This is a genomic window from Azotobacter tropicalis (assembly GCF_059739045.1).
The window spans coordinates 3,632,461-3,688,597 of sequence record NZ_AP046059.1; the positions used below are offsets into that span (position 1 = coordinate 3,632,461).

General features: G+C 66.9%; 53 protein-coding genes and 1 riboswitch (1 of these 54 cut by a window edge). Of the genes, 35 read left to right on the plus strand and 18 right to left on the minus strand.

What is annotated here, in order from left to right; all coding sequences use genetic code 11:
* Positions 1-57 precede the first annotated feature (57 nt).
* The 10 genes from Atro_RS17215 to Atro_RS17260 all read left to right on the plus strand — a co-directional run bounded on the left by Atro_RS17215 (position 58) and on the right by Atro_RS17260 (position 11,323).
* Positions 58-1,182 carry a glycosyltransferase family 4 protein gene (locus Atro_RS17215; RefSeq protein WP_497924203.1) on the plus strand — a complete coding sequence of 375 codons (1,125 nt, stop codon included), beginning with the start codon at positions 58-60 and terminating at the stop codon, positions 1,180-1,182.
* A gap of 94 nt (positions 1,183-1,276) precedes the next feature.
* Positions 1,277-2,092 carry a lipopolysaccharide core heptose(I) kinase RfaP gene (gene rfaP / locus Atro_RS17220; RefSeq protein ID WP_497924205.1) on the plus strand — a complete coding sequence of 272 codons (816 nt, stop codon included), beginning with the start codon at positions 1,277-1,279 and terminating at the stop codon, positions 2,090-2,092.
* Entirely contained in the window at positions 2,089-2,826 is a 738-nt protein-coding gene (locus Atro_RS17225; RefSeq protein WP_497924207.1) for a lipopolysaccharide kinase InaA family protein, read from the plus strand. Before rfaP ends, Atro_RS17225 begins: the two co-directional genes overlap by 4 nt.
* 76 nt (positions 2,827-2,902) lie before the next feature.
* Positions 2,903-4,360 (plus strand): lipopolysaccharide kinase InaA family protein, encoded by a 1,458-nt coding sequence (locus Atro_RS17230; protein ID WP_497924210.1) that lies wholly within the window; start codon positions 2,903-2,905, stop codon positions 4,358-4,360.
* Between the two features lie 14 nt (positions 4,361-4,374).
* Positions 4,375-6,129 carry a carbamoyltransferase family protein gene (locus Atro_RS17235; RefSeq protein ID WP_497924212.1) on the plus strand — a complete coding sequence of 585 codons (1,755 nt, stop codon included), beginning with the start codon at positions 4,375-4,377 and terminating at the stop codon, positions 6,127-6,129.
* On the plus strand, positions 6,116-7,408 hold the full coding sequence (locus tag Atro_RS17240; protein ID WP_497924214.1) for a CDP-glycerol glycerophosphotransferase family protein: 1,293 nt from the start codon (positions 6,116-6,118) through the stop codon (positions 7,406-7,408). Before Atro_RS17235 ends, Atro_RS17240 begins: the two co-directional genes overlap by 14 nt.
* A 67-nt stretch (positions 7,409-7,475) precedes the next feature.
* Positions 7,476-8,579, plus strand: a complete 1,104-nt coding sequence (locus Atro_RS17245; RefSeq protein ID WP_497924216.1) for a capsular polysaccharide export protein, LipB/KpsS family — start codon at positions 7,476-7,478, stop codon at positions 8,577-8,579.
* Positions 8,580-8,801: 222 nt separating this feature from the next.
* Positions 8,802-9,785, plus strand: coding sequence for a glycosyltransferase family 8 protein (locus Atro_RS17250; RefSeq protein ID WP_497924218.1), 984 nt, complete (start codon positions 8,802-8,804; stop codon positions 9,783-9,785).
* Between the two features lie 348 nt (positions 9,786-10,133).
* Positions 10,134-10,889 (plus strand): hypothetical protein, encoded by a 756-nt coding sequence (locus Atro_RS17255; protein ID WP_497924220.1) that lies wholly within the window; start codon positions 10,134-10,136, stop codon positions 10,887-10,889.
* Positions 10,880-11,323, plus strand: a complete 444-nt coding sequence (locus Atro_RS17260) for an O-antigen ligase family protein (RefSeq protein ID WP_497924222.1) — start codon at positions 10,880-10,882, stop codon at positions 11,321-11,323. The genes Atro_RS17255 and Atro_RS17260 overlap by 10 nt, the downstream gene beginning before the upstream one ends.
* Here the strand turns inward: Atro_RS17260 and Atro_RS17265 are convergent.
* Positions 11,306-11,944, minus strand: coding sequence for a phosphotransferase (locus Atro_RS17265; RefSeq protein WP_497924224.1), 639 nt, complete (start codon positions 11,942-11,944; stop codon positions 11,306-11,308). The genes Atro_RS17260 and Atro_RS17265 overlap by 18 nt on opposite strands.
* A gap of 33 nt (positions 11,945-11,977) precedes the next feature.
* On the opposite strand from Atro_RS17265, the gene msbA reads away from it, so the two are divergent.
* From msbA to Atro_RS17295, 6 genes are all read left to right on the plus strand, one after another.
* Positions 11,978-13,768, plus strand: coding sequence for a lipid A export permease/ATP-binding protein MsbA (gene msbA / locus Atro_RS17270; protein WP_497924226.1), 1,791 nt, complete (start codon positions 11,978-11,980; stop codon positions 13,766-13,768).
* On the plus strand, positions 13,768-14,664 hold the full coding sequence (locus Atro_RS17275; RefSeq protein WP_497924228.1) for a GNAT family N-acetyltransferase: 897 nt from the start codon (positions 13,768-13,770) through the stop codon (positions 14,662-14,664). Before msbA ends, Atro_RS17275 begins: the two co-directional genes overlap by 1 nt.
* A gap of 4 nt (positions 14,665-14,668) precedes the next feature.
* Entirely contained in the window at positions 14,669-16,168 is a 1,500-nt protein-coding gene (locus Atro_RS17280; RefSeq protein ID WP_497924230.1) for a PIG-L deacetylase family protein, read from the plus strand.
* Entirely contained in the window at positions 16,165-17,589 is a 1,425-nt protein-coding gene (hldE, locus tag Atro_RS17285; RefSeq protein WP_497924232.1) for a bifunctional D-glycero-beta-D-manno-heptose-7-phosphate kinase/D-glycero-beta-D-manno-heptose 1-phosphate adenylyltransferase HldE, read from the plus strand. Before Atro_RS17280 ends, hldE begins: the two co-directional genes overlap by 4 nt.
* Positions 17,590-17,686: 97 nt before the next feature.
* Entirely contained in the window at positions 17,687-18,364 is a 678-nt protein-coding gene (locus Atro_RS17290) for an acyltransferase family protein (RefSeq protein WP_497924234.1), read from the plus strand.
* Positions 18,365-18,399: 35 nt separating this feature from the next.
* Positions 18,400-19,710 (plus strand): acyltransferase family protein, encoded by a 1,311-nt coding sequence (locus Atro_RS17295; protein ID WP_497924236.1) that lies wholly within the window; start codon positions 18,400-18,402, stop codon positions 19,708-19,710.
* Positions 19,711-19,756: 46 nt separating this feature from the next.
* Here the strand turns inward: Atro_RS17295 and Atro_RS17300 are convergent, their stop codons facing one another.
* From Atro_RS17300 to Atro_RS17310, 3 genes are read right to left on the minus strand one after another with little or no spacing between them, the layout of a single operon-like run.
* Positions 19,757-20,686 (minus strand): metal ABC transporter ATPase, encoded by a 930-nt coding sequence (locus Atro_RS17300; RefSeq protein WP_497924238.1) that lies wholly within the window; start codon positions 20,684-20,686, stop codon positions 19,757-19,759.
* A gap of 45 nt (positions 20,687-20,731) precedes the next feature.
* Positions 20,732-21,550, minus strand: a complete 819-nt coding sequence (locus Atro_RS17305; protein WP_497924240.1) for an aldo/keto reductase — start codon at positions 21,548-21,550, stop codon at positions 20,732-20,734.
* A complete protein-coding gene (locus tag Atro_RS17310) occupies positions 21,547-22,722 on the minus strand; it encodes an NAD(P)/FAD-dependent oxidoreductase (RefSeq protein WP_497924242.1) in 1,176 nt (391 codons plus the stop codon). Before Atro_RS17310 ends, Atro_RS17305 begins: the two co-directional genes overlap by 4 nt.
* A 249-nt stretch (positions 22,723-22,971) precedes the next feature.
* Between Atro_RS17310 and waaA the strand changes: the two genes are divergently transcribed.
* A complete protein-coding gene (gene waaA, locus Atro_RS17315; RefSeq protein WP_497924244.1) occupies positions 22,972-24,246 on the plus strand; it encodes a lipid IV(A) 3-deoxy-D-manno-octulosonic acid transferase in 1,275 nt (424 codons plus the stop codon).
* Between the two features lie 65 nt (positions 24,247-24,311).
* Positions 24,312-24,417, plus strand: a riboswitch (TPP riboswitch).
* Between the two features lie 89 nt (positions 24,418-24,506).
* A complete protein-coding gene (gene thiC / locus Atro_RS17320; protein ID WP_497924246.1) occupies positions 24,507-26,393 on the plus strand; it encodes a phosphomethylpyrimidine synthase ThiC in 1,887 nt (628 codons plus the stop codon).
* A gap of 45 nt (positions 26,394-26,438) precedes the next feature.
* Here the strand turns inward: thiC and Atro_RS17325 are convergent, their stop codons facing one another.
* A complete protein-coding gene (locus Atro_RS17325; RefSeq protein WP_497924248.1) occupies positions 26,439-27,173 on the minus strand; it encodes a DUF3298 and DUF4163 domain-containing protein in 735 nt (244 codons plus the stop codon).
* 182 nt (positions 27,174-27,355) lie between these two features.
* Here Atro_RS17325 and Atro_RS17330 point away from each other — a divergent pair, with 182 nt between their 5' ends.
* From Atro_RS17330 to Atro_RS17360, 7 genes are all read left to right on the plus strand, one after another.
* Complete coding sequence (locus tag Atro_RS17330) at positions 27,356-27,973, plus strand: NUDIX domain-containing protein (RefSeq protein ID WP_497924250.1); 618 nt, start codon at positions 27,356-27,358, stop codon at positions 27,971-27,973.
* On the plus strand, positions 27,964-28,419 hold the full coding sequence (locus Atro_RS17335; protein ID WP_497924252.1) for a DUF1249 domain-containing protein: 456 nt from the start codon (positions 27,964-27,966) through the stop codon (positions 28,417-28,419). Before Atro_RS17330 ends, Atro_RS17335 begins: the two co-directional genes overlap by 10 nt.
* Before the next feature lie 365 nt (positions 28,420-28,784).
* Complete coding sequence (locus Atro_RS17340; RefSeq protein ID WP_497924254.1) at positions 28,785-29,831, plus strand: ABC transporter substrate-binding protein; 1,047 nt, start codon at positions 28,785-28,787, stop codon at positions 29,829-29,831.
* A 10-nt stretch (positions 29,832-29,841) separates the two neighbouring features.
* Entirely contained in the window at positions 29,842-30,705 is an 864-nt protein-coding gene (locus Atro_RS17345; protein ID WP_497924256.1) for an ABC transporter ATP-binding protein, read from the plus strand.
* Positions 30,706-30,713: 8 nt separating this feature from the next.
* On the plus strand, positions 30,714-31,493 hold the full coding sequence (locus tag Atro_RS17350; RefSeq protein ID WP_497924258.1) for an ABC transporter permease: 780 nt from the start codon (positions 30,714-30,716) through the stop codon (positions 31,491-31,493).
* Positions 31,486-32,403 carry a type 2 periplasmic-binding domain-containing protein gene (locus tag Atro_RS17355; protein WP_497924260.1) on the plus strand — a complete coding sequence of 306 codons (918 nt, stop codon included), beginning with the start codon at positions 31,486-31,488 and terminating at the stop codon, positions 32,401-32,403. Before Atro_RS17350 ends, Atro_RS17355 begins: the two co-directional genes overlap by 8 nt.
* Before the next feature lie 26 nt (positions 32,404-32,429).
* Positions 32,430-33,521 (plus strand): acyl-CoA dehydrogenase family protein, encoded by a 1,092-nt coding sequence (locus Atro_RS17360; protein ID WP_497924262.1) that lies wholly within the window; start codon positions 32,430-32,432, stop codon positions 33,519-33,521.
* A gap of 49 nt (positions 33,522-33,570) precedes the next feature.
* On the opposite strand, the gene Atro_RS17365 is transcribed toward Atro_RS17360, so the two are convergent.
* Positions 33,571-34,476 carry a LysR family transcriptional regulator gene (locus tag Atro_RS17365; protein ID WP_497924264.1) on the minus strand — a complete coding sequence of 302 codons (906 nt, stop codon included), beginning with the start codon at positions 34,474-34,476 and terminating at the stop codon, positions 33,571-33,573.
* Positions 34,477-34,574: 98 nt separating this feature from the next.
* Between Atro_RS17365 and Atro_RS17370 the strand changes: the two genes are divergently transcribed.
* Positions 34,575-35,510: an AEC family transporter gene (locus Atro_RS17370; RefSeq protein ID WP_497924267.1), complete on the plus strand. Its 936-nt coding sequence runs from the start codon at positions 34,575-34,577 to the stop codon at positions 35,508-35,510.
* 185 nt (positions 35,511-35,695) lie between these two features.
* Complete coding sequence (locus tag Atro_RS17375) at positions 35,696-37,225, plus strand: diguanylate cyclase domain-containing protein (protein WP_497924269.1); 1,530 nt, start codon at positions 35,696-35,698, stop codon at positions 37,223-37,225.
* Positions 37,226-37,255: 30 nt separating this feature from the next.
* On the opposite strand, the gene Atro_RS17380 is transcribed toward Atro_RS17375, so the two are convergent.
* Positions 37,256-38,074 carry a metallophosphoesterase family protein gene (locus Atro_RS17380; protein WP_497924271.1) on the minus strand — a complete coding sequence of 273 codons (819 nt, stop codon included), beginning with the start codon at positions 38,072-38,074 and terminating at the stop codon, positions 37,256-37,258.
* 317 nt (positions 38,075-38,391) lie between these two features.
* On the opposite strand from Atro_RS17380, the gene Atro_RS17385 reads away from it, so the two are divergent.
* Positions 38,392-39,150, plus strand: coding sequence for an aspartyl/asparaginyl beta-hydroxylase domain-containing protein (locus Atro_RS17385; protein WP_497924272.1), 759 nt, complete (start codon positions 38,392-38,394; stop codon positions 39,148-39,150).
* Positions 39,151-39,208: 58 nt separating this feature from the next.
* Here Atro_RS17385 and Atro_RS17390 read toward each other — a convergent pair whose 3' ends face one another.
* The 7 genes from Atro_RS17390 to lptF all read right to left on the minus strand — a co-directional run bounded on the left by Atro_RS17390 (position 39,209) and on the right by lptF (position 45,412).
* The gene (locus Atro_RS17390) at positions 39,209-39,973 is read right to left on the minus strand and encodes an aspartyl/asparaginyl beta-hydroxylase domain-containing protein (RefSeq protein ID WP_497924273.1); all 765 of its coding nucleotides are present in this window, start codon (positions 39,971-39,973) and stop codon (positions 39,209-39,211) included.
* Between the two features lie 75 nt (positions 39,974-40,048).
* Positions 40,049-41,023, minus strand: coding sequence for a hypothetical protein (locus Atro_RS17395; RefSeq protein WP_497924274.1), 975 nt, complete (start codon positions 41,021-41,023; stop codon positions 40,049-40,051).
* Positions 41,024-41,032: 9 nt separating this feature from the next.
* Entirely contained in the window at positions 41,033-41,698 is a 666-nt protein-coding gene (locus Atro_RS17400) for a hypothetical protein (protein ID WP_497924276.1), read from the minus strand.
* Positions 41,695-42,003 (minus strand): diacylglycerol kinase family protein, encoded by a 309-nt coding sequence (locus Atro_RS17405; RefSeq protein ID WP_497924278.1) that lies wholly within the window; start codon positions 42,001-42,003, stop codon positions 41,695-41,697. The genes Atro_RS17400 and Atro_RS17405 overlap by 4 nt, the downstream gene beginning before the upstream one ends.
* Before the next feature lie 3 nt (positions 42,004-42,006).
* Positions 42,007-43,053 (minus strand): CDP-alcohol phosphatidyltransferase family protein, encoded by a 1,047-nt coding sequence (locus Atro_RS17410; protein ID WP_497924280.1) that lies wholly within the window; start codon positions 43,051-43,053, stop codon positions 42,007-42,009.
* A 287-nt stretch (positions 43,054-43,340) separates the two neighbouring features.
* The gene (gene lptG / locus Atro_RS17415; protein WP_497924282.1) at positions 43,341-44,342 is read right to left on the minus strand and encodes an LPS export ABC transporter permease LptG; all 1,002 of its coding nucleotides are present in this window, start codon (positions 44,340-44,342) and stop codon (positions 43,341-43,343) included.
* Complete coding sequence (gene lptF, locus Atro_RS17420; protein WP_497924284.1) at positions 44,339-45,412, minus strand: LPS export ABC transporter permease LptF; 1,074 nt, start codon at positions 45,410-45,412, stop codon at positions 44,339-44,341. The genes lptG and lptF overlap by 4 nt, the downstream gene beginning before the upstream one ends.
* Positions 45,413-45,568: 156 nt before the next feature.
* Between lptF and Atro_RS17425 the strand changes: the two genes are divergently transcribed.
* Entirely contained in the window at positions 45,569-46,348 is a 780-nt protein-coding gene (locus tag Atro_RS17425; RefSeq protein ID WP_497924286.1) for a phosphocholine cytidylyltransferase family protein, read from the plus strand.
* On the opposite strand, the gene Atro_RS17430 is transcribed toward Atro_RS17425, so the two are convergent.
* Both Atro_RS17430 and Atro_RS17435 read right to left on the minus strand, forming a co-directional pair.
* On the minus strand, positions 46,339-47,169 hold the full coding sequence (locus Atro_RS17430; RefSeq protein WP_497924288.1) for a nucleotidyltransferase family protein: 831 nt from the start codon (positions 47,167-47,169) through the stop codon (positions 46,339-46,341). The two genes, Atro_RS17425 and Atro_RS17430, sit on opposite strands and share 10 nt — an antisense overlap.
* A complete protein-coding gene (locus tag Atro_RS17435) occupies positions 47,153-48,307 on the minus strand; it encodes a GNAT family N-acetyltransferase (protein ID WP_497924290.1) in 1,155 nt (384 codons plus the stop codon). Before Atro_RS17435 ends, Atro_RS17430 begins: the two co-directional genes overlap by 17 nt.
* 460 nt (positions 48,308-48,767) lie before the next feature.
* On the opposite strand from Atro_RS17435, the gene Atro_RS17440 reads away from it, so the two are divergent.
* The 6 genes from Atro_RS17440 to Atro_RS17465 all read left to right on the plus strand — a co-directional run bounded on the left by Atro_RS17440 (position 48,768) and on the right by Atro_RS17465 (position 54,730).
* Entirely contained in the window at positions 48,768-49,790 is a 1,023-nt protein-coding gene (locus Atro_RS17440) for an AMP-binding protein (RefSeq protein ID WP_497924291.1), read from the plus strand.
* Positions 49,791-49,798: 8 nt separating this feature from the next.
* Positions 49,799-50,470, plus strand: a complete 672-nt coding sequence (locus tag Atro_RS17445) for a hypothetical protein (RefSeq protein WP_497924293.1) — start codon at positions 49,799-49,801, stop codon at positions 50,468-50,470.
* Positions 50,471-50,476: 6 nt separating this feature from the next.
* Complete coding sequence (locus Atro_RS17450) at positions 50,477-51,388, plus strand: NAD-dependent epimerase/dehydratase family protein (RefSeq protein ID WP_497924294.1); 912 nt, start codon at positions 50,477-50,479, stop codon at positions 51,386-51,388.
* Positions 51,389-51,428: 40 nt separating this feature from the next.
* The gene (locus tag Atro_RS17455; RefSeq protein WP_497924296.1) at positions 51,429-51,692 is read left to right on the plus strand and encodes an acyl carrier protein; all 264 of its coding nucleotides are present in this window, start codon (positions 51,429-51,431) and stop codon (positions 51,690-51,692) included.
* Positions 51,676-52,878, plus strand: a complete 1,203-nt coding sequence (gene spt / locus Atro_RS17460) for a serine palmitoyltransferase (protein ID WP_497924298.1) — start codon at positions 51,676-51,678, stop codon at positions 52,876-52,878. The genes Atro_RS17455 and spt overlap by 17 nt, the downstream gene beginning before the upstream one ends.
* A 97-nt stretch (positions 52,879-52,975) precedes the next feature.
* Positions 52,976-54,730 carry an ABC transporter ATP-binding protein gene (locus tag Atro_RS17465; RefSeq protein WP_497924300.1) on the plus strand — a complete coding sequence of 585 codons (1,755 nt, stop codon included), beginning with the start codon at positions 52,976-52,978 and terminating at the stop codon, positions 54,728-54,730.
* A gap of 65 nt (positions 54,731-54,795) precedes the next feature.
* Here Atro_RS17465 and Atro_RS17470 read toward each other — a convergent pair whose 3' ends face one another.
* Positions 54,796-55,752, minus strand: coding sequence for a YsnF/AvaK domain-containing protein (locus Atro_RS17470; RefSeq protein ID WP_497924302.1), 957 nt, complete (start codon positions 55,750-55,752; stop codon positions 54,796-54,798).
* A gap of 61 nt (positions 55,753-55,813) precedes the next feature.
* On the minus strand, positions 55,814-56,137 hold the 3' portion of the coding sequence (locus Atro_RS17475) for a YsnF/AvaK domain-containing protein (protein WP_497924303.1). 96 nt of this gene lie beyond the right edge of the window; only the last 324 of its 420 coding nucleotides appear in the window; its start codon lies beyond the right edge, outside the window; the stop codon is at positions 55,814-55,816.

Here is a 56,137-nt window from a genome sequence, read left to right on the forward strand (position 1 = left end):
TTGCGGTGTCCCGGCGTGTCCGGCGCCGACCCACGCTTTTGCCGACAGGACCTCCTGATGCAGCTGGCCTTCATCCTCTACAAGTACTTTCCCTTCGGCGGGTTGCAGCGCGATTTCCTGCGCATCGCCCTGGAGTGCCAGCAGCGCGGGCACGCCATCCGGGTCTACAGCATGTTCTGGGAGGGCGAGATTCCGCCGGGGTTCGAGGTGCTGATCGCGCCGGTCAGGGCGCTGTTCAACCATACCCGCAACGAGCGTTTCACCGCCTGGGTGCAGGCCGACTTGGCGCGCCGCCCGGTGGAGCGGGTGATCGGCTTCAACAAGATGCCCGGGCTGGACGTCTACTATGCTGCCGACCCCTGCTACGAGGACAAGGCGCAGACCCTGCGCAACCCGCTCTACCGCCTGTGGGGCCGCTACCGGCATTTCGCCGACTACGAGCGCGCGGTGTTCGCGCCGCAGGCGAAGACGCAGATCCTGATGATCTCCGAGGTGCAGCAGCCGCTGTTCGTCAAGCATTACGGCACGCCGGCGGAGCGCTTCCATCTGCTGCCGCCGGGGATTTCCGTCGACCGCCGCGCGCCGGTCGACGCCGGCGCGATCCGCGCCGACTTCCGCCGCGAATTCGGCCTGGGCGACGACGACCTGCTGCTGGTGCAGATCGGCTCCGGCTTCAAGACCAAGGGCCTGGACCGCAGCCTCAAGGCGCTCGCCGCGCTGCCCGCCGCGCTGAAGCGGCGTACCCGGCTGATCGCCATCGGCCAGGACGATCCGCGGCCCTTCCAGCTGCAGGTCAAGGCGCTCGGCCTGTCGGAGAGGGTCGAGATCCTCAAGGGGCGCAGCGACATTCCGCGCTTTCTGCTCGGCGCCGACCTGCTGATCCACCCGGCCTACAACGAGAACACCGGCACCGTGCTGCTCGAGGCGCTGGTCGCCGGGCTGCCGGTGCTGGTCACCGACGTCTGTGGCTATGCTCACTACATCGCCGAAGCCGGCTGCGGGCAGGTGCTGCCCAGCCCGTTCGATCAGGAGCGCCTGAACCGGACGCTCGCCGGACTGCTCGAGGACGACGCACGCCGCGCCCTCTGCCGGCGCAACGGCCTGGCCTACGCCGAAACCGCCGACCTCTATTCCATGCCGCAACGGGCCGCCGACCTGATCCTGGCGGAGCAGGGCGCGTGAGGTCTTTGCCGGGTGCAGCGCTCCCCCTGTCGGCGGTATCGTGGTTCACTGCAGATCGCCAGCACGCTGCTGGCTCCTACAGGGATGTATGCCGATGCAACTGATCCTCTCCGAACCCTTCAAGTCCCTCTGGGCCGGGCGCGATGCCTTCGCCGAGGTCGAGCGCCTGCAGGGCCGGGTCTATCGCGAGCTGGAGGCTCGCCGCACCTTGCGCGTCGAGGTGGCCGGACGCGGCTACTTCGTCAAGATCCATCGCGGCATCGGCTGGGCCGAGATCCTCAAGAACCTGCTGACCGCCAGGGCGCCGGTGCTCGGCGCCGCCCAGGAGTGGCGGGCGCTCAGGCGCCTGGCCGAGGCCGGAGTGCCGACCATGACGCCGGTGGCCTTCGGCGAGCGCGGCGATAACCCGGCGCGCCAGCACTCCTTCCTGATCACCGAAGAGCTGGCACCGACCGTCAGCCTCGAGGATTTCTGCCTCGACTGGCCGACCCGGCCGCCGGCGCCGCGCCTGAAGCGCGCGCTGATCGCCGAGGTGGCGCGGCTGACCGCCGGCATGCACGCTGCCGGGGTGAACCACCGCGACTGCTACATCTGCCACTTCCTGCTGCACACCGACCGGCCGATCGAGCCCGACAGCCTGCGCCTGTCGCTGATCGACCTGCACCGCGCGCAGACCCGGGCGCGCACGCCGCGGCGCTGGCGCGACAAGGACCTGGCCGCGCTGTATTTCTCGGCGCTGGACATCGGCCTGACCCGTCGCGACAAGCTGCGTTTCCTGCGCGGCTATTTCCGCCAGCCGCTGCGCCAGACGCTGCGCGAGGAGGCCCGCCTGGTCGCCCGTCTGGAGGCGCAGGCCGGACGCCTGCTGGCGCGCTTCCAACGCAAGGCGGCGGAGGGCAATCCGCTATGAGCGCCTGGCAGTTGGCCGCCGGTCTGGAGCCTGCGGCGGCGCAGGCCTTCGCCAGCCTGGACGCGGTGTTCGCCCTGGAGGGCGAGCGGGTTTCCAAGGACCCGCTGTCCGACGTGATCCGCATCGAGCTCGCTGGCGTGCGCTACTACGTCAAGCGCTACCGCTCGGCGGGCAAGGGCCTGCGCCGCTACCTGGGGCGGCCGCGGGTCAAGGCCGAATGGCAGAATCTCAAGCGTTTCGTCAAATGGGGCATTCCGACCGCTTCCCTGGCGGCCTGGGGCCTGGAGCGCCGCGACGGGGCTTTTCTGCGCGGCGCCCTGATCACCCGCGAGCTGACCGGCACCCGGGACCTGGCCCGGCTGGCCAAGGACAACGACCCACGCCTGGCCGACCCGCGCTGGGTGGATCGCGTCAGCCGCCAGCTGGCCCAGGCGACCCGGGTCATGCACGACCACCATTTCGTGCACAACGACCTGAAGTGGCGCAACCTGCTGGTCGACGACGATGGCCGGCTGTTCCTGATCGACTGCCCGCTGGGCGGCTTCTGGTGGGGGCACTGGCTGCGCTGGCGGATCATCAAGGACCTCGCCTGCCTGGACAAGGTGGCCAAGTACAAGCTGTCGCGCACCCAGCGCCTGCGCTTCTACCTGCAGTACCGCCGGCGGCGCCGGCTCAACGCCAGCGACAAGCTGCGCATCCGGCAGATCCTCAAGTACTTCGAGGGGCGCGAATGAACCTGTGCACTACCCGCGCGTCGCACGCAGGGCATGAACGGCTGTCCGGGCGACAGCAGGAGAAGGAGGGGCACGCATGAATTTGCGCCAGTTGAGAAAGGCCGGCCGCCAGCCGCAGCTGCCGCTGCTCGTCGAGCTGACCGATACCGCCGGACCGGCCACCCTGCGCCTGGACAGCCTGCTGCGCGTGCTGCCGGGGCAGCGCTACGTCGGCCGCGGCGAGTGGCATGGGCAGCGGGTGCTGGCCAAGCTCCTGGTCGGCGACAAGGCCTCGCGGCACTTCCAGCGCGAGCTGAAGGGCGTGCACCTGCTCGCCGGGCAGCAGCAGGCGACGCCACGCCTGCTCGCCGAGGGGCTGGTCGAGGGGGAGGGCGGCTGGCTGCTGTTCGACTATCTGGACGGCGCACACAGCCTGGCCGATGCCTGGCAATCCGTGGAGCACGAGCCGCCGCTCTCGGACGGCCAGCAAGCGGTGCTCGGCGAGGCCCTGGCCGCCATCGCCGGCCTGCACGCCAAAGGGCTCTGGCAGGCCGACATGCATCTGGACAACCTGCTGCGCCACGAAGGCCGGCTACAGGTGGTCGACGGCGGCGCGGTGCAGGCGGAGACGCCCGGCCAGCCGCTGTCGCGCGAACGGGTGCTGGAGAACCTCGGCGCCTTCTTCGCTCAGTTCCCGGTCGAACTCGAACCGTTCATCGAGGAACTGCTGGTGCACTACTTGCTGGTCAACGGCGCGCACGCCCTGCCGCTGGAAGCGCTGCTCAAGGAGGTGGCCAAGGTGCGCCGCTGGCGGCTGCGCGACTTCCTCGCCAAGCTCGGTCGCGACTGCACGCTGTTCAGCGTGCGGCGCGGTCCCATGGGGCTGCGTGCGCAGCGTCGCGACAGCGAAGCCTTGTTGCGCCCGCTCCTGGCCGCCCCGGATGCGCTCGTCGAGCGGGGACATATCTACAAGACCGGCGGGGCCGCCACCGTGGCACGGGTCGAGCTGTGCGGCCGGAGCCTGGTCGTCAAGCGCTACAACATCAAGGGGGTCGCCCACTGGCTCAAGCGCTTCTGGCGTCCCAGCCGCGGCTGGCGCAGCTGGATCGCGGGCAACCGCCTGGCCTTTCTCGGCATTCCCACGCCGCGCCCGCTGGCGGTGCTCGAGCGGCGCTTCTGCGGGCTGCGCGGGCGTGCCTACCTGATTACCGAATACTGCGGCGGGCAAGATATACTCGCGCGCTTTCAGCCGTATCTGGACGGTACACCGCCGGAAGAGGAACTGCTGGCGCTCGATCGGCTGTTCGCCGCCCTGCTACGCGAGCGCATCAGCCATGGCGATCTGAAGGGCAACAACCTGCTCTGGCAGGACGGCCACTGGCTGCTGATCGACCTGGATGCGCTGGAGCAGCATCACGGCGCCGCCCGCTTCGAGCGCGCCTTCGCCGCGGATCGCGCGCGCTTTCTGCGCAACTGGCCGGCCGACTCGGCGCTGTATCGGCTGCTCGACCAACGCTTACCGCGGGCAGCGGATGCCCGCACCACCGAAGAGTAAAGAGGCTAGACCCTGTGGCACTGACGATTCTCGGCCTTTCCGGCGCCCTCAGTCACGATCCTTCCGCCGCCCTGTACATCGACGGCAAGCTGGTCGCGGCCGCCGAAGAAGAGCGCTTCGTGCGCGACAAGCACGCGAAGAACCGCATGCCCTACGAGTCGGCCAAGTTCTGCCTGGAGCAGGCCGGGATCAAGCCCTCCGACGTCGATGCGGTGGCCATTCCCTTCGCGCCGATCAGCCTGTTCGACAAGGCCCGCTGGCACTACGCCAAGCGTTACTGGTACGCCCCGGACCGGGCGCTGGACGCCATCCTGATGGGCAACCGCCGCTACAAGCGCTATCGCACGCGCATCCAGTGGTGCCTGCAGCAGCTCGGCTTCGATCTGAAGAAGGTGCGGATCGAGGCGGTCGAGCACCACCTGGCCCACGCCGCCAGCGCCTACCACTGCGCGGGCTTCTCCGAGAAGACCGCGATCCTCGGCATCGACGGCAAGGGCGAGTACGCCACCACTTTCTTCGGCTGGGGCGAGAACGGCCGGATCCACAAGATCAAGGAGTTCTACGACCCCGATTCGCTCGGCGGCCTGTACGGCGCGATCACCGAGTACCTCGGCTTCGAGATGCTCGATGGCGAGTTCAAGGTGATGGGCATGGCGCCCTACGGCGATGCCGCCCGCTACGACTTCTCGCGGCTGGCCAAATTCGAGAACGGCGAGCTGACCATCAACACCGACTACGCCAACGTCATCGGCTTCCGCCGCTACAAGGACAAGGGCAAGGGCTACTACTTCTCGCCCAAGCTGGTCGAGTGGCTGGGGCCCAAGCGCGAGGGCGACGTCGCCGACGAGCCCTACATCCACTACGCCGCCAGCATGCAGGCGCTGTTCGAGAAGCTGGCGCTGGAGATGATGGACTACTACCTCGGCGACATCATCCGCGAGACCGGACGGATCGCCTTCTCCGGCGGCTGCGCGCTGAACGTCAAGCTGAACCAGAAGATCATCGCTCGCCCGGAGGTCAAGGAGCTGTTCGTCCAGCCGGCCTCCGGCGATGCCGGCACCGCGGTCGGCGCCGCCGCCTATGTGTCGGTCCAGCGCGGCGTGCCGGTGGAGAAGATGGAGCACGTCTATCTCGGCCCCGCCTACTCCAACGAGGAGGTGATCGCCGCCTGCGCCAGGCACCCGCAGACGCCGGTCTGGAAGCGGATCGACAACGTCGAGCGGCGCATCGCGAAAATCATGGTCGACGGCCATCCGGTGGCCTGGTTCCAGGGCCGCATGGAGTTCGGCCCGAGGGCGCTGGGCGGGCGCTCGATCATCGGTTGCCCGAGCGTGCCGGGCGTCGCCGACCGGATCAACGAGCAGATCAAGTTCCGCGAGCGCTGGCGGCCGTTCTGCCCGTCGATGCTCGACACCGTCGCCCCGCAGATGCTCAAGGTCGACCACCCGTCGCCGTTCATGACCTTCACCTTCGAGGTCCACGAGGAGTGGAAGACCCGCGTGCCGGAGGTCGTCCACGAGGACGGCACCTCCCGCGCCCAGGTGCTCAGGCGCGAATTCAACCCGCGCTGGTACGACCTGATGAAGGAGCTGGAAAACCTCACCGGCAACGGCGTGTCGCTGAACACCTCGCTGAACCGCCGTGGCGAACCGATGATCTGCTCGCCGACCGATGCGCTGAACATGTTCTACGGCTCGGACCTGCGCTACCTGATCATGCAGGACATCCTGGTGGTCAAGGACGGAATGGACTGGTATGACGCCGTCTGAGGGTAGCCGGGTCGCTGTGCCGCCCATGGGCGCCTGGCTGCACAAGGCCCGGCGGCTGGACCGCTATCGCTGGTGGCTGTTGCTCGAGCGGCACGCCTGGCCGGGAGCGGCACTGCGCTTCTGCCGGGATGCGCTGCTGGACCTGGTCTTCGGCATCCGCGCGCGCCTCTATCTCTCGAAGGCCCAGCCGCCGGGCGGCGAATCCTGTGCCTTTCTGCTGCTGCAGAGCGGCCCCAAGATGATCCCGCTGCAGCGCAAGAAGCACCTGATCGAGGCCCTGCGCGGCGCCGGTCACCGGCTGGTGGAGACCGCCCTGGTGGACCCGCGGGCGGTCATCGCCGGACGCCTGCTGGCACGGCCGCCGCAGCCGGTGCCGCTGCGCTATTTCGGCCATGCCGCCTATGCCGAATGGCTGGTCGCCCAGCACGATCCGCAGGTGCTGATCAACGACCGGAACGGCAGCCTGTGCAGCCCGTTCCTGCGCCTTTCGCTTGCCCGTCGCGGACGCCTGCTGGTACAACTGGCCCATGCCACGACCCTGGAGGGGTCGCGGCGGCTGAGCATGACCGACTACGACTACTACTTCCTGTTCGGCCAGAGCTCGCTGGACGCCTTGCGCGCCAGACGTCTGCGCTTCGGCGATACGCAGGTGGTGCTGTCCGGCTCGCACCTGATCGACCGCGCCTACGATCTGCCGCCGGCTGACGGCGCCGCGCGCACCCTGCTGATCCTCGGCGTCGGTCCCGACCGGGAGAAGGAGGCCGGCTACCTGCACACCTATGCGCTGCTGCAGGACTGGGCCGCGGGCCATCCGGAGTACCGGGTGCTGGTCAAGACGCATCCGCGCAGCCGGATGCCGTTCTGGCGGGAAGCGTCCGGGCGTTACGCCAACATCGAGGTCCTGCCGGCCGATTGCAGCCTGGCCGAAGCGCTCGGCCGCTCCAGCGTGGCGGTCAACATCATGTCCAACGCGGTGATCGAGGCGGCGCTGGCGCGGCGCCCCATCGTCTACTGCAACCTCGGCAGCGAGCCGGACATCTTCGGCCAGGAGCGCTTCTTCGGCGCGGTGGTGACCACCGCGGAGGAGCTCCAGCAGCGGCTCCTGGATATCGAGCGGAATTATGCCCGGCACGTCGAGAAGAGCCGTGCCTTCATCCAGCATCATCTGGTGCATGGCGTGGAGGGCCTGGCGACGACCCGGCGCCTGCTCGAGGCCCTGCTGGCCGGCGCGCCACTGCCCGAGGAGGTCGAGCAATGCCGCTTGCCGGGAACGCAATAGAAAAACCTTCCTTCACCTTCCTTCTTCTGCTCGCCCGCGCCGGCAGTCAGGCCGGGCAGGATTCGCCATGAGCCATTTCCTGTTCTTTTCTCTGGCCAAGCACCAGAGCATCTACTTCCAGCGCCTTCTGGAGGCGACCGGCCTGCGTGGCAAGCTGGTGGTGCCGGGCGATCTGCCCTGGCCACGGCCCTGGGGCCTGCCGCGCATCGCCGGGCGCATCGACTGGACGCCCCTGATCGAGGAGAAGTGCCAGGAGCGCCGGGTCAAGCGCAAGTCCCAGGGGGGGCTTTATCGCCTGCTGCTGCGCCTGGAGCTGCTCTGGATGGCCTTGCGCATCCAGGCGCTGCTGGAGAGGGAGCAGCCGTCGGCCGTGGTCATGTGGAACGGCTCCCACCGCTACTGCCAGCTCATGCAGGCCCTGCTGCCGGCGGGATGCCGTACCTTCTTCTTCGAGAACGGCCTGCTGCCCAATACCACCACCCTCGATCCGCAGGGCGTCAATTTCCGCAATTCCGTGCCGCGCGATGCCGCTTTCTATCGGCGCTATGCGGCTGGCCTGCCCGACGAGGCGCAGGGCGAAATCACCCTGGTGCCGCGCAAGCCGCGTCACACGGGTCTGCAGCCCATCGTGCTGCCCGAGCGCTACGTGTTCGTTCCCTTCCAGGAGGATCGCGACTCCCAGGTGCGCCTGTTCTCGCCCTGGGTCGCCGATATGCGTCAGCTGTTCGCCCTGGGCGAGCGGCTGGTCGCCGAAACGGGCCTGACCGTGGTGTTCAAGGAGCACCCGTCCAGCCGTGACACCTATCCCGAGCTGCACCTTCGTACCCACGAACGGTTGCTGTTCGCCAACGGCAACAGCACCCAGGAGCTGATCGAAGGCAGCCAGTTCGTCATCACCCTGAACTCGACCGTGGGGCTGGAGAGCATCCTGCTGGGCAAGCCGGTGGTCACCCTGGGCCAGGCGTTCTTCAGCGTCGAGGGCGTGACCATGCATGCGGACTCGGCCGATGAACTGCTGCGCCTCGCCCGGCAGTTCCCCGACTGGCCTCTCGACGATGCCTTGCGCAGGAGCTTCCTGCATTATCTGAAGAATGAGTACTGTGTACCGGGACGCTGGCAGGATGCCAGTGCTGAGCACTTGCAGGAAGTTGCGCGCAGAATGCAGGCGTGAGGGCTGTTCATCTTGTCTGAAAGAATAACGTTGTTTTTCCATGCGCTGCCCGGGATTGCCCCGGGCGGGCTCTTCCGGGGCCGGGATGCTCCGGACATGAATGCTGTCCCTGCATGGACAGACGACTGGGCACGGGATCGGTTCGCGATTTTCGCGACGGTCCGCTGTAGCTTGCCGGCGGGCGATTCGCCTGCTCGAGTGCCTTGCCATCTGGGGGAAACCATGTCCGCTAGCGAAACGACAAAGAAAATGGCCGCTCTCCATGTCGCCTTCGGCGTGGACGAGAGATACCTGCATCCCATGGGGGTCACCATTGTCTCGATCATCGAGAACAATCCCTCGCTGGATCTGGTTTTTCATGTGTTCGCCGCCAAGCTTTCGCCGACTGGCCGGGAGCGTCTCAAGCGGTTGGAGCAGCAGTTCGCAAGACCCGTGCACCTGCATTTCGTCGATGAGCTGGTGGGAGTCAAGGACCCGGGGGCCGGCAAGGGACAGGCCCATATCTCGAAGGCCGCCTATATTCGCTTCCTGATTCCCGAGACGCTTCAGGGCGTGGCGGACAGGGTGCTCTATCTCGATGCGGATATTCTCTGTCTGGGGAATATCGCCGAACTGCTGCGGATGGATATCGGCGAGGCGATCGCCGCGGTGATACGCGATGCCGGCGCCGAGTCCAAGCGAACCGGGCTGAACCGCAAGGGGCAGGCCGTGAAGGATTATTTCAACTCCGGGGTCCTGTATATCGATATCGGTCGCTGGATCGCCGCCGACGTGTCCGGGCGGGCGCTGGAGAAGATCGCCGACCCGGCGCTGAATCTGCGATATTCCGACCAGGACGCGCTGAATATCGTGCTCGACGGGCGTGCCTGCTTCGTCGACCGGATGTGGAACCACCAGTACGGGCTGACCAGCAAGCTGAAGAAGGGCAGGGTTGGCATGGACCTGCCCGGAACGACCAAGTTCGTTCATTTCATCGGCCCGATGAAGCCGTGGCGCAACTGGAATCCCCATCAGTCGAAAGAGGTATTCCTCAAGTACCAGGCGCTCTCGCCATGGGCCGGGACCGCTCTGGATGACGGTTTCACGCCCCGCGAGTTCTATGTTTATTCGAGATTCATGTATCGGCTGATGTTCAGGCAGCGGCGCTGGCTGCAGGGCCTGGTCTGGTACGGAAAATTCCTGCACAGGAAATACCGGACGGGTTGAGTCGGCCGAATTGCCGGTGGACGGAAAGAGAGTGTGTTCTATGGCGGTCTTTGGCCTATGGCGTCATTTGCGCCGAGTCCGTTGCATCGCCGCTGGCAATGCCGGGTGGCCACGACAGCGGTGGTGACGGTGTGGCGTGCTGTGGCTTCTGCAAAGCGCCTGTTTCGTAAGCCGATACCATGACCGACTCTGGTGTTTGCGTCGATTCAGTGCGACGCGGATGTTGTCTGCACAAGAAAAGCTTTCCAATTGTTCATTGAAGGGAGTCGCCGTGTTTTTTACTCAACGCCTGGCCTCGCTGTCGCGGTTTTCCCCAGCCTGGCCCTATGTGCTGGGGCCGGTCTGGTCGTGCAGCTGACCGGCCTGCTGTTCAACAACGACGGCAGCCGTTACGCCACCCAGCTTTATCTGTTGCTGTTCGTCCCCGCGCTCTTTCTGTTGCTGTTCCGGCGCTTGTCCGTGGCGACTTGGCGTCAGGTGCCCGGGCGCCTATTGCTCGGGCTGTGCGCCTGGGTACTGCTCAGTGGCTGGCTGCATCCGGGCGCCGACAATGGGCTGTCCTACTGGGCGAAGATCGTCCTGCTGGTCCTCCTCTACGTGTTTGTCGTGGCCAGCCTGGTCCGGCTTCCGCGGCTCTTCACCGGTCTCCTGGGCGGCGCCGTGGCCGTGGCGGCGGTCTTCGCCTGGCTGACGCTCTACTACCAGTTCGGCGTGCTCGACAAGCCGCTGGACTACGATGTGCTGCGCTTTGGCGGCCGGTTGAGCGAGTTGGGCTGGAAGGGCTTCGCGGACCTGGACCACCCGATCGTCGCCGGTCTGTACTACGGGGTCTTCGCGGTCCTGGCGACCGGGCTGCTGGTCAGTCTTCGACTCCGCCCCTGGCAAGCTGCTCTGCTGGCGCTGGGTCTGCTGGGGCTGCTCGCCTACATCCTGCTCACCTTCTCCCGCGGCGCCTGGTTCGCCACAGCGGCGGGTGGTATCGCCATGCTCTTGCTGTTTCCCAACTTCAAGTCGAAGGCCCTGCTGGGGGGGGCGCCCTGCTGCTGCTGGTCGCCCTGTTCGTCTTCTGGCCGGAGCTCCAGCATGAGCGCCAAGTGGGGCTGAGCAATCGTGAGCAGATCTGGGCCGCTTGGGGCGAGCGCCTGCCCACGTTCTGGCTGCTGGGGGCGGGTGCCGGAGCCGACTTCGAGTTCATATTCTCTTGGCTTCCCTACACCCCCAGCGTCAAGCACGCCCACAGTCTCTATCTGCAGTTCTGGTACGAATACGGCTTGCCGGGCATCCTGCTGCTCGTCGCGCTGCTTGCGAGTCTGCTGTGGAAGGGCTGGAAATGCCGGGCGGAGCCTCTGGCGCGGCTGGGACTGGCGCTGCTGGTGTTCGCCATGGTGGCGATGGTTTCGGACATCTATGCCATCTTCCATCGCCCCAGTCCCTACTGGGTGGTGTTCTGGTTCCCGGTCGGTATCCTGCTGGGCGCAGGACTCGAGCAGGACGGAAACGAGGCCGGCGGCTGCGCCGTTTCAGCCGGCCAGGCGTGACGGAGGGGTGTGCCGGGCAGGCAGCGGGTGGCGATACAGTTCGCACAGCGCCTCGAAGGGAAAGTCCGTCAGTTTGCGCCGCTCCAGGTAGCGGCGCAGATGGCCGAGGTTGCGCCGCACCAGCCAGGCGCCGAGCGCACCCTGCCGACAGCGCAGGTCGAGGATGTCGATCAGGCCGAACTGGCCGTCGGGCATCCGGATGATGTTGCCCAGGTGCAGGGAGCGGAAGTAGATCCCCAGCTGGTGCAGGTGCCGGATGAAGTCCGCCAGCGCCGGCAGCAGCTCGGCGATTTTCTCCGGCTCTTGGCGGTACAACTGCTCCACGGATATCCCCGGCAGCGGGCGATAGAGGCAGGCGCTGAGGCCCGCCTCGCGGTCCAGCCAGAAGGTCTCGGCGACCTGCGGCGTGGGAATGCCGCGCTGGACGAGTGCCTCGGCATTGCGGGAAAACCGTCGGGCGGCGGGCTGCAGGCGGGCGAGCAGGGGGTGGCGGCGGGTATGGAAGATCTTCAGGAAGCGGCCGTCGTCCAGCGCCACGACCTTGGGGCCGCGCCCGTCCTTTTCCAGGACCCGGCCGTTTCCCAGCCATTTTTCCAGCTCTTGCGCTGATACAATCCGCATCCCGTTCCTCACTCGATGTTCGAGGCTCGCCGTATGGCCAACCCTGTCCAGCAATCCAGCCTGAAAATCTATCTGCGGTTGCTGAAGTACGTCCTGCCCTATACGAAGGCTTTCGCCTTCAGCATCCTGGGGTTCCTGCTGTTCGCCTCGAGCCAGCCGATGCTGGCGGAAATGCTCAAGTACTTCCTGGACGGGTTGGAGGGGCCGGGCGACGCCAGGCTGCTGGGGGTACCGCTGCTCTATGGCGTGCCGTTGCTGATTGTACTCATTGCCTTCTACCAGGGCATAGGTTCCTTCCTCGGCAACTACTACTTGGCGAAGGTCGCCCGCGGCGTGGTGCACGACCTGCGCTGCGCGCTGTTCGACAACCTACTGACGCTGCCCAACCGCTATTTCGACACCCACAACTCGGGCCACCTGATCTCCCGCATCACCTACAACGTGACCATGGTGACGGGGGCGGCGACCGATGCGATCAAGGTGGTGATCCGCGAGGGACTCACCGTCGCCTTCCTGTTCGGCTACCTGCTCGTCAGCAACTGGAAGCTGACTCTGCTGCTGGTGGTACTGCTGCCGATCATCGCGCTGATGGTGACCGCGGCCAGCAAGCGTTTTCGCAAGCAGAGCCGGAAGATCCAGGACGCCATGGGCGACGTCACCCATGTCGCCTCGGAAACCATCCAGGGCTACCGGGTGGTGCGCAGCTTCGGCGGCGAGGCCTACGAGCAGAAGCGCTTCCACAAGGCCAGCGCCCTCAACATGAACCGCAGCCTGAGCATGACCCGCACCCAGGCGATCTACACGCCGCTCCTGCAGTTGGTCATCTACAGCGGCATGGCCGTGCTGATGTACATGGTGCTCTACCTGCGCGGCGATGCCTCGGCCGGCGATCTGATCGCCTACATCACCGCGGCCGGCATGCTGCCCAAGCCGATCCGCCAGTTGTCCGAGGTCAGCGCCACCATCCAGAAGGGCCTGGCGGCGGCCGACAGCATTTTCGCCCAGCTCGACGAGGAAGCCGAGGTCGACCGGGGCCATATCGAGCGCGAGCGGGTCGCCGGCCGCCTCGAGGTGCGCGACCTGAGCTTCGGCTATCCCGGCCGCGAGCGGCCGGTGCTCAGCGAGATCAGCTTCAGCGTCGAGCCCGGGCAGATGGTCGCGCTGGTCGGGCGCTCCGGCAGCGGCAAGTCGACTCTGGCCAACCTGATCCCGCGCTTCTATCAGCATCAGCAGGGGCAGATCCTGCTCGACGGCGTGGCGATCGAAGACTACAGCCTGCACAACCTGCGCCGGCACATCGCCCTGGTGACCCAGCAGGTGATCCTGTTCAACGACAGCGTGGCCAGCAACATCGCCTACGGCGATCTGGCCGGCGCGCCGCGCGAGGCCATCGAGCGGGCTGCCGAAGCCGCCTACGCCCGGGAGTTCGTCGACAAGTTGCCGCAGGGCTTCGACACCGAGGTGGGCGAGAACGGCGTGACCCTCTCCGGCGGCCAGCGCCAGCGCCTGGCGATCGCCCGGGCCCTGCTCAAGGACGCGCCGCTGCTGATCCTCGACGAGGCCACCTCGGCGCTCGATACCGAGTCCGAGCGGCATATCCAGGCCGCCCTGGATCGGGTCATGCAGGGGCGCACCACGCTGGTCATCGCCCACCGCCTGTCGACCATCGAGAAGGCCGACCTGATCCTGGTGATGGACGAAGGGCAGATCGTCGAGCGCGGCACCCATGCCGAGCTGCTGGCGCTCGGCGGGCACTACGCGCGTCTGCACGCCAAACAATTCGAGGAAACCGATGAAATGCTTTCTGTGACAGGGGATAGTTGATGCTGCAGTTGTTGCGTGGCTGGCGTGAGCGCGGTTGGAGCGTCATCGACCAGACGGCCTATGCCGAGGCCTGGTATCGCCATGGCGGCAGTGTGGCGACTCATCCGGAATTCGTCGAGCGGCTATCCGCCCTGGCGGAAATGCCCGTCCGCTACCTGGGCTGGGAGCAGGACGGCGAACTGCTGGCCGCCATACCCTGCTGGGGGCGCCATCTGGCGCTGTCCAAGGATGTGCTGAAGCAGTCCGGCAAGCGCCGGCTGTTCGATCTGGGCAACGCCGAAGTGATCCTGCCGATTGCCGAGACGGCCTGCGTGCCGGTGCGTCAGCAGATGAGCTACGTCTCCGAGCTGAACCGCGGGCGCATCGAGAATCTGCGCGAGCAGCCCGAGCAGCTGGCCATGGCCCGCCCGCCGGAGAACTACAAGGGCCGCTACCGCTACAACCTGCGCCGCGACCTGCGCCTGTTGCAGGAGGCCGGCGGCCAGTTGCGGCCGCTCGGCGAGCTGGCGCCTGCCGAGCGTGCCGCCATCTACTCGACGCTGTTCGAGCGCCGCTGGCAGTTCGAGGTGCCGGGCAAGCCCCGCTTGGCCGAGGTGTTCGCGCTGATGAACGAGTTCATGGCCGGCCAGGTGGTGTTTCTCGGGGAGCGGCCCATCGCGATCCAGATCCTCTACCGGGTCGAGTCGCCCAAGTGGGTTTCCTACGAGTACATCAACGGCGGCTTCGATCCCGACTGCGACAAGCTGGCCCCCGGCAGCGTGCTCACCTTCGTCAATACCCAGGACGCCTGGGCCGAGGCACGCGCCAAGGACAAGCAGCTGCGCTATTCCTTCGGGCGCGCCGACCGCGAATACAAGGATCTGTGGTGCCACCGGGTACCGGTCTATCAGGTCTGACGCCATGACCGCCCGCAAGCAGCAGTTGCTGAGGCGCCATCGCCGCAACAAGCGCTTCTTCATGCTGGTCGCCCTGGTGGCGCTGGTCATGCTCGGCCTGCTGGTCGCCTGGTGGCTGGTGCCGCTGGCGCTACTGCTGGGCTGGCTCGCCCACGAGGCCTGGTTCGCCGACCACCTGTTCTACCGCCCGCAGGACGATTACCGCTACGCCTTTGCGTCCGATGCCCTGGCCCTGCCGGCGCGCCTGGAGGAGGGCCGGCTGGTGGTGGAGGGCGATATTGGCGCGGCCGAAACCCTGTTCCTCGCGGTGCGCGTCAGGGCTGGACGGCTGGGCCGGCTGTTCGATCCGCAGGTGTGGGTCGGCGGCGACCGCCAGGATTTCGAGCGCGGCGTGGACGGGCTGCGCTATCTGAACCTGTCCGGTCAACAGGAGGCGTTGCGCGCCGGAAGCCTGTGCATTCGCGGGCGTTTCTGCAGCCTGGCCGGCGATGCCACCCTGCATGCGCTGAGCAACCCGGATTACGCCGGGCGGCGCCTGCTGATCGTCGCCCCGCATGCCGACGACGCCGAACTGGCCGCCTTCGGCCTCTACAGCCGGGCGCGGGAGGCCGCCATCGTCACCCTGACCCAGGGCGAGATCGAAGCCGGACACTACCGGCGCCTCGGCCTCGACCCGGCGGCTGCGGCGCGTCTCAAGGGCCGCCTGCGCTGCTGGGACAGCCTGGCGGTGCCGCTGTGGGGCGGGGTACCGCAGAGCCGCTGCGTGCAACTCGGCTACTACTGCCTGCAACTGCCGGCGATGGCCGCCGAACCGCTGCGGCCGTTCGGCTCGCGGGAGTCCGGCGAGAGCGACATCCGCGGCGCGCGCCGACACAATCCGTTGCCCCTGCCCGGCGATGCCGACGGTGCGCCGACCTGGCACAACCTGGTCGCCGACCTGCGCGTCCTGCTCGAACACTTCCGCCCCGAGGTGGTGGTGACACCGCATCCCGAGCTGGATCCGCATGCCGACCATGTGGCTGCCACCCGCGCCCTGCACGAGGCGATCGCCGACAGCGCCTGGCGTCCGGCGACCCTGCTGCTCTACGCCAACCATCTGCACGACAACGACCGCTGGCCGATGGGCCCGGCCGAAGGCGGCATCGCCCTGCCGCCGGCCATCGAGCCGCTGCCGGCCGACGGCCTGTGGAGCCCGCGCCTGAATGCCGAAACCCGGCTGGACAAGGCCATGGCATTGTCCATGCAGCACGACCTGCAGCTGCCCCTGCCGGCGAAGAAGCGTCTGCGCCGGCTGATCCAGCGGCTCCTCGCCGGGCGCCGCTGGCCGGCCACCGGGGCCGACGAGTTCTTCCGCAAGGCGGTGCGGCGGCACGAGCTGTTCTGGGTGCGTCTCTGCGAAGGCGCCGTGGCGGACGGCCGCGCCCAGGGCTTGGATCAGGCAGCCGGCCAAGCCCTGCATGCTATGATCGGCGCCGATTTTCACACCCCCATGGAGACTCCATGAAGCTGTCCATGCCCCGTTTCGATCGCTCCCCCGTGCTGGTGGTCGGCGATGTCATGCTCGACCGCTACTGGCATGGCTGCACCACGCGGATCTCCCCGGAGGCGCCGGTGCCGGTGGTCAAGGTCGAGCAGATGGAGGACCGCCCGGGCGGCGCGGCCAACGTCGCGCTGAACATCGCCGCGCTGGGCGGCTCGGCCACCCTGGTCGGCGTGACCGGTGCCGACGAGGCGGCCGACAGCCTGGCCCAGAGCCTGGCGTCGGCCGGCGTGGACGTGCATTTCCAGCGCATCGCCAGCCAGCCGACCATCGTCAAGCTCAGGGTTTTGAGCCGCCACCAGCAGTTGCTGCGCATGGACTTCGAGCAACCCTTTGCCACCGATGCCGCCGTCCTGGCCGCCGAGGTCGAGAGCCTGCTCGAAGGCGTCCGGGTGCTGGTGCTCTCCGACTACGGCAAGGGCGCACTGCAGAACCACCAGGTGCTGATCCAGGCGGCGCGTGCCCACGGCATTCCGGTGCTGGCCGACCCCAAGGGCAAGGATTTCACCATCTACCGCGGTGCCGACCTGATCACCCCGAACCTGGCCGAGTTCGAGAACATCGTCGGTCGCTGCGCCGATGAGACCGACCTGGTGGCCAAGGGGGCGCGGCTGATGGCCGAGCTCGAGCTCGGCGCACTGCTGGTAACGCGCGGCGAGCACGGCATGACTCTGCTGCGCCCCGGCCATCCGGCGCTGCACCTGCCGGCGCGGGCCCGCGAGGTGTTCGACGTCACCGGCGCCGGCGACACCGTGATCTCCACCCTGGCCGCGGCGCTGGCCGCCGGCGAGGAGCTGCCGCAGGCGGTGGCGCTGGCCAACCTGGCGGCCGGCATCGTGGTCGGCAAGCTGGGCACCGCGGCGATCAGCGCGCCCGAGTTGCGCCGTGCGGTGCAGCGCGAGCAGGGTTCGGAGCGCGGCGTGCTGAGCCTCGAACAGCTGCTGCTGGCCATCGAGGACGCCCGCGCCCAGGGCGAGAAGATCGTCTTCACCAACGGCTGCTTCGACATCCTGCACGCCGGCCACGTGACCTACCTGGAACAGGCCCGTGCCCAGGGCGACCGGCTGATCGTGGCGGTCAACGACGACGCCTCGGTCACCCGCCTGAAGGGGCCGGGCCGGCCGATCAATTCGGTGGACCGGCGCATGGCCGTGCTCGCCGGGCTCGGCGCGGTGGACTGGGTGGTGAGCTTCGCCGAGGACACTCCGGAGCGCCTGATCGGACAGATCCGTCCGGACGTGCTGGTCAAGGGTGGCGACTATGGCGTCGACCAGGTGGTCGGCGCCGCTCTGGTCCGTGCCTATGGCGGCGAGGTCAGGGTACTCGGACTGGTGGAGAACAGCTCCACCACCGGCATCGTCGAGAAAATCCGCCGGCAGCCCTGAACTCGAGCGAGCCCCCTCTCTCCAATCCGTCGCGGCCCAGCGATTGCGCCGCTTCGTTCAGTGAGCCGCGCCGTGCGGGCTCCGGTTGGGGGGATGGGTGTCGGACAACGGTCTTGCTTCGATTGCCGGAGCCGGTGAGTTCCGCCGGGATATCAACGGGCTGCGCGCCTGGGCCGTGATGGCCGTGGTGCTGTATCACTTCGGCATCGCCGGTTTCGCGGGCGGTTTCGTCGGCGTCGATGTGTTCTTCATCGTCTCCGGCTTCCTGATGACCGGCATTATTAGCCAGGGTCTGCAGCGCGGCGACTTTTCCCTCGGGCATTTCTACCTGGCGCGTGCCCGGCGGATCCTTCCGGCCCTGATCGTGCTGGCGGCGGTGCTGCTGGCGGCCGGCTGGTTCTTCCTGATGCCCAGGGAGTACGAGGCGCTCGGCGGGCATGTGCGACGAACCCTGCTCTTTGCCTCCAACCTGCGCTATCTGCAGGAGTCCGGCTATTTCGATGGCGACGCCCATGAAAAGTGGCTTCTGCACAGCTGGTCGCTGTCCGTGGAGTGGCAGTTCTATCTTCTGCTGCCCGTGTTGCTGCTGGCGGTCTGGCGGCTCTTTCCAGGCCGACGGGCAATCATCCTGGTCCACGTCCTGCTGCTGCTCGCTTCCTTCGGCATCTGCGTGGCACTGACCCTGAGCCAGCCGCCCAAGGCCTTCTACCTGTTGCAGTCGCGGGCATGGGAGTTCCTGGCCGGGGGCTGCTTTTCCTGCTTGGCGAAAACCTGAGGCTTTCTGCCCGCGCCAGGATCGCTCTGGAAGGGTTGGGTCTGCTCTCGATCGTCGCTGCCGTCGTCGTTCTCGATGCGTCGAGCCTCTGGCCGGGCTGGCTGGCATGGTTGCCCAGCAGCGGGACCCTGCTGGTGCTTCTGGCCCGCCGTGGGGATTCGCCCTGGACCGGCAACGCGGTGGCCCAATGGCTTGGCAGCCGCGCGTACTCCCTCTACCTGTGGCATTGGCCGCTGGTCGTCGGCCTGGCCTATGGCGAGCTGTCGGACCATCCGGCCTGGGTCCTGTCCGGCCTGCTCGCCACCCTGCTGCTCGGTCAGCTTTCCTATGCCCTGATCGAGGTTCCGGCCCGGCGTAGCCTGCACGGCTTGGTGCCCGGCTGGGCGGCTGCCGCTCTGCTGCTGGCGGTGTTTCCGCTGGCGTTGGCAGCCTCCTGGATACGAGGAGCGGAGGGTGTCCCGCAGCGTCTGCCCGCCGCTGTGGGCGAAATCGAGGCGCAGGCGGACGACCGCAATCCCCGGCAGGGCGAATGTCTGGACAAGGGAGCCGCCTGCCTCTTCGGCGGCGCCTCGATCAAGGCGCTAATCCTGGGCGACAGTCATGCCGATGCCTTGGTCACGGCTGCGCAGGCTGCCCTGCCGGACCCACGGCAAGGCATTCGTTTCCGTGCGGCGCCCCTGTGCCTGCTGGTGTTCGGCGCCGCCGATGTCGACGACAGAAAGGCCGCGCCTTGCGTGGCCCTGAAGCGGGACCTGGAGGAGGAGCTTGCACGCGGCTCGTCGCGCTTGCCGATCATCGTGATAAACCGGACCTCGGTGTATGCCCTGGGCTACAACGAAACCTTCGAAGACAAGGAAACGGACCGGCCTCTGGTGTTTTTCTCCAGGCCCTCGGACAGGGCCTCGCCCGAGTATCTGCAGGAGTTTCGCCAGCATTACCTGGCCACCGCCTGCGAGATCGCCAGGCAGCGGCCCCTGTTCCTGATGCGGCCCCTTCCCGAGATGGCGATCGATGTGCCCCATGCCATGGCCAAGGCCAAGCTGATGGGCGCGCCGAGGGACATTTCGATCAGCGTGGCGGCCTACCACAGGCGTCACGCCTTCGTCTGGCAGCTTCAGGACGAGGCGCGCGAGCGGTGCGGCGCCCGGATTCTCGATCCCTTGCCCTATCTGTGCGATGACGAGGTCTGTCATGGCAGCAAGGACGGCCGTCCGCTCTACGCGGACGACGACCATCTGAGCGAGTTCGGCAATCGCCTGCTGGTGCCGATGTTCGCCAAGGCCTTTGCCGCCATGCAGGCTGCCGACGAGGCGCTGGCGCAGCAGCGGCGGGAGGTCGCCCGCTAGGACACTGCACCGGCCCGTCGGATCGGCTTCGGGGAGCCTCTGCCGCTCAGCCCACGGCTCCGCTGCGCTGCGGAGCCGGCGTGGCGACGTCCTGTGCCGGGGCGTCCCACAGGGCCTGCCAGTCGCGCCAGCTGATCCGCTCCTCGCGTACCACCCAGCCGTCCTGCGGGGCGAAGCTTTCGGCCAGCCACAGATCGCGGGTCTCGACCCGGCGCAGGAAACCCTGCTGCAGGGTGTAGAGCTCGTCCGCCGGGCGCCGGTCCTGATCGAAGGGCAGCAGATAGAGGTCCGGGCTGTCGTGGTCGATGCGGGCGATCAGGGTGCCGTCCTCCAGGCATTCGTCGGCGTGCAGCAGGCTGAGCTGGCGCAGATTCTCCGGCACCTCCAGGCGCATGTCGTAGACCAGCTGCAGCGAGGCGGTGGGCAGGTGCACGTAGGCCCGCGGGCGTTCCAGCAGGGGCATGCTGCCGCAGGATACCGGGCGCGCCGCGCCGGACAGCGGGCTCAGGCGGAAGGAGGTGTTGTCGCAGTAGTGCAGGACGTTGTCGTAGGGCGTCGGCAGCCAGGTGTCGGCGAAGCGTCCGGTCATCCAGCACTGCGGCGTCTGCAGCAGGCATTCCTCGGCGACTTCCTGGATCGCCGTGAGCAGCGGCAGGTTCAACTCGTGGGCCGGCACGTAGCCGGAGATCGGCTTGAGCACCACGTCGCCGCGGTCCTGGCGCTGCTGGCGCACCAGCAGCCAGTAGTCGCGGCCCTGCCAGGTCAGGGTCAGGCGCACGGAGACGCCCAGGTTGGCCAGCTCCAGGGCGAAGCGCCGGGTGTCGGCGACCTCGACCGGGCGACGCCGTTCGAGCATCTGGCTGAAGTTCAGCGGTTGGCCGAGAGCCTGGTAGCTGAGGCCTTCGGGAGAAGCTTCCACGAACAGGGGAAGGGTCTTGAAGGCGCGCGGATTGCGCTTGGCGATGATAGTCGACATGGCGGCTCCTTGGTCCTGGCCTGCCGCAGCAGAAGCGGCAGGTCCTTATTGTCTTTGTTGGCGGATGACGGCTGCGGCTGCCGAGACATTATGCGACAGGTGCAGCGGGTTGATGGTTCCGACGATCGCGCTGTCGACGCCGGGATGATGGAACAGCAGCTCGAAGCTGGCGCGAACCGGGTCGATGCCGCCATCCAGGCAGGCATGGCCGCTGGCCAGAGCCTTCTTGATCAGGATGCCCTTGCCGTGGGTGGCGGCGTAGTCGGCCACCGGCAGCTCGCGTTGGTCGTCGAGGTTCAGGGTGATCATGGCGCAGTCGCCTTCCGCGAGGGCCAGCAGGCCGCCTTCGACGGTCTTGCCGGAGAGGCCGAAAGCGCGGATCTTGCCCTCGCGCTTGAGCTCGGCGAGGGTCGGGTAGACGCCGCTGTCCAGCAGGATGGCGACGTCGTTGCCGTCCGAGTGCACCAGGATCAGGTCGATATGGTCGGTCTCCAGACGCTTGAGGCTGCGTTCGACGGAGAAGCGGGTGTGCGCCGGCGAGAAGTCGAAGCGCGACTGGCCGTTCTCGAACTCCTCGCCGACCTTGCTGACGATCGTCCAGGCGTCGCGCTGGCCGCGCAGCAGCGGGCCGAGGCGCGCCTCGCTGAGCCCGTAGGCCGGCGCGGTGTCGATCAGGTTGATGCCCAGCTCGCGGGCCAGGGCGAGCAGTTGGCGGGCCTCGGCGTCGTCCGGGATGCGAAAGCCGGTCGGGTATTTCACGCCCTGGTCGCGGCCCAGCTTGACGGTGCCCAGGCCCAGCGGCGAGACGCTCAGGCCGGTGCTGCCCAGCGGGCGGTGCAGGTCGTGGAGGGTGGCGGGGCTCACGGCAGCAGTTCCTCCCAGACCGGTCGCGCCAACGGCGGGCGGGGCAGGGCCGGCAGCGGCGGATGCGCCGCCGGGCGCACGCCATCCCGCTCGAGGCTGGCGAAGATCCGGTCGGTCAGGTCCGGCGCCAGGGCCAGCTTGGTCGGCCAGCCGACCAGCAGGCGGCCCTGCTCGGCGAGAAAGGCGTTGTCCGGGCGGGCCAGGGCCGACTGCGCCGGCTCGGCGCGGTCGACCCGCAGGGTCGCCCAGTGCGCCTGGCTCAGATCGATCCAGGGCAGCAAGTCGTTCAGCTCGCGGCGGGCCGTGGCGATCTGCTGCGCCTCGTCGCGCGCCACGCCCTCGGCCTCGGCCAGGTCGCCGCCCAGGTACCAGACCCATTGACCGTCGGCGGCCGGATGGCTGGTGACGGTGATCCGCGGCTTCGGTCCGCCACCCAGGCAGTGGGCGTAGAGCGGCCTGAGGGTCGGCGCCTTGAGCATGACCATGTGCAGCGGGCGCCGCTGCATGGCCGGCTGGCTCAGGCCGAGCGCGGCCAGCAGCGTGGCGTTGCCGGCGCCGGCGCAGAAGACGATGCGCTGGGCACGGATCTCCCGGCCGTCGACGTTCAGGCCGGCCAGGTCGCCGGCCTCGCGCAGCGGGGCGATCTCGCCGGCGGCCAGCAAGCCGTCGCCGGCCAGTTCGGCGAGGCGGGCGATCAGGCCGGGCACGTCCAGCACCAGCTCGTCCAGGCGATAGACGCTGCCGCGGAAAGCCGGATCCTGCAGCGCCGCGGGCAGAGCCTCGCCCTTCACCGGCTCGACCCGCGCGCGTACCGCCTTGCTGGCGAAGAAGCTGGTCAGCTTGCCAGCCAGGGTGCCGGGCGACCACAAATAGTGGGCATCGGACAGCCGGTGCACGCCGGAGAGATCCAGCTCGCCGCTGCCGGCCAGCGCCTGGCGCCAGCGCCGCGGCATGTCGGCGATCGCCTCGGAGGCGCCGGTCAGCGCGCCGTGCAGGGCGTACTTGGCGCCGCCGTGGATGATTCCCTGCGACTTGACGCTCTGTCCGCCGCCGAGGCTAGCGCTCTCCACCAGCAGGGTGGCGTAGCCGGCCTGGCGCAGGCGGGCGTTCAGCCAGAGGCCGGCGATACCGCCGCCAACGATCAGGACGTCCGTGCTGAGGGCTGGGAACATGGCTCGTCTCGTTGAGTAAAAGAGTCGGATTATAGCGGCTGACTCGAAGTCGTGTGTTCCGGTTATCCGACGGCTCGAACTGGGACCATAGGAGAAAAATGCTTACTGATTTATTGATCTCGATCAGCATAAAGCATGCCATTCGTCGGTCGTTTATTGCCGGGTCGGTCACGACCTTGGTCGTGCAGGCCGAGCGCCGCCACCAACCCTACAGCCGCCGGGCGCTCGGTTTTGCTAAGCTGCGCCGCCATGAATCGAACCCTCTATACCCTGCTGCTGCACCTCGCCCTTCCGCTGATCCTCCTGCGCCTGGCCTGGCGCGCCTGGCGTGCGCCGGCCTACGCGCGGCGCGTCGGCGAGCGCTTCGCCCTCGGCCTGCCGGCGCTGCGTCCGGGCGGCATCTGGGTGCATGCGGTGTCGGTGGGCGAGAGCATCGCCGCCGCGCCGCTGATTCGCGCTCTGCAGGCGCGCCATCCCGAGCTGCCGCTGACCGTCACCTGCATGACGCCGACCGGCTCCGAGCGCATCCGCGCGCTGTTCGGCGACAGCGTGCAGCACTGCTACCTGCCCTACGACCTGCCCTGGGCGGCATCGCGCTTTCTCGACCGGCTGCAGCCGCGCCTGGCGGTGATCATGGAAACCGAGCTGTGGCCCAACCACGTACACCAGTGCGCGCGGCGCGGCATTCCGGCGGTTCTGGCCAACGGCCGGCTGTCGGCGCGTTCGGCGCGCGGCTACGGGCGCTTTGCCCGGCTCACCGGCCCAATGCTCGCCGAAATGCGCTGGCTGGCGGTGCAGAGCGAGGCCGAGGCCGAGCGCTTCCGCGCGCTGGGCGCCAATGGCGAGGCGGTGACGGTGACCGGCTCGATCAAGTTCGATCTGGCCGTCGACCCGCAGCTGCCGGAGCGGGCGGCGGCGCTGCGCGGGCAGTGGGGCGCGGCGGATCGCCCGGTGTGGATCGCCGCGAGCACCCATGCCGGCGAGGACGAGATCGTCCTCGCCGCCCACCGCCAGTTGCTGGCAGGTTTTCCCGAGGCGCTCTTGATCCTGGTGCCGCGCCATCCGGAACGGTTCGCCCCGGTCCTCGAGCTGTGCCGCCGCGAGGGCTTCGCCACCGTGCGGCGCTCCGCCGGCGAGGCGGTCGCGGCGCAGACCCAGGTGCTGCTCGGCGACACCATGGGCGAGCTGCTGTTCCTCTACGCCCTGGCCGACTGCGCCTTCGTCGGCGGCAGCCTGGTCCCCAGCGGCGGGCACAACCTGCTGGAGCCGGCGGCGCTGGGCAAGCCGCTGCTCAGCGGGCCGCACCTGTTCAACTTCCTCGACATCGCCGCGCGGCTCGCCGAGGCCGGCGCCCTGCGCCAGGTGAGCGACGCCGGCTCGCTGGCCGCGGCGGTCGGCGCCTTCTGGCACGAGCCGGCGGACGCCGCGCAGGCCGGCGCGGCCGGACGGGCGGTGCTCGAGGCCAACCAGGGCGCGCTGGCGCGGCTGCTGGAAGAGCTGGAGCGGCTGCTGGTCAGGCCCTGAGCGCCTTTTCCGACGAGGCGCCCTGCGCCTGTTGGTTTTCTGTACGCACCTTGTTTAGACTCAGCCGGTACTTGTCGGGGTGCCCCAGTGGGGGGCTGAGATCGGCCGAGGCCGGGTCCCGTTGAACCTGATCAGGGTGACGCCTGCGTAGGGAACAAGACGTCCTCGCCGTTCGGCGGGGGCCTCTCCATGCTCCGGCATGCCTGCGTCCGCTCCGATCGACTCCGACAATTCATGCCCGGACGAAATGGAGTGCCTTGATGAGCGTGACAGAACAACATAAAAACCTGAGCGAGTCCGCCCAGGTCGACCAGCAGTCCGTACAGCCCTTCCCGCGTTCGCGGAAGATCTACGTCCCCGGCTCGCGCCCGGACATCCGCGTACCGATGCGCGAGATCAGCCTGGACGTGACGCCCACCGCCTTCGGCGGCGAAATCAACGCCCCGGTGCTGGTCTACGACACCTCCGGCCCCTACACCGATCCCAACGTGCAGATCGATGTGCGCCAGGGCCTGGCCGACGTGCGCTCGGCCTGGATCGCCGACCGCGGCGACACCGAACTGCTCGCCGGCCTCAGCTCGCACTTCGGCCAGGCGCGCCTGGCCGACCCCGAGCTGGCCAAGATGCGCTTCGCCCACGTGCGCAACCCGCGCCGCGCCAAGGCTGGCGCCAACGTCTCGCAGATGCACTACGCCAAGCAGGGCATCGTCACCCCCGAGATGGAATACGTCGCCATCCGCGAGAACATGAAGCTCGCCGAGGCCCGTGCCGCCGGCCTGCTCACTGCACAGCATCCGGGGCAGAGCTTCGGGGCCAACATCCCCAAGGAAATCACCCCCGAGTTCGTCCGCGAGGAAATCGCCCGCGGCCGCGCCATCATTCCGGCGAACATCAACCATGTGGAGCTGGAGCCGATGATCATCGGCCGCAACTTCCTGGTGAAGATCAACGGCAACATCGGCAACTCGGCGCTGGGCTCCTCCATCGAGGAGGAAGTGGCCAAGCTGACCTGGGGCATCCGCTGGGGCTCGGACACCGTGATGGACCTGTCCACCGGCAAGCACATCCACGAGACCCGCGAGTGGATCATCCGCAACTCGCCGGTGCCGATCGGCACCGTGCCGATCTACCAGGCGCTGGAGAAGGTCGGTGGCATCGCCGAGGACCTGACCTGGGAGCTGTTCCGCGACACCCTGATCGAGCAGGCCGAGCAGGGCGTGGACTACTTCACCATCCACGCGGGCGTCTTGCTGCGCTACGTGCCGCTGACCGCCAAGCGGGTCACCGGCATCGTCAGCCGCGGCGGCTCGATCATGGCCAAGTGGTGCCTGGCGCACCACCAGGAGAATTTCCTCTACAGCCACTTCGAGGAAATCTGCGAGATCATGAAGGCCTACGACGTCGCCTTCTCGCTGGGCGATGGCCTGCGCCCGGGCTCGATCGCCGATGCCAACGACGCCGCGCAGTTCGGCGAGCTGGAAACCCTCGGCGAGCTGACCAAGATCGCCTGGAAGCACGACGTGCAGACCATGATCGAAGGCCCCGGCCACGTGCCGATGCACATGATTAAGGAGAACATGGACAAGCAGCTCGAATGCTGCGACGAGGCGCCGTTCTACACCCTCGGTCCGCTGACCACCGACATCGCCCCGGGCTACGACCACATCACCTCCGGCATCGGCGCGGCGATGATCGGCTGGTTCGGCTGCGCCATGCTCTGCTACGTGACGCCCAAGGAGCACCTCGGCCTGCCGAACAAGGACGACGTGAAGACCGGCATCATCACCTACAAGATCGCCGCCCACGCCGCCGACCTCGCCAAGGGCCATCCCGGTGCACAGATCCGCGACAACGCACTGTCCAAGGCGCGCTTCGAGTTCCGCTGGGAGGACCAGTTCAACCTCGGCCTCGACCCGGACACCGCACGCAGCTTCCATGACGAGACCCTGCCCAAGGACTCGGCCAAGGTGGCGCATTTCTGCTCGATGTGCGGGCCGAAGTTCTGCTCGATGAAGATCACCCAGGAAGTGCGCGACTATGCCGCCGAGCACGGCCTGTCCGAGGAAAGCCAGGCCGTCGAGGCCGGTTTCCGGGAGCAGGCCGAGCGCTTCAAGGAAGAAGGCTCGGTGATCTACAAGCAGGTCTGATCCCCGGCCACGCCCTCTCCCCGCCGGGGAGAGGGTGCCGCAGCGCTACTTCCTGCCGCGCGGGAAGAACTCCGGCTTGAGGATGCCGTTGAGCTGCGGGTAGGGCACCACCAGCAGCGGGTGGCCCATGGCGTAGGGGGCGATCCGGTAGGTGTCGTACATCAGCAGCACGCCGACCTTCGCCAGGCCGATGTGGTGGGTCTGCTGGAACGGCCAGGTGTCGACGAACTCCGCATCGTCGCCGACGCCTTGGGCCTTCAGCCAGCGCTGGTGCGCCTGCCGGGCCTTCTCCCAGAAGGCCTCCTCCTGACCCGGCAGCAGCAGGTCGCGTAGTTCCAGGGCCTTCTGCCGACGGCGGTCGAAGTCGATGAAGGCGCGTTTGGGCATGCCGTGGGCGCCGCCGGTGAAGCGGTAGCTCGACAGCTCGACGAGGATGCGCCCGTTGTTCTGTTCCAGCACCTTGGCCTGCAGGTAGCTGCTCCAGCCCGGTTTGGCGCCGGCCAGGAAGTCCCGCTCGTGGCTCTCCAGCGAGGCGGGCAGCGGCATGCCTTCGGCCTCGCGGGTCAGCTCCAGCAGGCCACGGTCGATCAGCCGGTTCAGCTCCGGCTCGTCGGCAAAGTGCAGGGTGTCGATGTTCACCAGCGGGCACTCGCTGCCCTGGCATCCGGCTTGCAAATGTTCCCAGGCCGTGCGTTTGTAGACGGCCGGCGGGTTCGAGGGGGAGAGGCTCTGGCAGGCTCCCAGGAGCAGGGCGAGAGCGGCGAGGACAAGCGATTTCATGGGGGAGACAGCATTCATCGGGGCTTTCGGCGTCGTTGAGGAAGGCTTCGCCAGACATCCGGATCGGCTGCTGGCGGACTGGTTAGGGTCGCAGGTCCTCGGCCGTCTGCAAAGGGGCTGCGCCGCTCGGAAGGGCAGGTTAGGATGGCAACCGACTTCAGTTAACTAGGCGAGCGTGCAGGATGAGCGAATTCTTCAAGCCGGATGCGGATGCCGTGGAAATCGTGCGGCGCGAGCCCTGTTTCAGCGGTTTTTACCGACTCGAGCGCGTCCACCTGCGGCATCGGCAATTTTCCGGCGAGATGGGTCCGGTGCTCAGCCGCGAGCTGTTCGTGCGTCACGATGCGGTCTGCGTGCTGCCCTACGATCCCGTGCGCGACTGCGTGGTGCTGAACGAGCAGTTCCGCGTCGGGGCGATGGACAAGTCGGAGAACCCCTGGATGCTCGAGATGGTCGCCGGACTGATCGACAAGGACGAGGAGCCCGAGGAGGTCGCCCACCGCGAGGCCCTCGAGGAGGCGGGGCTCAAGCTCGAGGCGCTGTGGCCGGTGACCGTCTATTACCCGTCGCCCGGCGGCAGCAACGAGAAGGTCTACCTTTATGTCGGTCGCTGCGACAGCCATGGAGCAGGCGGCGTCTATGGATTGCCCGAGGAGGGGGAGGACATCCGCGTGCACGTGCTGTCTTTCGAGGACGCACTGCAGGCGGTCAGGGACGGCAGGATCAACAATGCCGCCAGCATCATTGCCTTGCAGTGGCTGGCGCTGAACCGTGTCGAGGTACGAGGACTGTGGGCGTAAGTCTGATGCGCGAGCGTTACCGGGTCGATCTGGTCGACCTGCAGGCGACCTGCGAGGCCAACTATGCGCGGCTGATGCGCCTGCTGCCGGAGATGCGCAGCAGGCCCGCGGCGGCGCGGCGAGTGGGGGTGAGCCAGGGCGAGCGGCTGCTCGGCGTGCTGGCGCTGGAGGTGCTCGAGGACTGTCCCTACACCACCACCCTCAAGGTCTGTCAGGAGCACAGCCTGCCTTGGCTGCCGGCACCGCGGATGGAGGTGCGGGTCTACCACGATGCGCGCATGGCCGAGGTGGTCGGCGCGGAGCAGGCCCGGCGCCTGCGCAGCCGCTATATCTATCCGAATGCGGCGATGCACCAGCCGGACGAGAAGAGCCAGCTCAACCTGTTCCTCGGCGAGTGGCTGAGCCACTGCCTGTCCTGCGGCCACGAGGTGGAGCCGGTCGTCTGACGCGGCGCCGGCCGCTCTTCCGCCGCTCGCGGTCGCCCGCGGGCGACGCTCGGTTGTCGGCATACCCGGCCTGGGAAGCCGTCCCCCTCGTGATGCCTCCGCACTTTTCCGCTCCCCCTCATCCTTCTGCCGGCGTCCGCTTCCCGTTCCCGCGGCTGCGCGATTTCGCACAGATGGCGCCGATCGCTGTAGCGGTTCGCGCAGCAGAGCGCTCGCAGAGGCTGCCCGCCGGTCCGTGCGTCGCACCATAAAATTATTTAAAATCAGTTGGATAGGTGATTTTTCGAGTTGTGGCGCGGCTCTTGCTGAGCAGGCTCCAGCACATGCGGGCAGATCGCCCGCCGTCAGGAGCCAGGAAAACCGCCATGCCCGTAAATGCCAGCCGTCGATCGGCACTCAAGACCCTCGCCCTGCTCGGATCGGCAGGCGCCGCCAGCCTTCTGCTGCCCGGCTGCTGGAAGAAGGAAGAGGAGGGCGCCGCCAAGGCGGCGAGCGCGCCGGCCGTGGTGAAGAGCGCCGGCGATCCGGTGATGGAGTTCAAGTATCCCGACAACCCGGCGTTCGACCTGATCTACCTGGCCGAATCGCTGGGCTATTTCGAGGGCACTCGCGCACGCCCCAAATACGTCGGCAAGATCGCCGCCCCGCAGATCATTCCGCTGGTCGGCACCGGCGAGATCGACTTCGGCATGCGCATGGTGCCGCTGGTGATCTCGGCCATCGCCAGCGGCCTGGATCTCAAGGTGGTGTCCGCCGGCGGCAAGACCCTGGAAGAGGCGCCGCACATGAAGTACTTCGTGCGCCGCGATTCGGGCATCCGCACGCCCAAGGATCTCGAAGGCAAGACCATCGGTTTCAACAGCTTCGGCGCCTGCGCCGAATTCGTCACCAAGACCTACCTGCGCCAGCACGGCGTCGACGTGAACAAGATCAACTGGCTGGTGGTGCCGGACAACCAGAGCGAGCAGACCCTGGCGACCGGCAACATCGACCTGGCGATCATCCATCCGCCGCATTCCGGCGGCGCCGAGCACAATCCGGCGCTGCACAAGCTGTGGAGCGACTACGACCTCGACCGTGGGCTGGGCGGCATGGCGCCCTACAGTGCGCACGGCAAGTTCATCCGCGAGCATCCCGAGGCCACCCGCGACGTGGTCCAGGCCATCGCCCGCGCGGCCAACTGGGTTAACGCCAACCCGGAGGAGGCGCGCAAGATCACTGCCCAGCGCATCGGCATGGAGCTGAAGAACGTCGAGCGCTACGCCTACGTCGACAACCTGGTGGTGACCGAGCCGCCGATCCAGTACTACATCGACATCCTCGAGAGCGAGGGCAAGATTCCGCGCGGCAAGGTCAAGGTGAAGGACGTCTATACCAACGCCTTCAACCCCTTCGCCGGCCAGACGGCCTGAGGTGCGCAGCGTGAGCGGCAAGATCGTGGCGCGCGACCTGCGCGTGGAGTTCAGCGCGAAGAACGAGCGCGGCCAGGCCGAACGGGTGGTCGCCCTGCAGGACTTCGATCTAGAGATCCGCGAGGGCGAGTTCCTCTCGGTGCTCGGCCCCTCGGGCTGCGGCAAGTCGACCTTCCTCAGTATCCTCGCCGGGCTGGCCGGCAAGAGCGGCGGCAGCATTCACATCGACGGCAAGCCGCTGGAGGGCATCAACGCCAACCAGGGCGTGGTGTTCCAGGGCTATGCGCTGTTCCCCTGGCGCACCGTGCTGGAGAACATCGAGGTGGGCCTGGAGATCCGCGGGGTCGGCAGGGCCGAGCGCCGCGAGCGGGCCCGCGAGTACCTGGAGCTGGTGGGCCTCAACGGCTTCGGCGCGCGCTACCCCCACGAGATTTCCGGCGGCATGAAACAGCGCGTGGCCATCGCCCGCTCGCTGGTCTACCAGCCGGACGTGCTGCTGATGGACGAGCCCTTCGCCGCGCTGGACGCACAGACCCGCGAGATCCTCCAGGGCGAGCTGCTGCGCATCTGGGACCAGCACAAGATCACCATCGTGTTCATCACCCACAGCCTCGACGAGGCGATTTTCCTCTCCGACCGCATCGCGGTGATGACCCATCGTCCCGGGCGGGTCAAGGAGATCCTCGAGGTGCCGCTGCCGCGCCCGCGGCTGGCCGAGCTGCGCAATTCCGAGGACTTCGTGCAACTGCGCCAGCGCGCCTGGGAGGTGCTCAAGGACGAGGTGCGCTTCGCCTCGGCGCCGGTGCCGGCGCCGACCTCGATACGTGCGGCCGACTGGCCGGCCAGCGCCCAGGCCGCCGAGATCAAGGGGTAAAAATCGTCATGGGTCTTTCGTCGAATCTGGCCGGGCTGTTCGAGCGCAGCCTGGGCATTCTGGTCTTCGTGCTGGTCTGGGAGCTACTGCCGCGCCTGGGACTGGTCAATCCAGGCTACCTCAGCCCGCCGTCGGCCGTGCTGCAGGCGGTCTGGGAGCTGGCGCACAACGGCGCGCTGTTCAAGCATCTCGAGGCCAGCCTGTCCCGTTCGCTGGCCGGCCTGCTGCTGGCGATCGCCGGTGGGGTGAGCCTGGGCCTTCTGATGGGCTGGTTCGCCCGCTTCGAGGCACTGGTCGATCCGCTGCTGCAGTTCTTCCGCCAGACCTCGGCGCTGGCGCTGTTCCCGGTGTTCATCCTGTTCTTCGGCATCGGCGAGTCGTCCAAGGTGGCGATCATCTTCTGGGCGTCGTTCTGGCCGATCCTGCTCAGCACCATCAGCGGGGTGAAGCAGGTGGACCGGCTGCTGATCGACTCGGCCCGTTCCATGGGCGCCTCGCGCGGCTTCCTGTTCGCCAAGGTGGTGCTGCCGGCGGCCTCGCCGTCGATCTTCACCGGCATCCGCCTGGCCGGTGCCTACTGCGTCACCGCACTGGTGGCCGCCGAGATGATCGGCGCGCACTCCGGGCTGGGCTTCCTCACCCTCAACTCCCAGGAGGTCTTCCAGGTGCCGAGCATGTACGCCGGGATCCTCCTGCTGGCGCTGGTCGGGCTGCTGCTCAACTTTGTCCTGGCGCTGATCGAGCGGCGCCTGACCCGCTGGCGCAAGGGGCTGACCCACAATGCCTGACGCGCTGGTGCCGGCCTGGCTCGGCGAGCTCCGCCCGCTGCGCGAGACGTTGCCGGCGCGGCGCCTGGGGCTCTGGCCCGGCGTGGCGCTCCTGCTGCTGGCGGTGCTGCTCGCCGGCCTCGGTATGGCCGGGCGCGAGGACGCGGCGCATCCCGAGCAGCTGTCGCCCGGCCCGTACTTCGAACAGGCCAGGGCGCGCGGCCGGCTGATCGTCGGCGTGCGCGCCTATCCGCGTCCGGCGCTGCCCGGCATGCCCGTGGTGGCCGAGCCCGACCCCTTCGACGCGGCACTGGCGCAGGCCCTCGGCGATTACCTGGGACTGCCGGTGGAAACCCTCGGCCTTGTGCCCGAACGGCGCGAGGCCGCGCTGCGCGAAGGACGGATCGACCTGCTGGCCGCCGGTGCCGCTGCGCCGGGCGCCGCCGCCGGCACGGCGATCCCGGCGTCGAGGCGGCACGGGGAGGGCGCGCTGATCGCCCTGCGCGGCCTCGCGCTCGGCGCTGGCGAGGGCCTGCGCGGCCGCGTTCTGTGCCTGGCCGAGGGCAGTCCGTACCGCCAGCCGCTGGCGGAGCGCCACGGCGCCCGGCTGCGCGAGTATCCCTCGGCGGTCCACGCCATCGCCGCTTTCATGGCCGGCGAGTGCCAGGCGCTGGCCGAGGCACGCAGCCTGGTCGACTGGCTGCTGCAGCAGCCGGATTGGCGTTTCTACCGGCGCTTGCCGTTAGCGCTGCAGGCGCCGGCCAGCGGCCACGTGCGCCTGGCGGATGCCGAGCCGCAGGCGCAAGCCTGGCTCGCCGCGGCCCTGGGCGATTGGCAGCGCCGCGGTGGGCTGGATGCCGTGCTGGCGCAGCGCAGCGGCGAGCTGGCCTTCGACGTGCTGAAGCTCGAGCAAGGGCTGGTCTGCCACTGAATTTTCCACACGACCGATTGACCGACATGTCCCACGATCTGCACACCCTGTTCGAACGCATCAAGGCCAGCGCCGTCGAGCGCGATGCCCGGGGCGGCCATGCCGCCGCGGAGAAGGCGCTGCTGCGCGACGCCGGCCTGCTGCTGCTGGCCATTCCCCGCAGCCTGGGCGGCCAGGAACGCAACTGGCAGGAGATTTTCGCCCTGGTGCGCCGGCTGGCCGCCGTCGACAGTTCCCTGGCCCACATCCTGGCCTTCCACCAGTTGCAGGTCGCCACCGTGCTGATCTACGGCAGCGAGGAGCAGCAGGCGCGCCTGCTCGGCCACACCGCCGAGCACCAGTGCTGGTGGGGCAACGGCATGAACCCGCTGGACCGCCGCCTGGTCGCCGAACCCGTGGCCGAGGGCTTCCTGCTCGACGGCAGCAAGTCCTTCTGCTCGGGCACCGTCGGTTCGCACTTCATGACCCTTTCGGCGGTGCTCGGCGAGCATGCCCAGCCGCTACTCGGCGTGGTCTCCACCGAGCATCCCGGCGTGCAGGTGCTCGACGACTGGGAGCCCATCGGCCAGCGCCAGACCGACAGCAACTCAATCCGCTTCACCCGGGTGCCGCTGGCGGCGCGCGACGTGTTGCGCGCGGCGGATGCCACGCCGAGCGCCTTCCACACCCTGCGCAACTGCTTTGGCCAGCTGGTGCTGACCAATCTTTATCTGGGCATCGCCGAGGGCGCCTTCGCCGAGGCCCGCGACTACGCCCACGGCCAGGCTCGCCCCTGGCTGACCTCGCCGGCCGAGCAGGCGGTAGACGATCCCTTCACCCAGAACCGCTTCGGCGAGATGCACGTGCAGATCGCCGCCGGCCGCGCCCTGGCCGAGCGCGCCGCGGAGCTGATCGACCGGGCGTTTTCCCGCGGGCCGCGCTGGGCGCCGCGGAGCGCGCCCGGGTGGCGGTCGCGGTGGCCGAGGCCAAGGTGCTGGCCCATCGCGCCGGGCTGTTCGCCAGCCAGGAGCTGTTCGAGGTGGTCGGCGCCCGCGGCACCCGTGCCTCGCTCGGCTTCGACCGTTTCTGGCGCAACGTGCGCACCCACACCCTGCACGATCCCATCGACTACAAGCTGAACATGCTCGGCCGCTGGGCGCTCAAGGACGAGGCGCCCGATCCGGCCAACTACACCTGAGCGGGGCCGCGATCGCCCGCTTCCGTCACGCCGATGCAGTGGAGAAAGGTGTTCAGGCAGGGGTTTTCGTTCCGGGGGTTCCAGACCACCCCGTATTCGACCGGCGGGGAGTGTTCGATCGTCCTGAACACCACGCCGGGCATCTGCATCTTGCGCATCGAGCTGGGCACCACGGAGACGCCCAGCCCCTCGGCGACGAGGTTGACGATGGTCTGCTGGAGATGGGTTTCCAGCCGTATCTTCGGCTCGAACCCCGCGGAGCGACAGCAGCTCATCACCGCCCCGTGCAGGGTCGGAGCGGTATGCCGGGGGAAGGTGATGAAGGGCTCGTCCGCCAATGCCGCGATGCTGAATTCGGCCGTGGCGGCGAGGGCATGGCTCGCCGGCAGGACGGCACAAAGCGGCTCGCTGCGCAGTGCCCGATAGCACAGGGATGTCGGTCCCGAGGAAGGGAAGGTCAGGGCGACATCCGCCTCGCCGTGTTCCAGGGCCGGGCCGAGGTCTCTGGGGAGTACCTCGTCGAGCACCAGGCTCACCTGCGGATAGGCATCGCTGTATGCCTTGAGCAGTTCGGGCAGCAGAATCCATGCGGCAACCATGGTGAAGCTCACGCGCAGCTCGCCGCGTTCCCCATGGGCGCTGGCGCGGGCCGAGCGGATCGCCAGATCCAGGCCCGCCAGGGCGGTCTTCGCATGCCGGTGGAAGTCGTGGCCTGCTGCGGTCAGTTCGACCGAGCGCGAGTGCCTGGAAAACAGCACGACGCCGAGTTCGGCCTCCAGGGCCGCGATCTGCCGGCTCAAGGGTGGCTGAGTGATGTGCAGGGATTCGGCGGCCTTGCCGAAGTGCAGATGCTCGACCAGTGCCATGAAGTAGCGCAGTTGGCGAAGCTCGATCATTGATTCCGTTTCCGTATGGGTGCGCACAGGATTAAGCATTGGATCGGAATCGATGTACAACCCTAAGCTTGCGGCTCCTCCAACCGCACGGAGCCGTCATGTCGTCCGTTCTGGCCGTTCTACTGCCCATTTTCGCGTTCATCCTCGCCGGATTCGTTTGCCGCCGGACCAATCGTCTGGGGCCTGACGCCGCCAGCGAAATGAACCGGTTCGTCGTCTGGCTCTGTCTTCCCGCCCTGCTGTTCAGAGCCACGGCGACCTCGAGCTGGGAGGCCTTCTGGCAACCCGGATTCCTGGCGGCCTTCGCCGGAGGCTGTCTGCTGATTTTCGTGGCGACGCTGCTCTGGCGCTTCGCGCAGCGGCGCTCGTTGCCTGCCGCGAGCGTCGATGCGCTGAGCGCGTCCTATGCGAACACGGGCTACATGGGAATTCCCTTGTGCCTGTCCGTGCTGGGGGACGCTGGGCTGGAGCCCGCCCTGATCGCGACCCTGGTGGTGGTCTGCATGCTGTTCGCGATCGCCGTGATCTGCATCGAGGCCGGTCTGCAAAACGAGAGAGCCCTGGGGTGCGCGGTGCTCAAGGTCCTGGCGGCCCTTGGCAAGAACCCGCTGGTCATATCGCCCCTAGCCGGTGTCCTGTGGGCTGTCAGCGGTGTGGGGCTGCCGCCGATGGTGCTGCAGTTCCTCGATCTGCTGGCCGCCGCCACCGCCCCGTGCGCCCTGGTGGGGCTCGGGCTGTTTCTGGCGCAGAAGCAGGACGGGGAGGCGAAGGGCGTCTGGCCGCTGGTGATCGTGAAGACGGTCGGCCAGCCGTTACTGACGGGATTTCTGGCCTATCGGGTATTCCAGTTGCCGGCGCTCTGGGCCAACGCGGCCTTGTTGCTGAGCGCGTTGCCCACGGGGACGGGACCCTTCATGCTGGCCGAATACTATGCCCGCGAAGCGTCCGTGGTTTCCCGTACCATCCTGATCTCGACGCTGTGCTCGTTGCTGACCCTGTCGGCCTGCATCTACTGGATCAGGAACGGTGCCTGAGGCTTTCGCAGCGCCGTTCCCGCCCGCGAGATCATGCGTTCGGCCAGAGGTACGGGCAGGCGTTCGCCCATATAATCCATGACCTGACAGGGCAGCGGTTTCAGGCGAAGGCGTGAATGGTTAGAGCGGATCGGCGTGCGCGGCGCGGATATTGGGCCCGATTGCTGGTGGTGGGAGGGCTCGGGGTGCTGATTTCGCTGATCGCCTACCTGTACAGCTCCGCCTTGGAGCGGCAGGTGCGGGCGGGAGAGTTCCAGCGTCTGGCGCAAGCCCAGTTCCGCAACCTCCAGGATCTGCTCGATCATTCGCCCCAGGTCCTGCAGGCCTTCCGCGGCCTGTTCGCGGCGACCGAGAAGGTCGAGCGCGACGCATTCGCCAGCTTCGCCCGCGAAGTGCTGCCGAGCCATCCGGAAGTCTTCGCCGTGCACTGGGCGCCGAGGATCGTCCATGGCCGACGGGCCGCCTTCGAGGACCAGCTGGCGCCCCTGCAGGAGCGCCCTCTGGGCATTTTCGACGTGACGACCGACGGCCTTCGCCGCGTGCCTGCGCCCGCCCGCGCGGAATACCTGCCGATCTGGTACATCGAGCCCTTCCTGATCAATCGGCGAGCGCTCGGTTTCGACATCCTGGAGCGTCCTCTCAACCGGGAGACGGCGCGTACTGCGGCCTATCTGGGCGTGCAGCGGACCACCCCGGTCTTTCCGTTGCTGCAGGACCCGAGCGGGCCGCCGGCGGTCGCCATCTATCAGCCGGTATACCGCCGGGACCTGCCGGCGGCGACCGCCGAGCAGCGCTGGCAGGCCCTCGAGGGCCAACTGATCCTGATGCTGCGGCCCAGCGTGCTGCTCGCCGGTCTGTCGTTCGGCCGGCATCCGGTCGAGGTGCGCCTCTACGACCTGACGGACGGCTTGCCGGTCGCCATCTATCCGCGCAACGCCGTTCTGCAGCAGCCCGGAGACGCCGTGGTCCAGCAGCGGCTGAGCATCCCCGGCCGGCAATGGCTCATCGAGTTCGTCGCGCCGCAGGGCTTCGGCGGCTTTGCGGGCGGTGTCCTGCCCCTGCTGCTGATGCTCTCGCTGCTGGCGCTGACCCTCGTCCTGCTGTTCTTCCTCGAGCATGCCCATCGCGGCGCCCTGCTGCTGGAGCGGCTCAACGGCGAGCTGTTGCGCCGCCAGAAGGAGCTCGACGGCCTGGCCTACTACGATGCCCTGACCGGCCTGCCCAATCGTCTGTTGCTGTTCGACCGCATCAACATGGCGCTCGGCCTGCAACGCCGCCAGGGCGGCCGGCTGGCGGTCTGCGTGCTCGATCTGGACGGCTTCAAGGCGGTCAACGACCGTTTCGGCCACCAGGCCGGCGACCTGCTCCTGAAAGAGGTCGCACAGCGCATGCAGGCCGCGCTGCGCCCCTCCGATTCCGTCGCCCGGCTCGGCGGGGACGAATTCGTGGTGGTGCTGCCGGGAGCGAACGCCCCCGCGACGCTGGAGAGCATCCTGCAGCGGCTGCTCGAGCAGGTGAGCCGGCCCGTCGAGGTGGACGCCGGGCAGCCGGCGGTCGCCGTTTCCGCGAGCATCGGGGTGGCTTTGGCCGGTGAGTCGAGCGACGTCAACAGCCTGATTCGCGAGGCCGACCAGGCCATGTACGAGGCCAAGCGCGCGGGCAAGGCCTGCTACCGGATCTTCGCGGCAGGCGAGCGTCTGAGCACGGCGGGCTGACCCGCCGGCGTGTGCTATCGGCAGGCCGGCTCAGTGGGTCGGCCAGTGCAGATAGAAGTGCGCGCCGAGCACGAAGCGGCCGCTCGCGGCCTGGTAGTCCCAGCGCTCGGCCTGCACCTGCTTGTCCTGCCCTTTGCCCAGGTACAGCCGGTTGAACGAGTTCGGCGCGCAGCCGCGTATCCGCCAGGATAGCGCGGTGCCTGCTTGCACCACCCAGATTTCCCGCGCCAGCTCGGGGTACTGGCCGCTGAGCGGCAGCACATAGGGCAGGTGGATATGTCCGCCCATCACGATGTCCAGCCCCGCCTCGGCCCAGCGCGTCAGCGCTTCCTGCGCGCCATATTGCAGGTTGTTCAGGTCCGAGGGGACTATCGAGCCGAACGGCTGATGGGCCACCACGATGCGTACTTTCTCCGCGGCGCACCGGCGCAGTCGCTCGCAGACCGCGCGCACCTGCTCGGCCGTCACCCGGCCGTCCTTGCGGCGCCGCGGGTGGGTGGTGTTCAGACCGATGACCAGCAGCTCGTCGTTCTCGAAGGTCGGCTCAAGCTCCTTGCCGAAGTGCCGGCGATAATTGCCGTAGGGAGACAGGAAGCGCGCCAGCAGGTTGTGCAGCGGCAAGTCGTGGTTGCCGGGAATCACCAGGGTCTGCGGGATGCCGTAGCCTTCCAGGCGCCGGACGAAGGCCTGTGCCGCGGCGAACTGCTGGCGTCGGGCTCGCTGGGTGATGTCTCCCGACAGCACCAGCAGGTCGGCGCCCTGTTCGCGCACATGCGCTTCGAGAGCCTCCACGACCGGTTGCTGCTCGGTGCCGAAATGGGTATCGGAGATGTGCAGGATTCTTGTCATGTTGCCGGTCGTTGCCTGAGTCCGAATGAAATACGCCGGTTGCGCTTTGCGAGGAGGCCGGCCCCGCTCCGAAAGTCGCCGCCGGGCCGCGTACGATATTTGCAGGCCGGAGTCGGCGCAACAGCGGGCCGAACACTTCGCCCATGCTGCGCCTTTGCAATTGCAGCCGTGAGACGCTCCGGCGGCAATGGGCGCCGGGCTGGAAAGGTTCGATGGAAACCATGACAGAGTGCATGGTCTTGCCGCATGATGCTGCCCCCATCGAATCCCCCCGGCTTCTCCAACCGTCAACCAAGGACATCTGCAGGATGAATGATATGGCTTCAGCTCGTGTAACGAAGGACAAGGTCAAGCGCGGCGCGCTGTACAGGGTCGGCAAGAAGCTGCGACCACTGTTCAACCGCTTCCTGGCCAAGAATTCCCTGGTGGAGGATCCGCCGGCCTTCGACAAGCAGCTGTTCCCCTGGACGGCGGAGCTGGAGGCCCATTGGCCGGCGATTCGTGCCGAGTTCGATCAACTGCTGCAGCAGAAAACCCCGATCCCCGCCCTGCGCGACATTTCCCCGGATCACCGGCGCATCGCCAAGGATCACAATTGGCACTCGTTCTTTCTCTACGGCTACGGCTACCGGATCGAGGAGGGCTGCCGGCTGTGCCCGCAGACCGCCCAGGCCCTGTCGGTCGTGCCCGGCCTGAACAGTGCCTTCTTTTCGATCCTGGGCCCGGGCGCGCACATTCCGCGGCATACCGGGGTCACCAAGCGGATCATTACCTGCCACCTGGCGATGGTCGTACCGGAGCCCCGGGAAAACTGCCGGATTCAGGTGGACGACCAGATCCTCCACTGGGAGGCCGGCAAATGCATGGTCTTCGACGACACCTATCCCCACGAGGTGTGGAACGACACGGACCAGACCCGTGCGGTGCTGCTGATCCAGTTCAAGCGTCCGCTGCGTCTGCCCGGGCGCCTGCTGGGCGACCTGTTCCTCGGCGCGGTACGCCGCAGTCCGTTCGTGCAGGAGGCGCGCAACAACCTGGCTGCCTGGAGCAAGGCGCACAAGCTGCTGGACGATTGAGCAACCCGGCGATGATGCGCCCCCTGCGCGGCATGGGGGCGATCACGGGGGAAGGTTTCTAGCGCTCGAACCCCTGTTCCCAAGCGCGATGGTTGCGTCGTGCATCCTGGATGAAGGGCGACAGGCGGATGAGCTGGAGGACCACCTTGTTGAGCAGTTTCCCCGGCCAGGCCAGCGGTCTCTGTATGTCCAGGAACAGCACCACGCGGGTGCCGTCGGTCTCGTTCCAGACCTGATGCCGGTAGGTATCGTCGAAGACCATGCACTTGCCGGGCTCCCAATGGCGGATCTGGTCGTCCACCCGGATCCGGCAGTTTTCCCGGGGCTCCGGCACGATCAGGCCCAGGTGCGCCCGCAGCAGGCCGTTATAGGGGCCGCGGTGCTCGCGAATGGTCTTGCCGGGTTCGAGGATCGAGAAGAAGGCGGTGAACATGCCCGGGATCGATTCGACCAGCTTCGCCGTTTCCGGGCAGCGCTTGCAGTTGCCTTCCATCTTGTAGCCGTAGCCGTACAGGAAGAAGGTCTTCCAGCGGTCGTCCTGGGTGAGGCTGCGCTGGTCCTTGGAAATGTCCTGGAAGTTCGGCAGGAGTTCCCGGTGCTGGAGGACCTGCTCGAGTTCCTGGCGAACGACTTCCCAGTTGGCCTCCAGCGTGGGGACCCAGGGGAACTGCCGGGTATCGAAGAACGGCGGATTGCCCAGTAGCGAGTAGCGCCGGATCACATTCTCCAGGCGCTTGATGATCCAGAAGCCGATGGCGACGCTGGGACGATGCTTTCGTTTGCGTTTGGGTTCCACGGCGATCTCTTCGTTGGTCTGTCCCACGTGATACCTCCCTAACAGGATGAATAAGCCAAGCCGGCAATATGTGAAGTGTTGGAACAAGTATGGGGCTGGCGACTAGCGCAGGCGTCGTTCCTTCAATAGTCGCCAGAGCAGCGGCCAGCCGAAGATCAGAGGATACCGGCGCAGGCGCGGGGTGACCTCGATGGGCTCGCCCAGATGCCGCTGCAGTTTCCAGACGACGTAGTCGACGCCTTGTTCGAAGGTGAAGGACGCCTTTATCAGGCGGGCCAGGTTCAGCAGCCGTCCCTGCAGACGCCGCAATTTCCAGCGCCGCTGGTTCTGCCGGCAGGCGGCCGCTGGCAGGCGGTTGCGATAGCGGTCGGTTTCTCCGGCAACGGGCTCCATGCCGGTCAGCGCCGGGGCGGCAGCCTGCGTCAGGCGCCGATAATGCGCCAGGTCGTGACGGACCAGCTGGCTCGGGCGATCGGCGGCCTCCGGACGCAGCTCGCTGCCGTAGCTCAGCGCCAGGGCGTGCTGCCAGAGGGCTTCGCTGTCGAAACTCTGCGGCTGGCAGGGCAGGGTCTCGTTCATGAGCCGGATGACGGCCCGGGCCAGCGCCTCCTGTATCCGGCGCTCGACCTGGGCGTCCTGGCTATGGACCAGCCGCGACGGCTGGGCGAAGCGTCCCCACAGATAGCTCTGGAACCAGCAGGCGGTTCCCTGCTCGAGGTCATGCAGGGACAGCACGGCGCACTTCGCCTGCAGGAGCCGGCCATCCGCCGTATGGGTCCGCAGCAGGAACACATTGGGCGGCAGCCAGGCGTTCGCCAGGCTCAGCAGGCGGCTGGCGTGCGCATGGGAATAGTCGTCGACGATCGCGTAGAGATCGACCAGCCCTTCGCTCGGATCGCCGCTGCGCAGGCAGGAACCGTAGAACAGCAGTGCCACCAGGGCATCGCCGAAGCGGGCGCGCACTTCGTCGCAGAGGGTCTGGAGCTCCGCGGCGACCGGCAAGGCGCACTGGGCGGCGACTTCGGCGAGCAGGGCGGACGGCGGTGCAGGCAGCGGCTGAACGTCATGGGTCGGCATCGGCTGGCCTCAAAAGGTCAGGAAACGCAGCGGGGGCGTGCTGGACAGGCGAAGGGGTTCCCCGGCTAGGAACAGTTCGCCGTCGAGCAGGAAGTCCCGGGGGCCGTTCAGGCTCAGCGTGTCGAGGTTACGGCTGAGGTAGCCGTCGTGCTCGCAGGCGACGGTCGCGCCGCGTCCGCACAGCAGGGCGGGCAGTACCCGGAACAGACGGCGCGGACGATGCCTGACGGCGGTGAAGTGCACGGGAGCCTGTTCCTTGCCCCAGTAGGGGCGGCAGCCGACCAGCAGTCGGTCCAGGGTCGAGGCCAGCACCAGCAGCCAGTCGTTCTGCCAGTCGGCATCTGCCGTGCTCAGCCGGGCCGGCATCGCCGGCAGCAGCGGGTGCGACCGGTTGCTCAGCAGCGAGAGCAGCAGGCGGCCGAAGGCCAGTGCCGGCCCCAGTGCACCGCGCACGCCGGTCGGTCGGATGCGCCGGTGGAAATAGCGCACGCCGTCGAGGATGGCACCGGCCCCGAAAAACATGCCGTACTGGGGTTTCAGGCTCGTCCCACCATCGACCCGCAGCACCGCGCGCTCCACCGTCTTCGGTGCCGGTCCGGCGCCCTGTAGCCAGGCGCACAGGGCGCGCAGGGCGGCCTCGGGTTTCAGGCGTGCGCCCAGGTCGCTGGCCGTCATGTTGGTCGTTCCCCCGGCACGACCAGCACTTCGGGCAGGCTGTCACCGGCCTGCTCCTGCAGGAGCGCGGTCAGCGTGGCCTGCAAGGTGCCGTCCCCGCCCATGACCACCACGAGATCCTGCGGTCCGGCCTGCCAGTGCCGCAGCGCCTGCGCGATTTCCGCGGGGCCGGAAACCTCCTGCAGCAGGGCGTCGGGCACCGTGGCGAGGATCCGGCGCAGCGCCGTCAGGCGCTGCCGGATGCGTCCGCTGCCGGGATTGAACAGGATGCCGACCCGCGCGGGCGTCGCCCGGGCTTCAGGCATCGCTCAGACCGGAGCGGGGGCGAACAGCCGGACGATCGGGCGATGGCCCTCGGCCCGCAGGTCGATCTGGCTCAGCCAGGGTTGCAGGTCCGCACCGCGCCGGCGCAGGATCACGGCCCACACTACCCGTACGCCCAGGACCAGCGTGGAGAGCACCGTCCAGAGCGCGACCAGCAGCAGGCCGAGGTCGTTGGCGCCGGCCATCCAGGCCAGGCTCAGGATCAGCAGGTTGGGATTGCGGCGGGCGGTCACCAGGCGATTGATGGAGTCGAAGGGGCGCCAGAGGAACAGGGAAAAGGGCGCGGCGAACTTGAAGGCGCCTTCGCACAGGCGGCCGGCGACGTAGCCGATGAAGATGACCCAGATCACCGTGGCCAGAGGAATGTCGAAGCCCCAGGCCGCCCCCAGCCCCATCCCCCAGGCGGCATACCAGATCGGCGGATGCACCAGGTCCAGCGCATGGTCGAAGATGTTGCCGAAGCGGGTCGAGGTGACCGTGACGCGCGCCAGCTTGCCGTCCACCGTGTCGAGGAAGGTCATGATCCAGCCGGCGATCAGGCCCAGGCCGTACTGTCCCTGCCAGAACCAGTAGCCGGCGAGGATCGCCAGCACATAGCTCGCCGCGGTGACATGGTTGGGGCTCAGCCCCATCCGCACGCACCAGGCCGTGACCCAGCGCGCCGGCACCGGCCAGACGCTGCGCGTGATGAAGTCCGTGACGCCCTTGTAAGCGCCGTTGAACAGGGATTTCTCGAGGTGTACGCGCTCGGCCTCCACTATGCGGGTCACCCACGGCGGATCGAATTTGCGCAGTTGTTTCTGCAGACCGGATGCCACCGTATCCGGGCGTACCGGGGACAGTTTCCCGATCGCCGGGGCGTCGAGCCGGGGATCGCCGGCCAGCTCGTCGGCCGGGAGGTGGGCGGCGATGACGGTCCCGTCGCGCGGGTCCTGCAGGGCCACGCCCTCGGTGTCGAGGAGGCCGCGCAGAACCCGCTCGTCGTACAGGTAGTCTTCCCGCAGAAGCAGCACGCTTCCGGTCTGCGGCAAGGGCTCGTCCGGTCCGGACAGATGGGCCTTGGGGAACTTTCCGAGGGTCCGCCGAAGCCTTTCCCGGGAGGTCAGTCCCCATAGGTGTACGGGGCAACTGCCCACCAGATGGACGTGTATCGTCATGGTTGTAATGCCTGGGCCCGTGAAGGCAAGAGAGTGTCGAGGTTGCACTGTAAAAGCATGCTTGGCGTTTTCGGGAGCCTTTGGGCTATGCCGTCAAGGCCTGCTCCGATCGAACCAGTGTACCGCGGCCAGGGCCATCCCGAGCAGGACGAGCGCAGGAACTACCCGACCAGCATGGCGTTCAGCTTGAACAGCAGGCCCAGATTGATCAGGATTTCGTTGCTGATGTAGACCAGCAGCCCCATGATCGCGCCGAGCGCCAGCTTGCTGCCGAGTCCCGTCGAGCGCACCGGACTGAACGTGAAGGGAACCGCGAACAGGATCATCGCCAGGGTCAGGAGCGGAATGCCCGCTTTTTGCCACAAGGCGATTTCGAACTGGATCGACGGCTGGCCGGTACTCTGCAGGAAGTGCACGTAGCCGCGCAGTTGCTGTGCCGAGAGGCTCTCCGGCGGGAAGGCAATCTCGTCGAGGCGGGAGTCGGGCAGAATGGCTTGCCAGGGCATCTGCTCGAGTTGCTGGACGCTTTCCTCCTCGTCGCTCCAGCGCTTCAGCTGGACGTTGTGGAGCAGCCAGGTGCCGCCGGACTGGATCTCGGCATGGTCGGCCCTGATGTATTCCTGCAATTGGTTCCGCTCGTCGAAGCGGAAGATCTCCAGCTGGCTGGGTACGCGTCCGGTCCGCAGGCTGCCGATGCGGACGACCTGTCCTTCCTTGCGTGCCCAGATGCTGCTGTCCTTGTCGTTGTCCGGCTTGGCGTGCGCCCGCAGCTGCACGGCCTTCTGCTGCAGGGGCGAAGCCAGGAACTCGTCGGTTGCGGCCAGTCCCCCGGCCAGCAGCGATCCGGCCAGCAGGGTGGTGAGGCCTATTCGCGTGGCGGATATTCCCGCTGTCCGCAGGACGCTGAGCTCCTGGCTCAGGGAGAGCTGACCGAGGGCCGCGATGCCGCCGAGCAGGGCGATGAAGGGGCCCAGCTCCACGGCGCGGCGCGGCATGGTCATCAGCACGATCTGCAGCGCCTGTGTCAGGCGATAGCCGTCCTCGCCGATGTCATCGAGTTCGCCGACCAGATCCAGCGTGCTGAACAGCGGCAGCAGCAAGGCTGCCGCGGCGATGAAGCCGAGGAAGACATTGCGGAGAATGTACCGGTCGAGAATCTTCATCGGGCCGGCACCCGGACGAAGACTCGCTCGCGGATGACCAGGCCGATCAGGGCGATCCCCATAAGCAGGGGGACCAGCCAGAGTCCGGGCTGCAAGGGCAGCGATCCGTTCCCCACCATGCTCTTGCAGATGTCGCTGGCATAGAAGATCACGGCATAGACAGCCGTGACCGGCAGCAGCGTGGCGAATCGGCCCCGCCTGGGGGCGGTCCTGCTGAGCGGAATGGCCAGCAGGGCCATGATGAAGGTGCTGATCCCGCGGGATTCGCGCCATTGCAGCTCCGCCTTGTCGGGCAGCGCCGTGGCGGCTTCGAGTTGCTGCCAGGAGGCCGCTTTCCGGCGAAAGTCCGCCGAGGTTTCCAGGGGCGTAAGGTGGATGGTCATCCGCTTGAACAGCATCCGCTTGTCCAGGATGCCGTCGTGCTGCAGCGAATAGGCGGCACCGTGCGTCATCTCCACGATTGGGTCTTCGTGATTGGGGTCGGCAATCCAGGCCTCCTGGGAACGATACAGGCGGGTTCTCTGCTGTCCGCCATCGAAGATCAGAACGTTATGCAGCCGCCTGTTCTGGTGGTCGATGCGTTCAGCCAGGATCATGCGGCCGTTTTCCGCATTGACATTGAAGCGCTCGGCCAGCAGGTGGTTGACGTCCAGGTCCGTCTTGGACTGCTGCTCGAGCTGGTAGGTATTGGCGTACGCCCACGGGCGTCCGTACAGAGACAATACGGTCACGGCGATGGCGATGGGGGTCGCCAGGATGGCCACGGCCTTGTAGATCCGCAGCGGACTCATGCCCGAGGCGGCGACGGCGGTTATTTCCGAGTCGTGATACAGGCGTCCCAGGCTCAGGACCACCGATACGTACAAGGCCACCGGAACAAGCACTTCCAGGGCTATCAGAACCTTGTAGACAACGATATCGAAGACCACGTCGAGGGCCAGGGTGCCATTGGCGGCTTCCGCCAGATAGCGCTCCGCGGAGTAGGCGGCGAAGATGAAGATGAGAATCCCCAGCATGACCAGCAGCGGCCGACGTGCTTCAGAAATGACGTAGCGCTCGATCAGCAGCATGAATTCCCGAACCTTCTCTGGTTCCGATAAAAGTCAACCGTTATCATGCTCTCAGACTTGGCTGGGCTATCCCGAAAATCGAGGCCTATTTTGGGGAGCGCCGTCCTGTTTTCCAAGCAGAATTAATCGAGTTTTTAAATAACAGCCGGAGATGGCATGAATCTTTGCGAGCGGAGCAAGCCCCGTCAGGCAATCATCCTGAGTGCAGGCCAAGGGCGTCGCCTTCTTCCCTTCACCGAAAGCAGCCCCAAGTGCCTGCTCGATATCAACGGACGAACCGTCATCGAGTGGCAGATCGATGCCCTGCTGACTGCTGGCATACGGCATATCACCGTGGTCGTGGGCTACGGCGCGGATCAGGTCGAGCGCGTGCTGGACAATCGTTATGGGGCGGGTGCCATCTCGACGCTGTTCAACCCCTTTTTCGAAGTGGCGGACAATCTGGCGAGTTGCTGGATGGCCCGGCAGGCCATGCAGAGCGAATTCCTGCTGTTGAACGGTGACACGCTGTTCGAGCTGGCGGTCCTGGAGCGGCTGCTGGAGGCGCAGCCGCAGCCCATCACCCTCGCCGTCGACAAGAAGGCCAGCTACGACAGCGACGACATGAAGGTCTGCCTGGAGGGTTCGCGGTTGACCCGGGTCGGCAAGACGCTGCCGCTGGCCCACATCGATGGCGAGTCCATCGGCATGATGTATTTCCAGTCGCAGGGCGCGGCGCTGTTCCGTCAGACTCTCGAGGAGAACATGCGCAAGCCCGAGGCCCTGCAGCGCTGGTACCTCAGTATCATCGACCAACTGGCGCAGAACACCGGCCAGGTGTTCGTGCAGTCGATCGAGGGGTTGAGCTGGGGCGAGCTGGACTTTCCGGCGGATCTGGAGTCCGTCAGAGCCAAGGCTCGCCACTGGGAGACGCCGCGGGCCGTGGTTCAGGGCTGAGCGGCTTTTTCCGCCGCTCGCTGGGCCAGGATCTTTTCGACCAGAGCGAGATCCGCCTTGGAGTCGACGTCGATGGCTGCTTCGGCAAAAGGCAGGACGACGGCTCCTATCTTCATGTCGAGCTGGCGCGACAAGCGCGCCAGCGCCTGCTCCAGGGTCAGTCGGCCAAGCAGGTAGCGCAGGGTGGCGGTCGGACCCAGGGCGCCGGCGATCACCCGCCAGGGGCGCTTGCGTTCCTCTTCGATTTTGCGCCAGAACGATGCCAGCCGACGGCCACGCTCCGTGGTGAAGGCGAACAGGTTGCAGCCGCAGTACGGGCCTCCCTGTAGTCGGATGGCGGTGCGCCGGGTGTCGGGGTAGCGTGCCTGCACGGTGTCCAGGCGGGCAACGCCGACGACGAAGTCGCAATCGCTCGAAAGCGCTCGTTCGAGAAAGTGGTCGACGATGGCCGGGCTCAGCAGGGCATGATCGGCGGTGGTCAGCAGTACCGGTTGCCGGAGGTCCTCGCCTTCCAAGGCGCGTGCGGCGCTGGCACTGGGCGAGTTGGCGTTCTCCCGCCAGCCCAGCGTTTCGTTGGCTAGTAGTTGCTCGAGTTCGCTATCCGGGCGCAGTAGCGCCCGCTCCGGGCCGACCAGGGTGATCCGGTCGATCAGCTGGCTCGTGCGCAGGCTCTGAATCACGCGGTGGACCATCGGCACGCCGCCGACCGGCGCCAGGGCCTTGCAGGCGACACCGGCGACGGTTGCCACGGCGTCGCCTGCATGCCGGTCGGCCGCCAGCACCAAGGCGGCGCAGCGCCCTGTTTCAGATTTGCTTTTCATAAACCCGGTACCTTTTGTAGGCATATGCCCCGATACGTTCGAGGATGTTCCGCATGCCGCGGTTGTTTTCCAGAATCCAAGACATTTCCAGCGCTTCGAGCCCGCGTCTGACGAAGGGTGGTTTGAGTGCCTCGATCAGGTACAGCGCCAGTGCGGATCCCAGACGGCTTTGCTGATGCGTTTTTCGCACCCCCATCAGCGGGACGCGCGCGGTGCGCAGGCCTCGGACCTTCAAGCTCCACAGCAGGCGGAGCCAGCCGAAGGGCAGCAGGTGCCCGTGCAGGGGGGCGATCGCTTCGTTGAGGTTGGGGAGCGCGACGATGAAGGCGCTGGGCTCGCCGTCGACCTCGGCGATGTACAGCAGGTCTTCCGGCACCAGCAGTTTGAGGTTGTTTCCCAGCGCCTCGAACTCTGCCTCGGTGAAGGGGACGAAGCCCCAGTTGTCGGCCCAGGCGTCGTTGAAGATGTCGCGCAGTACCTGAATTTCTTCCTTGAAGCGACGGCGATCCAGCGGTCGGATGTGCACGCGGCTGCGCCAGCGCTCCATCAGGCTGTCCAGTGGGGGAGGGAAGTGCAGCTCGTCCGTGCGCATCCAGTAGGCCAGCAGGTCCGCCGCCGGTCGGTAGCCCAGGGCTTCGACCCGGGCACCATAGTAGGGCAGGCCGTGACCCATCATGACCACGGGCGGCTGCTCGAAGCCCTCGACTAGCAGACCGCTTTCCTCGTTGATGTTCAAATCGAACGGGCCGGTTATCCGGTGTGCGCCTTGCTCGATCAGCCACTGCTCGGCGGTTGCCATCAAGGCCTCGAAGACGGCTGGATCGTCGACTGCAGCCAGCATGCCGAAGTGTCCCGTATCCTGGCCATGACGTTGGCGATGCAACTTGTCCACCTGTGCGCTGATGCGTCCTATGGGGGTGGTGCCTGACCAGGCGATCCAGGCCTGCCATTCGAGATGGGCGAAGACGGGATTCTTCGTCGACAGATGTTCGCGCCGCTCGAAGTGGAGAGGTTCTATCCAATAGGGATCGTTCCGGTGGAGTTGCCCCGGCAGGCGAATGAAGGTGTCGAGATCGGTTTTGTTCAGTACCGGCCTGATCGTGAGTGGTCTATTTCCTGTGGCGGGAAGCTGGCTCACGTCCGGGGCTCCCCGACCTGAGCGGCCAGTTCTGGCTGTTCACTCATATATTGAAAGGTTTTGCTTCGCTGCTTCGAGAGATCGTGCCGACAAGGGATATGGCGCAGTGATGCCGGAAGGCACATGGCTTTCTCGCTGTTCTTCGAGGGGTATTTATGAGATGTTTATGCAAGTCAAGCGAGCAAGGCTGGTCGAGCTCGGCTTGCAGGGTGCGCACAGCTTAACGCCAATCGGCACCAATCTCTCCCTCATCATCCCTTGTTTTAGGCTACTTGACGAGTAAAATGAACTACTCTGACCCGATCGTGGTCAACCACGCCCCTTGGTTTTTTGTAATTCAAGATGCTGCCGGCCTCGTTGCTCGGCCCGCTGCAGGTGAAATTTGCGGCGCTGAAGGCTGAAAACCAGGACAGGAATGATGGCTCAATCCCCTATGTGTGCGACTCCCACTCAAAATACAGTGCCGCAGCGCCTGGCAGATTTCTCGACTCTTGCAGAAGCCCTCGATTACGCAGCACTGGGGCAGACCGGCTTGAATTTCTACGATGGTCATTCCCGCCTGACGGCGGTCGTCCCCTATGCCTCCTTGAGGCAGGAGGCGTTGGCCATGGCTGGGCGTCTTCACGGGCTTGGCGTGCGGAGAGGTGACCGGGTTGCCCTGATCGCCGACAGCGAACCGGGATTCATGGAGGCCTTCTATGGCTGCCAATATGCCGGGTTCATCCCGGTGCCGCTGCCCATCCCGTCCGGCCTGGGCAGCCATGCCTCCTATGTCGAGAAGCTCGGCGCCCTGCTGAAGAGTTGCGAGCCGGCGGCCGTCCTGGCGCCTTCCGCGTGGCTTCCCTTCGCGCAGGAGGCGGCCGGGTCTTCCCCGTTGCTCTTCATCGGTTCGGCCGAGGAAATGAAGTCCCAGGCAGTGCCGTCCGTGGATCTGGAGCCCACTCGCCCCGATGAGGTGGCTTACCTCCAATATACCTCTGGCAGTACCCGTTTCCCCAGGGGCGTGGTCGTGACGCAGCGGGCGGCCATGGCCAATCTGCAGGGCATCACGCGCGATGGGCTGGGCGTCCGCCCGGATGACCGCTGTGTCTCCTGGCTGCCGTTCTATCACGACATGGGGCTGGTCGGCTTCGTACTGGGGCCGATGGCCTCGCAATTGTCGGTGGACTACCTGCGCACCCAGGATTTCGCGATGCGCCCCAGGCAATGGCTCAACCTGATCAGCCAGAACCGCGGCACCATCTCGTTCGCCCCTCCTTTCGGCTATGACATTTGTGCCCGTCGCGTCCGCGAGGGCGAGGCTGCCCGTTTCGACCTGTCCAGCTGGCGGATTGCCGGTAGTGGAGCGGAGCCGATTCGCGCGGAAGTGCTCGAGCGTTTCGCCGAGCAGTTCGTTCCGGCCGGCTTCGAGCGTCGGGCATTCCTACCCTGTTACGGTCTGGCGGAAAGCACCTTGGGGTCAGCTTCGGCCGCCGAGGCGTAGGCGTCCAGGTGGATCGTATCGATCGCCGGATACTGGAGGAGCAGTCGGCGGCCGTGCCCTTCAGCGGCGAGGAAAGCCAGGCCAGCACCTTCGTCAACTGTGGTGCGGTCCTTCCCGGGCACCAGTTGGAAATCCACGACGAGGCTGGACGGCCCTTGCCGGAGCGCCGGATCGGCCGGGTGATGCTGAAAGGCCCGAGCACGATGTCGGGGTATTTCCGCGACGAGGAGTCCACGCAGGCGGTTCAGGAGAACGGCTGGCTCGATAGCGGCGATCTCGGTTATCTGAACGGTGGCGAGCTGTTTATCACCGGTCGGCAAAAGGATCTTCTGATTGTGCGCGGTCGCAATATCTGGCCGCAGGACGTCGAATACCTGGTCGAATCCCAACCCGAAGTGCGGCCGGGCGACGTGATTGCCTTCCTCATCCCGGCAGTTCCCGATCCCCAGGTCGTGGTACAGGTCCAATGCCGGGTCAGCGACCCGGAAAAGCGCGAGCAACTGGTTCGCGCTCTGGCCGGACTGATCAACAGCGAATTCGGCTTCATCGCGCTCGTGGAACTGGTTCCGCCCCATTCCCTGCCGCGCACCTCGTCGGGGAAGCCTTCGCGGGCAGAAGCCCGCAAGCGTTTCCTGGCACAGACCCAATCCGAGTCTGAGTTGCCCTCGGTCTGCGGGTAGTGGGTCATGGCCCGGATTGTTGCCCTGACGGGGGCGACCGGTTTCATCGGTAGCGTCTTGCACCAGCGCCTGCGGCAGGCGGGCGTGTCGTTGCGTGTATTGCATCGTCGCCAAGGCGGCTGCGAGAACGGCACCGAGTGGATACACGGAACGCTCGAGGATCCCGACGCCCTGGCGAGGCTGGTCGCCGGCGCGGATACGGTCATCCATTGCGCCGGAGCGGTGCGAGGCGGTTCTGCCGAGCATTTCAAACGGATCAATATCGACGGTAGCCTGCGTCTGGTCGAGGCCGCGCGGAGCGCTGGCTGCTGCGAGCGTTTTCTGTTGATGTCTTCGCTGGCAGCGCGGCATCCGGATTTGTCCTGGTATGCCCACTCGAAGCTCGAGGCGGAGCGCCAAGTCAGGCAGGCGGCGGGGGACATCGCGGTGACGGTGTTCCGGCCAACGGCAGTGTACGGGCCGGGTGATCGGGAGTTGCGCCCCCTGTTCGAATGGTTGCTGCGCGGCTGGCTGTTCACCTTGGGGCAGAGCCATGCGCGGCTCACCTTTCTCCATGTCGAGGATCTGGCCAGCGCCGCGCTGCAGTGGCTGGACTCGCCAGTGGCGCCGGCCGCTACCTATGAACTAAATGACAATCAGCCGGATGGTTACGATTGGAGTAGCATTGCCGCCATCGCGGCAGACGTCCGTCGGGGGCCGGTACGCCGGGTTGCGATCCCGGCTTCCTTGCTGAAGGGCCTTGCCCAAGCCAATCTGTTCATTTCGCACCTGACTCGTCATGAACCCATGTTGACGCCGGCAAAGGTAGGGGAGTTGACGCATCCCGACTGGTCCTGCAGCAACGAGCCCATTCACCGAGCTTTGGGATGGGAGCCCCGAATAGTGCTGAGAAAGGCCTTGCAAGAGCGTTGGTTCTAGTCAGCCAAGACACATCTTCAGGAATTGAAAAGGACCAACCATGATTTCCCCAGAACAAATACTGGAACGAATCTTGATTTATCTGAGTTCTCTGGTGCCGCCCGGAACGTCGCTTCGGCCGGATATCGATCTGAAGCAGGAGCTGGGTCTTGATTCCATCAAGGTCATGGATCTGCTGATGAAGCTCGAAGACGAGTTCGATATTTCCATCCCCCTGAACGTATTGACGGACGTACATACGCCGACCGATCTGGCGCAGGCTGTCTTCTCGCTACGGGAGAGTGCCGATGGCCTTGTTCGATAGGTTCGCGAAGCTGGCACAGGATCGCGCAGCCCTGGTGCAAGACCACATCAATCCGTTTGGTACGCGCATCGACGAAATCTTCTCGCCCACCGAAGGGCGCATCGGCGAACACCGGGTAATCCTGGCCGGTACCAACAACTACCTGGGGCTGACCTTCGATCCCGCTTGCATCCACGCGGCACAGCAGGCCCTGGAGCAGCAGGGAACCGGAACCACCGGTTCGCGCATGGCCAATGGCAGCTACGGCAGCCATATGGCCCTGGAGACCGAGCTGGCCAAGTTCCTGGAGCGTCGCTCGGTAATCGTCTTCTCCACCGGCTACATGGCGAATTTGGGAGTCATCAGCGCCCTGGCCGGCCCGGACGACATCGTCCTGCTCGATGCGGACTGTCATGCCAGCATCTACGATGCCTGCAAGCTGGGCGGTGCCCAGATCATCCGCTTCCGCCACAACGATGCAGCCGACCTGGAGCGGCGCATGCGCCGGCTCGGCGAGCGCGCCCGCAACGCTCTGATCCTGGTGGAGGGCATCTACAGCATGCTGGGCGATCAGGCGCCCCTGCGGGAAATTGTCGAGGTCAAGCAGCGTCTGGGCGGTTATCTGCTGGTCGACGAGGCCCATTCCGTCGGCGTGCTGGGGCCGCAGGGCCGTGGCCTGGCCGAGGAACTGGGCATCGAGGCGGACGTGGATATCGTCACGGGCACCTTCAGCAAGAGCCTGGGGGCGATCGGCGGCTTCGCAGCCAGCAATCATCCGGAGATGGAGCTGCTGCGCTATGCGAGCCGCCCGTACATCTTCACGGCCTCGCCGTCGCCTTCCGCCATCGCCTCGGTGCGTGCCGCCGTGCAGGCCCTGCGGAGCCGACCGGAAATGCGCGAGCGCCTCTGGTCCAATGCACGCAGTCTGTATCAGGGACTGGCGGAGCTGGGATACCAGCTCGGCCCGCAGGCGAGCCCGATCGTTCCCGTCCTGCTGGACTCGCCCGAGGAGGGCATCGCCTTCTGGCAGAGCCTCATCGAACGGGGCGTGTACGTGAATCTGGTGCCCCCGCTGGCAACGCCCGGCGGCCAGGCGCTGGTGCGCTGCAGCGTCAGTGCCGCGCACACGCCCGAACAGATCGAGCGGATCGTTCAGGCGTTCGCCTCGTTGCGCGCCCTTGCCGGCAAGGCCGTGGCCCGCGCCTGACGGTCCCGGCCGGTCCGCCGACACTGAGCTGCTTCGGAGGATGCCGAATCATGCTGCCTAACCCTGGCTGGGATGCCCCTTTCGCCGAGCGATAGCCATGCGGATTCTTTTTGCCTTTGGTCGGGCCTACCCGGCACGCACCGCGATCATGCTGGTCAGTCTGCTTCTGGCCGGCGTCGCCGAAGGGGTCGGCCTGACCACCCTGCTGCCCCTGCTGTCGGTGGCGCTGGGCGATCAGACTCACTCGGAGTTCTCGCTCAAGGTCATCGCCATCCTGCACCAAGTCGGCCTCGAGCCGACCGTCGTGACCATGCTGGTCATCATGGTGCTGGGCATGTTCGCCAGCAGCGCGCTGGTCCTGCTGGGCAACCGTCAGGTCGGCTACGCCGTGGCGCATGTCGCCACGGACCTGCGCATCGCCCTGATCCGCGCCCTGCTCGGGAGCCGCTGGGAATACTACCTGCGCCAGCCGGCAGGGGCGCTGGCCAATGCCGTGGCTACCGAAGCCTACCGGGCCTCCACCGGCTATGAACATGCCGCCAACACCCTGGCGCTGTTCATCGAGGCCATGGTGTATGCACTGATCGCGTTTTGCGTTTCCTGGCAGGCAGCCCTCCTGTCCCTGGTATTGGGGGGCTTCCTGCTGCTGGCCTTGCAGCACCTGGTGAAGACCTCGCGCCGCGCCGGCAAGAGCCAGACCCGTCTGATGCGCGAGCTGCTGGCGCACCTGACCGACACCCTGAGTTCGGTCAAGCCGCTCAAGGCCATGGCGCGCGAGGACATCGCCGATTCGCTGCTCCGGCGCGAGGCCGACGAGCTCAACCGCGCCATGGAGCACGAGGTCATGAGCCGCGAGACCCTCCGGGCATTGCAGGGGCCGATGCTGACGATTCTCGCGGCCGGCGGGCTCTATGCGGGGCTGGTCGTGTGGAAGCTGCCGGTGTCGTCGCTGATGGTCCTGATCTTCCTGGTGGTGCGGATCCTGAGCCTGCTGCACAAGGCCCAGCAGCGCTACCACCGCGTGGTGGCCCAGGAAAGTGCCTACTGGGCGCTGCAGGAGGCGATCGATACCGCGCTGGCCGACGCCGAGCCCTGCGGCGGCAATCGGGTTCCCACCCTACAGGACGCCATCGTCTTCGAGCACGTGTCCTTCAGTTACGGCGAGCGGCCGATTCTCGATGCCGTCGACCTGACGATCCCCGTCGGCACCTTCACCAGCCTGGTCGGACCCTCGGGTGCCGGCAAGACCACGATCCTCGACCTGCTCTGCGCGCTGCTGGCTCCGAAGTCCGGAGGCATACGGGTCGACGGCGTCCCGCTGGAGGAGCTGGATCGGCAACGCTGGCGGCGGCTCATCGGCTATGTCCCCCAGGAAACCCTGCTGCTTCACGACAGCATTCTGGCCAACGTGACCCTGGGCGATCCGGCACTGACCGCCGAGGATGCGGAGCGGGCGCTCAAGCAGGCGGGGGCTTGGGAGTTCGTGGAGAAATCCCCGCAGGGCATACAGACGGTGGTGGGCGAGCGGGGCGGCAAGCTGTCCGGCGGCCAGCGCCAGCGTATCGTCATCGCCCGGGCACTGGCCCACCGGCCCCGGCTGCTGATTCTGGACGAGGCGACCAGCGCCCTGGATCCCGAGTCGGAAGAGGCGATCTGCCAGACGATGAAGGAACTGACCCCGGCGATCACCGTCATCGCCGTCTCGCACCGGCCGGCACTGATCAACGTCGCCGACCAGGTCTATCGCCTGCAGGATGGGAAGCTCTCACGTACCAAGGGCCTCCGGGAGACGGACCGGGCTGCAGTCGAACTGGCTCCTGTCCAGCCGGGCACCGGTACGCCCATGCTCTGACCGGCATGCGCCGGCAGAGGCTTCGGAAGGACCGCCGCCGGGCGGTCCTTCCGGTGCTGGAGGTTTTAGAGCCGGTCGCGGGGAGGAATGTCGGAGTCCTTCGGACGATCGCGGTCAGCGATAGTCCGGGCTTCGGTGGCGCTGTCCTTCTCGATGTCCACATCGGTACGCCGTACCGTGTCGCGCACGGTTTCCTCGCGTTGGGTGGTCTCCTTGCCGACCACCACCTCCTCGACGACCCGCGCCGTCTTGGAAACCACGGGCTCTTCGCTAGTTTCCTGGATCTCGATGGTGCCTTCACGGAAGGCCGACAGGTCTTCCGGTGAAGCCTCGCGGTCGACGGGATGGCGCTCGACCACCGCATGCTGCTCGGTCAGGCTCACCTGCTCCTCGACCGGACGCTCGGTCATCCGCGACACGATGCGGACGCGTCCCAGGGTATTTTCCCGCTTGCCGACCTTGAGCTGCTCCTCCACGACCGGAATGGCCGTGCGTTCGGCAGTGCCGCCGATGGGCGCCTCGTTCGCCAGGGAGCTGGACACGACCCCGACGCTCGGTGCGCTGACACGGGTTTCGTCGGCGCGCGCGGCGGTTTCGATCGCTCCCTGCTGTTCCGCCTGCTGCAAGCCCCATCCGGCGCTGCGCTCGTCGATGTCGATGGCGCCGTTGCGCTCCATCACTTCCTCGACCATGGATACCTGATCGTCGTCATCGACGGTGACGGTCACCACGGTGGAGCCGTGGCGTACCGCCTCCGGATAGGTATCGGCATAGCGATGGCTGGTGGCGTCGTCGTCGCTGAAGATCGAGTGGAAAAAGTTGCTGATCTTGTCCCCCAGCGATTCGTCCTCCCGGAGCGTATCGCGGCTGGTATCGGTACGCAGCGTGTCTTCGTCCAGACTGACGTCGTTCGAGGCAGCCAGTTGGATATCGGTTTGCGACACACCCCTGCCCATCAGCTCGCGTTTGACCTGCTCGGCTTCGTTGTAGTGGTCGAATGCGGCAATCAGAATGTGGTGCATGATCCACCTCTATTAATTCGGCAGCCGGGGCTGCATGGCGATGACGGTGTGCGGTTGACACCTACCGGGTATCGGAGGACGGGCCTTGCGCGGGGTCGCGCTCGACCGTCACCTGCTCGCGCCGCAGCGTGACGGGCACGCTGCAGGGTTCCTCGTGCGTGATCCGCCGGACATGCAGCTCCTCCTTCAGCACCAGTCGTTTCTCCACGACCAGCACCTCCTCGACCACGGGGATGACGGTGACGCCGCCTTCCTGGCGAACCTGCGGCGGATGGGCCGGATCGACCTCCGTCCCGCAGGGAACCCGCTCGACCTGCACCTCTTCGCGGCGCAGGGATTCCTCCAGGAGACAGTCTTCGGTTGCCACGGACTTGCTGATCCGCAG

Excerpts from the sequence above, each read along its gene's own strand:
- lptF (WP_497924284.1), bottom strand. The coding sequence starts at position 45,412 with ATGCTGCTGATCGAGCGCTACGTCATTTCTGAAGCACGTCGGCCGCTG.
- Atro_RS17365 (WP_497924264.1), bottom strand. The coding sequence starts at position 34,476 with ATGATCGAGCTTCGCCAACTGCGCTACTTCATGGCACTGGTCGAGCAT.
- Atro_RS17450 (WP_497924294.1), top strand. The coding sequence starts at position 50,477 with ATGGCCCGGATTGTTGCCCTGACGGGGGCGACCGGTTTCATCGGTAGC.
- hldE (WP_497924232.1), top strand. The coding sequence starts at position 16,165 with ATGAAGCTGTCCATGCCCCGTTTCGATCGCTCCCCCGTGCTGGTGGTC.
- Atro_RS17250 (WP_497924218.1), top strand. The coding sequence starts at position 8,802 with ATGTCCGCTAGCGAAACGACAAAGAAAATGGCCGCTCTCCATGTCGCC.
- Atro_RS17230 (WP_497924210.1), top strand. The coding sequence starts at position 2,903 with ATGAATTTGCGCCAGTTGAGAAAGGCCGGCCGCCAGCCGCAGCTGCCG.
- Atro_RS17225 (WP_497924207.1), top strand. The coding sequence starts at position 2,089 with ATGAGCGCCTGGCAGTTGGCCGCCGGTCTGGAGCCTGCGGCGGCGCAG.
- Atro_RS17400 (WP_497924276.1), bottom strand. The coding sequence starts at position 41,698 with ATGACGGCCAGCGACCTGGGCGCACGCCTGAAACCCGAGGCCGCCCTG.
- Atro_RS17215 (WP_497924203.1), top strand. The coding sequence starts at position 58 with ATGCAGCTGGCCTTCATCCTCTACAAGTACTTTCCCTTCGGCGGGTTG.
- Atro_RS17465 (WP_497924300.1), top strand. The coding sequence starts at position 52,976 with ATGCGGATTCTTTTTGCCTTTGGTCGGGCCTACCCGGCACGCACCGCG.
- Atro_RS17340 (WP_497924254.1), top strand. The coding sequence starts at position 28,785 with ATGCCCGTAAATGCCAGCCGTCGATCGGCACTCAAGACCCTCGCCCTG.
- spt (WP_497924298.1), top strand. The coding sequence starts at position 51,676 with ATGGCCTTGTTCGATAGGTTCGCGAAGCTGGCACAGGATCGCGCAGCC.
- Atro_RS17245 (WP_497924216.1), top strand. The coding sequence starts at position 7,476 with ATGAGCCATTTCCTGTTCTTTTCTCTGGCCAAGCACCAGAGCATCTAC.
- Atro_RS17430 (WP_497924288.1), bottom strand. The coding sequence starts at position 47,169 with ATGAAAAGCAAATCTGAAACAGGGCGCTGCGCCGCCTTGGTGCTGGCG.
- Atro_RS17425 (WP_497924286.1), top strand. The coding sequence starts at position 45,569 with ATGAATCTTTGCGAGCGGAGCAAGCCCCGTCAGGCAATCATCCTGAGT.
- Atro_RS17385 (WP_497924272.1), top strand. The coding sequence starts at position 38,392 with ATGGCTTCAGCTCGTGTAACGAAGGACAAGGTCAAGCGCGGCGCGCTG.
- Atro_RS17380 (WP_497924271.1), bottom strand. The coding sequence starts at position 38,074 with ATGACAAGAATCCTGCACATCTCCGATACCCATTTCGGCACCGAGCAG.
- Atro_RS17470 (WP_497924302.1), bottom strand. The coding sequence starts at position 55,752 with ATGCACCACATTCTGATTGCCGCATTCGACCACTACAACGAAGCCGAG.
- waaA (WP_497924244.1), top strand. The coding sequence starts at position 22,972 with ATGAATCGAACCCTCTATACCCTGCTGCTGCACCTCGCCCTTCCGCTG.
- Atro_RS17360 (WP_497924262.1), top strand. The coding sequence starts at position 32,430 with ATGTCCCACGATCTGCACACCCTGTTCGAACGCATCAAGGCCAGCGCC.
- Atro_RS17280 (WP_497924230.1), top strand. The coding sequence starts at position 14,669 with ATGACCGCCCGCAAGCAGCAGTTGCTGAGGCGCCATCGCCGCAACAAG.
- Atro_RS17325 (WP_497924248.1), bottom strand. The coding sequence starts at position 27,173 with ATGAAATCGCTTGTCCTCGCCGCTCTCGCCCTGCTCCTGGGAGCCTGC.
- lptG (WP_497924282.1), bottom strand. The coding sequence starts at position 44,342 with ATGAAGATTCTCGACCGGTACATTCTCCGCAATGTCTTCCTCGGCTTC.
- msbA (WP_497924226.1), top strand. The coding sequence starts at position 11,978 with ATGGCCAACCCTGTCCAGCAATCCAGCCTGAAAATCTATCTGCGGTTG.
- Atro_RS17310 (WP_497924242.1), bottom strand. The coding sequence starts at position 22,722 with ATGTTCCCAGCCCTCAGCACGGACGTCCTGATCGTTGGCGGCGGTATC.
- Atro_RS17240 (WP_497924214.1), top strand. The coding sequence starts at position 6,116 with ATGACGCCGTCTGAGGGTAGCCGGGTCGCTGTGCCGCCCATGGGCGCC.
- Atro_RS17265 (WP_497924224.1), bottom strand. The coding sequence starts at position 11,944 with ATGCGGATTGTATCAGCGCAAGAGCTGGAAAAATGGCTGGGAAACGGC.
- Atro_RS17395 (WP_497924274.1), bottom strand. The coding sequence starts at position 41,023 with ATGCCGACCCATGACGTTCAGCCGCTGCCTGCACCGCCGTCCGCCCTG.
- Atro_RS17275 (WP_497924228.1), top strand. The coding sequence starts at position 13,768 with ATGCTGCAGTTGTTGCGTGGCTGGCGTGAGCGCGGTTGGAGCGTCATC.
- rfaP (WP_497924205.1), top strand. The coding sequence starts at position 1,277 with ATGCAACTGATCCTCTCCGAACCCTTCAAGTCCCTCTGGGCCGGGCGC.
- Atro_RS17350 (WP_497924258.1), top strand. The coding sequence starts at position 30,714 with ATGGGTCTTTCGTCGAATCTGGCCGGGCTGTTCGAGCGCAGCCTGGGC.
- Atro_RS17405 (WP_497924278.1), bottom strand. The coding sequence starts at position 42,003 with ATGCCTGAAGCCCGGGCGACGCCCGCGCGGGTCGGCATCCTGTTCAAT.
- Atro_RS17455 (WP_497924296.1), top strand. The coding sequence starts at position 51,429 with ATGATTTCCCCAGAACAAATACTGGAACGAATCTTGATTTATCTGAGT.
- thiC (WP_497924246.1), top strand. The coding sequence starts at position 24,507 with ATGAGCGTGACAGAACAACATAAAAACCTGAGCGAGTCCGCCCAGGTC.
- Atro_RS17300 (WP_497924238.1), bottom strand. The coding sequence starts at position 20,686 with ATGTCGACTATCATCGCCAAGCGCAATCCGCGCGCCTTCAAGACCCTT.
- Atro_RS17330 (WP_497924250.1), top strand. The coding sequence starts at position 27,356 with ATGAGCGAATTCTTCAAGCCGGATGCGGATGCCGTGGAAATCGTGCGG.
- Atro_RS17355 (WP_497924260.1), top strand. The coding sequence starts at position 31,486 with ATGCCTGACGCGCTGGTGCCGGCCTGGCTCGGCGAGCTCCGCCCGCTG.
- Atro_RS17370 (WP_497924267.1), top strand. The coding sequence starts at position 34,575 with ATGTCGTCCGTTCTGGCCGTTCTACTGCCCATTTTCGCGTTCATCCTC.